The sequence below is a fragment of the Bacillus sp. PK5-006 genome (assembly GCF_054161415.1).
Genome location: NZ_CP096414.1, coordinates 3,567,645 through 3,622,464, shown reverse-complemented (window position 1 = coordinate 3,622,464; position 54,820 = coordinate 3,567,645). Strand labels below are relative to the sequence as shown.

Annotated in this window: 69 protein-coding genes, 2 rRNA genes, 1 pseudogene and 2 other annotated features (2 of these 74 only partly in view); of the genes and pseudogenes, 69 read left to right on the top strand and 3 right to left on the bottom strand. The window is 42.7% G+C overall.

All coding sequences use genetic code 11. From position 1 onward, the window contains the following. From gltX to M1D84_RS18155, 63 genes and pseudogenes are all read left to right on the top strand, one after another. Positions 1–1,339, top strand: partial view of a glutamate--tRNA ligase gene (gene gltX / locus M1D84_RS18465; RefSeq protein ID WP_133744999.1) — the 3' portion only. The gene continues 113 nt to the left of window position 1, outside the view; only the last 1,339 of its 1,452 coding nucleotides appear in the window; its start codon lies beyond the left edge, outside the window; the stop codon is at positions 1,337–1,339. Further along, positions 1,339–1,569: a binding site (T-box leader), on the top strand. (Overlaps the previous gene by 1 nt.) 82 nt (positions 1,570–1,651) lie before the next feature. Continuing rightward, on the top strand, positions 1,652–2,305 hold the full coding sequence (gene cysE / locus M1D84_RS18460) for a serine O-acetyltransferase (RefSeq protein ID WP_024425585.1): 654 nt from the start codon (positions 1,652–1,654) through the stop codon (positions 2,303–2,305). Further along, on the top strand, positions 2,302–3,702 hold the full coding sequence (gene cysS / locus M1D84_RS18455) for a cysteine--tRNA ligase (protein ID WP_024425865.1): 1,401 nt from the start codon (positions 2,302–2,304) through the stop codon (positions 3,700–3,702). Before cysE ends, cysS begins: the two co-directional genes overlap by 4 nt. A gap of 3 nt (positions 3,703–3,705) precedes the next feature. Beyond that, entirely contained in the window at positions 3,706–4,137 is a 432-nt protein-coding gene (locus M1D84_RS18450) for a Mini-ribonuclease 3 (protein ID WP_024425587.1), read from the top strand. Further along, positions 4,121–4,870: a 23S rRNA (guanosine(2251)-2'-O)-methyltransferase RlmB gene (rlmB, locus tag M1D84_RS18445; protein ID WP_024425588.1), complete on the top strand. Its 750-nt coding sequence runs from the start codon at positions 4,121–4,123 to the stop codon at positions 4,868–4,870. The genes M1D84_RS18450 and rlmB overlap by 17 nt, the downstream gene beginning before the upstream one ends. A 2-nt stretch (positions 4,871–4,872) precedes the next feature. Further along, positions 4,873–5,385 (top strand): ribosome-dependent mRNA decay endonuclease Rae1/YacP, encoded by a 513-nt coding sequence (gene rae1 / locus M1D84_RS18440; RefSeq protein WP_024425589.1) that lies wholly within the window; start codon positions 4,873–4,875, stop codon positions 5,383–5,385. 63 nt (positions 5,386–5,448) lie between these two features. Continuing rightward, positions 5,449–6,105, top strand: a complete 657-nt coding sequence (gene sigH / locus M1D84_RS18435; protein ID WP_008345424.1) for an RNA polymerase sporulation sigma factor SigH — start codon at positions 5,449–5,451, stop codon at positions 6,103–6,105. A 76-nt stretch (positions 6,106–6,181) separates the two neighbouring features. Further along, positions 6,182–6,331, top strand: a complete 150-nt coding sequence (rpmG, locus tag M1D84_RS18430; RefSeq protein ID WP_008356502.1) for a 50S ribosomal protein L33 — start codon at positions 6,182–6,184, stop codon at positions 6,329–6,331. Between the two features lie 34 nt (positions 6,332–6,365). Beyond that, positions 6,366–6,542: a preprotein translocase subunit SecE gene (secE, locus tag M1D84_RS18425; RefSeq protein ID WP_008345422.1), complete on the top strand. Its 177-nt coding sequence runs from the start codon at positions 6,366–6,368 to the stop codon at positions 6,540–6,542. A gap of 171 nt (positions 6,543–6,713) precedes the next feature. Further along, positions 6,714–7,247 carry a transcription termination/antitermination protein NusG gene (gene nusG, locus M1D84_RS18420; RefSeq protein ID WP_003217197.1) on the top strand — a complete coding sequence of 178 codons (534 nt, stop codon included), beginning with the start codon at positions 6,714–6,716 and terminating at the stop codon, positions 7,245–7,247. A gap of 171 nt (positions 7,248–7,418) precedes the next feature. Continuing rightward, the gene (gene rplK, locus M1D84_RS18415) at positions 7,419–7,844 is read left to right on the top strand and encodes a 50S ribosomal protein L11 (protein WP_003216956.1); all 426 of its coding nucleotides are present in this window, start codon (positions 7,419–7,421) and stop codon (positions 7,842–7,844) included. Positions 7,845–7,943: 99 nt separating this feature from the next. Beyond that, positions 7,944–8,642, top strand: a complete 699-nt coding sequence (rplA, locus tag M1D84_RS18410; RefSeq protein WP_017359164.1) for a 50S ribosomal protein L1 — start codon at positions 7,944–7,946, stop codon at positions 8,640–8,642. A gap of 49 nt (positions 8,643–8,691) precedes the next feature. After that, positions 8,692–8,832, top strand: a sequence feature (ribosomal protein L10 leader region). A gap of 69 nt (positions 8,833–8,901) precedes the next feature. Then, positions 8,902–9,402 (top strand): 50S ribosomal protein L10, encoded by a 501-nt coding sequence (rplJ, locus tag M1D84_RS18405; RefSeq protein WP_024425590.1) that lies wholly within the window; start codon positions 8,902–8,904, stop codon positions 9,400–9,402. Between the two features lie 48 nt (positions 9,403–9,450). Next, positions 9,451–9,816 (top strand): 50S ribosomal protein L7/L12, encoded by a 366-nt coding sequence (gene rplL / locus M1D84_RS18400; RefSeq protein WP_008345418.1) that lies wholly within the window; start codon positions 9,451–9,453, stop codon positions 9,814–9,816. Positions 9,817–9,912: 96 nt separating this feature from the next. Then, on the top strand, positions 9,913–10,518 hold the full coding sequence (locus tag M1D84_RS18395; RefSeq protein ID WP_024425591.1) for a class I SAM-dependent methyltransferase: 606 nt from the start codon (positions 9,913–9,915) through the stop codon (positions 10,516–10,518). A gap of 255 nt (positions 10,519–10,773) precedes the next feature. Further along, on the top strand, positions 10,774–14,355 hold the full coding sequence (rpoB, locus tag M1D84_RS18390) for a DNA-directed RNA polymerase subunit beta (RefSeq protein ID WP_024425866.1): 3,582 nt from the start codon (positions 10,774–10,776) through the stop codon (positions 14,353–14,355). 61 nt (positions 14,356–14,416) lie between these two features. Next, a complete protein-coding gene (gene rpoC / locus M1D84_RS18385; RefSeq protein ID WP_213405164.1) occupies positions 14,417–18,016 on the top strand; it encodes a DNA-directed RNA polymerase subunit beta' in 3,600 nt (1,199 codons plus the stop codon). A gap of 144 nt (positions 18,017–18,160) precedes the next feature. Continuing rightward, positions 18,161–18,409, top strand: a complete 249-nt coding sequence (locus M1D84_RS18380; RefSeq protein ID WP_024425593.1) for a 50S ribosomal protein L7ae-like protein — start codon at positions 18,161–18,163, stop codon at positions 18,407–18,409. Between the two features lie 113 nt (positions 18,410–18,522). Then, positions 18,523–18,942, top strand: coding sequence for a 30S ribosomal protein S12 (gene rpsL / locus M1D84_RS18375; RefSeq protein ID WP_008356518.1), 420 nt, complete (start codon positions 18,523–18,525; stop codon positions 18,940–18,942). Between the two features lie 121 nt (positions 18,943–19,063). Next, a complete protein-coding gene (gene rpsG, locus M1D84_RS18370) occupies positions 19,064–19,534 on the top strand; it encodes a 30S ribosomal protein S7 (RefSeq protein ID WP_008356520.1) in 471 nt (156 codons plus the stop codon). Positions 19,535–19,588: 54 nt separating this feature from the next. Then, positions 19,589–21,667: an elongation factor G gene (gene fusA / locus M1D84_RS18365; protein WP_024425594.1), complete on the top strand. Its 2,079-nt coding sequence runs from the start codon at positions 19,589–19,591 to the stop codon at positions 21,665–21,667. A 118-nt stretch (positions 21,668–21,785) separates the two neighbouring features. Next, positions 21,786–22,976: an elongation factor Tu gene (tuf, locus tag M1D84_RS18360; RefSeq protein ID WP_034283892.1), complete on the top strand. Its 1,191-nt coding sequence runs from the start codon at positions 21,786–21,788 to the stop codon at positions 22,974–22,976. A 109-nt stretch (positions 22,977–23,085) separates the two neighbouring features. Further along, complete coding sequence (locus M1D84_RS18355; RefSeq protein ID WP_122632212.1) at positions 23,086–24,045, top strand: alpha/beta fold hydrolase; 960 nt, start codon at positions 23,086–23,088, stop codon at positions 24,043–24,045. Positions 24,046–24,263: 218 nt separating this feature from the next. After that, positions 24,264–24,572: a 30S ribosomal protein S10 gene (gene rpsJ, locus M1D84_RS18350; RefSeq protein ID WP_003156464.1), complete on the top strand. Its 309-nt coding sequence runs from the start codon at positions 24,264–24,266 to the stop codon at positions 24,570–24,572. Between the two features lie 37 nt (positions 24,573–24,609). Beyond that, a complete protein-coding gene (gene rplC, locus M1D84_RS18345; protein ID WP_024425597.1) occupies positions 24,610–25,239 on the top strand; it encodes a 50S ribosomal protein L3 in 630 nt (209 codons plus the stop codon). Between the two features lie 27 nt (positions 25,240–25,266). Then, the gene (gene rplD, locus M1D84_RS18340) at positions 25,267–25,890 is read left to right on the top strand and encodes a 50S ribosomal protein L4 (protein ID WP_024425598.1); all 624 of its coding nucleotides are present in this window, start codon (positions 25,267–25,269) and stop codon (positions 25,888–25,890) included. Further along, positions 25,890–26,177, top strand: coding sequence for a 50S ribosomal protein L23 (gene rplW, locus M1D84_RS18335; RefSeq protein WP_003217016.1), 288 nt, complete (start codon positions 25,890–25,892; stop codon positions 26,175–26,177). Before rplD ends, rplW begins: the two co-directional genes overlap by 1 nt. 28 nt (positions 26,178–26,205) lie before the next feature. After that, complete coding sequence (rplB, locus tag M1D84_RS18330) at positions 26,206–27,039, top strand: 50S ribosomal protein L2 (protein WP_024425599.1); 834 nt, start codon at positions 26,206–26,208, stop codon at positions 27,037–27,039. A 57-nt stretch (positions 27,040–27,096) separates the two neighbouring features. Then, complete coding sequence (rpsS, locus tag M1D84_RS18325; protein WP_003216920.1) at positions 27,097–27,375, top strand: 30S ribosomal protein S19; 279 nt, start codon at positions 27,097–27,099, stop codon at positions 27,373–27,375. Between the two features lie 17 nt (positions 27,376–27,392). Then, entirely contained in the window at positions 27,393–27,734 is a 342-nt protein-coding gene (gene rplV / locus M1D84_RS18320; RefSeq protein WP_007496316.1) for a 50S ribosomal protein L22, read from the top strand. Positions 27,735–27,737: 3 nt separating this feature from the next. Continuing rightward, complete coding sequence (gene rpsC / locus M1D84_RS18315; RefSeq protein WP_003217241.1) at positions 27,738–28,394, top strand: 30S ribosomal protein S3; 657 nt, start codon at positions 27,738–27,740, stop codon at positions 28,392–28,394. 1 nt (position 28,395) lies between these two features. Then, entirely contained in the window at positions 28,396–28,830 is a 435-nt protein-coding gene (gene rplP / locus M1D84_RS18310) for a 50S ribosomal protein L16 (RefSeq protein WP_003156478.1), read from the top strand. Next, entirely contained in the window at positions 28,820–29,020 is a 201-nt protein-coding gene (gene rpmC, locus M1D84_RS18305; protein WP_003217155.1) for a 50S ribosomal protein L29, read from the top strand. The genes rplP and rpmC overlap by 11 nt, the downstream gene beginning before the upstream one ends. A gap of 25 nt (positions 29,021–29,045) precedes the next feature. Next, positions 29,046–29,309, top strand: coding sequence for a 30S ribosomal protein S17 (gene rpsQ, locus M1D84_RS18300; protein ID WP_003216906.1), 264 nt, complete (start codon positions 29,046–29,048; stop codon positions 29,307–29,309). Between the two features lie 39 nt (positions 29,310–29,348). Continuing rightward, a complete protein-coding gene (rplN, locus tag M1D84_RS18295; protein ID WP_003216882.1) occupies positions 29,349–29,717 on the top strand; it encodes a 50S ribosomal protein L14 in 369 nt (122 codons plus the stop codon). A 35-nt stretch (positions 29,718–29,752) separates the two neighbouring features. Then, entirely contained in the window at positions 29,753–30,064 is a 312-nt protein-coding gene (rplX, locus tag M1D84_RS18290) for a 50S ribosomal protein L24 (protein WP_008356538.1), read from the top strand. A 25-nt stretch (positions 30,065–30,089) separates the two neighbouring features. Then, the gene (gene rplE, locus M1D84_RS18285) at positions 30,090–30,629 is read left to right on the top strand and encodes a 50S ribosomal protein L5 (protein WP_024425600.1); all 540 of its coding nucleotides are present in this window, start codon (positions 30,090–30,092) and stop codon (positions 30,627–30,629) included. Between the two features lie 22 nt (positions 30,630–30,651). Then, positions 30,652–30,837 carry a 30S ribosomal protein S14 gene (rpsN, locus tag M1D84_RS18280; protein ID WP_008356542.1) on the top strand — a complete coding sequence of 62 codons (186 nt, stop codon included), beginning with the start codon at positions 30,652–30,654 and terminating at the stop codon, positions 30,835–30,837. A 31-nt stretch (positions 30,838–30,868) separates the two neighbouring features. Then, complete coding sequence (rpsH, locus tag M1D84_RS18275; RefSeq protein WP_007496327.1) at positions 30,869–31,267, top strand: 30S ribosomal protein S8; 399 nt, start codon at positions 30,869–30,871, stop codon at positions 31,265–31,267. A gap of 31 nt (positions 31,268–31,298) precedes the next feature. Next, entirely contained in the window at positions 31,299–31,835 is a 537-nt protein-coding gene (rplF, locus tag M1D84_RS18270; protein WP_008345395.1) for a 50S ribosomal protein L6, read from the top strand. Between the two features lie 32 nt (positions 31,836–31,867). After that, complete coding sequence (gene rplR, locus M1D84_RS18265) at positions 31,868–32,230, top strand: 50S ribosomal protein L18 (RefSeq protein WP_008356544.1); 363 nt, start codon at positions 31,868–31,870, stop codon at positions 32,228–32,230. A 24-nt stretch (positions 32,231–32,254) separates the two neighbouring features. Beyond that, entirely contained in the window at positions 32,255–32,755 is a 501-nt protein-coding gene (gene rpsE / locus M1D84_RS18260) for a 30S ribosomal protein S5 (RefSeq protein ID WP_007496332.1), read from the top strand. Positions 32,756–32,768: 13 nt separating this feature from the next. After that, entirely contained in the window at positions 32,769–32,951 is a 183-nt protein-coding gene (gene rpmD, locus M1D84_RS18255) for a 50S ribosomal protein L30 (RefSeq protein WP_003217067.1), read from the top strand. A gap of 30 nt (positions 32,952–32,981) precedes the next feature. Beyond that, complete coding sequence (rplO, locus tag M1D84_RS18250; protein ID WP_003216888.1) at positions 32,982–33,422, top strand: 50S ribosomal protein L15; 441 nt, start codon at positions 32,982–32,984, stop codon at positions 33,420–33,422. 1 nt (position 33,423) lies between these two features. Then, positions 33,424–34,716, top strand: a complete 1,293-nt coding sequence (gene secY / locus M1D84_RS18245; protein WP_007496334.1) for a preprotein translocase subunit SecY — start codon at positions 33,424–33,426, stop codon at positions 34,714–34,716. A 55-nt stretch (positions 34,717–34,771) separates the two neighbouring features. Further along, positions 34,772–35,425, top strand: coding sequence for an adenylate kinase (locus tag M1D84_RS18240; RefSeq protein WP_103132744.1), 654 nt, complete (start codon positions 34,772–34,774; stop codon positions 35,423–35,425). Continuing rightward, positions 35,422–36,168: a type I methionyl aminopeptidase gene (map, locus tag M1D84_RS18235; protein ID WP_003217210.1), complete on the top strand. Its 747-nt coding sequence runs from the start codon at positions 35,422–35,424 to the stop codon at positions 36,166–36,168. The genes M1D84_RS18240 and map overlap by 4 nt, the downstream gene beginning before the upstream one ends. A 27-nt stretch (positions 36,169–36,195) precedes the next feature. After that, positions 36,196–36,502, top strand: a pseudogene (locus M1D84_RS18230) (KOW domain-containing RNA-binding protein). Then, a complete protein-coding gene (gene infA, locus M1D84_RS18225) occupies positions 36,480–36,698 on the top strand; it encodes a translation initiation factor IF-1 (protein WP_003217190.1) in 219 nt (72 codons plus the stop codon). The pseudogene M1D84_RS18230 and the gene infA overlap by 23 nt, the downstream one beginning before the upstream one ends. Positions 36,699–36,729: 31 nt before the next feature. After that, positions 36,730–36,843, top strand: a complete 114-nt coding sequence (rpmJ, locus tag M1D84_RS18220; protein WP_003156543.1) for a 50S ribosomal protein L36 — start codon at positions 36,730–36,732, stop codon at positions 36,841–36,843. Positions 36,844–36,864: 21 nt separating this feature from the next. Continuing rightward, complete coding sequence (gene rpsM / locus M1D84_RS18215) at positions 36,865–37,230, top strand: 30S ribosomal protein S13 (RefSeq protein WP_003217023.1); 366 nt, start codon at positions 36,865–36,867, stop codon at positions 37,228–37,230. A gap of 20 nt (positions 37,231–37,250) precedes the next feature. Next, positions 37,251–37,646 (top strand): 30S ribosomal protein S11, encoded by a 396-nt coding sequence (gene rpsK / locus M1D84_RS18210; protein WP_003217231.1) that lies wholly within the window; start codon positions 37,251–37,253, stop codon positions 37,644–37,646. 175 nt (positions 37,647–37,821) lie between these two features. Beyond that, entirely contained in the window at positions 37,822–38,766 is a 945-nt protein-coding gene (locus M1D84_RS18205; RefSeq protein ID WP_003217009.1) for a DNA-directed RNA polymerase subunit alpha, read from the top strand. Positions 38,767–38,841: 75 nt separating this feature from the next. Beyond that, positions 38,842–39,204 carry a 50S ribosomal protein L17 gene (rplQ, locus tag M1D84_RS18200; RefSeq protein ID WP_003216944.1) on the top strand — a complete coding sequence of 121 codons (363 nt, stop codon included), beginning with the start codon at positions 38,842–38,844 and terminating at the stop codon, positions 39,202–39,204. Between the two features lie 126 nt (positions 39,205–39,330). Continuing rightward, on the top strand, positions 39,331–40,173 hold the full coding sequence (locus M1D84_RS18195) for an energy-coupling factor ABC transporter ATP-binding protein (protein ID WP_044139649.1): 843 nt from the start codon (positions 39,331–39,333) through the stop codon (positions 40,171–40,173). After that, complete coding sequence (locus tag M1D84_RS18190; protein WP_024425606.1) at positions 40,149–41,018, top strand: energy-coupling factor ABC transporter ATP-binding protein; 870 nt, start codon at positions 40,149–40,151, stop codon at positions 41,016–41,018. Before M1D84_RS18195 ends, M1D84_RS18190 begins: the two co-directional genes overlap by 25 nt. Continuing rightward, positions 41,015–41,812: an energy-coupling factor transporter transmembrane component T family protein gene (locus M1D84_RS18185; RefSeq protein ID WP_024425607.1), complete on the top strand. Its 798-nt coding sequence runs from the start codon at positions 41,015–41,017 to the stop codon at positions 41,810–41,812. The genes M1D84_RS18190 and M1D84_RS18185 overlap by 4 nt, the downstream gene beginning before the upstream one ends. A gap of 11 nt (positions 41,813–41,823) precedes the next feature. Beyond that, complete coding sequence (gene truA / locus M1D84_RS18180; RefSeq protein WP_332285721.1) at positions 41,824–42,567, top strand: tRNA pseudouridine(38-40) synthase TruA; 744 nt, start codon at positions 41,824–41,826, stop codon at positions 42,565–42,567. 165 nt (positions 42,568–42,732) lie between these two features. Next, positions 42,733–43,170 (top strand): 50S ribosomal protein L13, encoded by a 438-nt coding sequence (gene rplM / locus M1D84_RS18175; RefSeq protein ID WP_003217042.1) that lies wholly within the window; start codon positions 42,733–42,735, stop codon positions 43,168–43,170. A 20-nt stretch (positions 43,171–43,190) separates the two neighbouring features. Beyond that, entirely contained in the window at positions 43,191–43,583 is a 393-nt protein-coding gene (gene rpsI, locus M1D84_RS18170) for a 30S ribosomal protein S9 (protein ID WP_007496354.1), read from the top strand. Between the two features lie 177 nt (positions 43,584–43,760). Further along, positions 43,761–44,285: a GNAT family N-acetyltransferase gene (locus tag M1D84_RS18165; RefSeq protein WP_044333885.1), complete on the top strand. Its 525-nt coding sequence runs from the start codon at positions 43,761–43,763 to the stop codon at positions 44,283–44,285. 189 nt (positions 44,286–44,474) lie between these two features. Then, positions 44,475–44,885: a GNAT family N-acetyltransferase gene (locus M1D84_RS18160; RefSeq protein WP_044333891.1), complete on the top strand. Its 411-nt coding sequence runs from the start codon at positions 44,475–44,477 to the stop codon at positions 44,883–44,885. 107 nt (positions 44,886–44,992) lie between these two features. After that, positions 44,993–46,072 carry a serine hydrolase gene (locus tag M1D84_RS18155; protein WP_235356869.1) on the top strand — a complete coding sequence of 360 codons (1,080 nt, stop codon included), beginning with the start codon at positions 44,993–44,995 and terminating at the stop codon, positions 46,070–46,072. Positions 46,073–46,108: 36 nt separating this feature from the next. Here M1D84_RS18155 and M1D84_RS18150 read toward each other — a convergent pair whose 3' ends face one another. Then, the gene (locus M1D84_RS18150; protein ID WP_044333887.1) at positions 46,109–46,678 is read right to left on the bottom strand and encodes a DUF4825 domain-containing protein; all 570 of its coding nucleotides are present in this window, start codon (positions 46,676–46,678) and stop codon (positions 46,109–46,111) included. A gap of 152 nt (positions 46,679–46,830) precedes the next feature. Here M1D84_RS18150 and M1D84_RS18145 point away from each other — a divergent pair, with 152 nt between their 5' ends. From M1D84_RS18145 to M1D84_RS18135, 3 genes are all read left to right on the top strand, one after another. Beyond that, complete coding sequence (locus tag M1D84_RS18145) at positions 46,831–47,274, top strand: DUF2521 family protein (protein WP_044333888.1); 444 nt, start codon at positions 46,831–46,833, stop codon at positions 47,272–47,274. A gap of 58 nt (positions 47,275–47,332) precedes the next feature. Then, entirely contained in the window at positions 47,333–48,046 is a 714-nt protein-coding gene (gene cwlD, locus M1D84_RS18140; protein WP_024425615.1) for an N-acetylmuramoyl-L-alanine amidase CwlD, read from the top strand. Between the two features lie 103 nt (positions 48,047–48,149). Further along, positions 48,150–49,208, top strand: coding sequence for an Mrp/NBP35 family ATP-binding protein (locus tag M1D84_RS18135; protein ID WP_024425873.1), 1,059 nt, complete (start codon positions 48,150–48,152; stop codon positions 49,206–49,208). 41 nt (positions 49,209–49,249) lie between these two features. Here the strand turns inward: M1D84_RS18135 and gerD are convergent, their stop codons facing one another. Next, on the bottom strand, positions 49,250–49,834 hold the full coding sequence (gene gerD, locus M1D84_RS18130) for a spore germination lipoprotein GerD (RefSeq protein WP_024425617.1): 585 nt from the start codon (positions 49,832–49,834) through the stop codon (positions 49,250–49,252). Between the two features lie 90 nt (positions 49,835–49,924). Between gerD and M1D84_RS18125 the strand changes: the two genes are divergently transcribed. Further along, positions 49,925–50,527, top strand: a complete 603-nt coding sequence (locus M1D84_RS18125) for a KinB-signaling pathway activation protein (RefSeq protein WP_024425618.1) — start codon at positions 49,925–49,927, stop codon at positions 50,525–50,527. Here M1D84_RS18125 and pdaB read toward each other — a convergent pair. Next, positions 50,520–51,284, bottom strand: a complete 765-nt coding sequence (pdaB, locus tag M1D84_RS18120; protein WP_024425619.1) for a polysaccharide deacetylase family sporulation protein PdaB — start codon at positions 51,282–51,284, stop codon at positions 50,520–50,522. The genes M1D84_RS18125 and pdaB overlap by 8 nt on opposite strands. A 375-nt stretch (positions 51,285–51,659) precedes the next feature. On the opposite strand from pdaB, the gene M1D84_RS18115 reads away from it, so the two are divergent. Together M1D84_RS18115 and M1D84_RS18110 are read left to right on the top strand one after the other, a co-directional pair. Then, positions 51,660–53,208 (top strand): 16S ribosomal RNA (locus M1D84_RS18115). Positions 53,209–53,390: 182 nt separating this feature from the next. Next, positions 53,391–54,820, top strand: a 23S ribosomal RNA gene (locus M1D84_RS18110) (it continues 1,501 nt past the right edge of the window). Together the 16S and 23S rRNA genes form the textbook arrangement of a ribosomal RNA operon.

Genomic DNA, 54,820 nt, shown 5'->3' with positions numbered 1-54,820 from the left:
ATTTATTATTCGAATCGAGGATACGGATCAAAAGCGTAATGTAGAAGGCGGGGAGGAAAGCCAGCTTCGCCACCTGCAATGGCTCGGTATTGATTGGGATGAGAGCATTGATAAAGATGGCGGTTACGGTCCTTATAGACAATCAGAACGTAATGATATTTACAAAAAATATTATGATGAGCTGTTAGAGAAGGACTTGGCGTATAAGTGCTATTGTACGGCAGAAGAGCTAGAGGCAGAGCGTGAAGCACAAATCGCCCGCAGTGAAATGCCTCGATATTCTGGTAAATGCAGTCATTTATCAAAAGAAGAAGAGGACAAACTGATTGCTGAAGGAAGAGAGCCAAGCATCCGCTTCCGAGTGCCAAAAGGAGAAATCATCAAATTTGACGACATGGTCAAAGGTGAAATTTCATTTGAAACAGACGGCATTGGTGACTTTGTTATTGTGAAAAAAGATGGCACGCCAACTTATAACTTTGCCGTAGCCGTGGATGATCATTTGATGAAAATGACTCACGTTCTTCGCGGAGAAGATCATATTTCAAATACCCCTAAACAAATCATGATTTTTCATGCATTTGGCTGGGATGTTCCGCTATTCGGACATATGACGTTGATTGTGAACGAGAACCGCAAGAAATTAAGTAAACGTGATGAATCAATTATTCAATTCATCGAGCAATATAAGAATTTAGGCTATTTACCTGAAGCCCTGTTTAACTTCATTGCATTACTTGGATGGTCTCCAGTAGGCGAAGAAGAGCTGTTTACAAAAGAGCAATTCATCGACATTTTCGATGTAAACCGACTTTCTAAGTCACCAGCTCTATTCGATATGCATAAACTAAAATGGGTGAACAACCAATACGTGAAAGCACTTGATCTTGATCAGGTTGTGGCACTAACACTTCCGCATCTTCAGAAAGCAGGCAAGGTAAGTGAGCAGCTGACTGAAGAAGAAAACACGTGGGTACGCAAGCTTATTTCTCTGTATCACGAACAATTAAGCTACGGAGCAGAAATTGTTGAGTTAACAGAGTTGTTCTTTAAGGAGCAAATTGAGTATAATCAAGAGGCAAAGGAAGTTCTAGCAGAGGAGCAAGTACCAGAAGTGATGGCATCTTTTGCACGTCAGCTTGAACAGCTTGAGTCTTTCACACCTGATGAAATCAAGGCTGCCATTAAAGCGGTACAAAAAGAAACAGGGCATAAAGGCAAGAAACTATTCATGCCGATTCGTGTGGCTGTCACAGGACAAACGCATGGCCCAGAACTTCCACAAAGTATTGAATTACTAGGTAAAGAAACGGTATTAAACCGCATTAAACAAATATAAGGAAATCGTTGCGAGGGAGAAGTACAATGTACTCGTCCATCACAGAAAGAGTCTCCACCGGCTGAAAGAGACTTATGGGCAGACATTGGAAATGCACCCTCAAGACCCTTGAGGAACACGTACGTTAGTATGCAAGGGCGGTACCCTCCGTTATGGGATTAAGTTGAGAAGGCTGAAAGATAAGTAGCTTTCTAAACAGAGTGGAACCGCGTTTTCAAAACGTCTCTGTCATTTGGCAGAGGCGTTTTTTATTTGTCCAAAAAAAGAGAGCAAGTCCTAAGAGAGATTCATGGGGAAGAACGGGGGGAGCATGTGTTTTTCAAAATGCTGAAAGAAGATATTGATACTGTGTTTGATCAAGATCCTGCTGCTAGAAGCTATATTGAAGTAGTGCTAACCTATTCAGGGCTTCATGCGATTTGGGCTCACCGTATTGCGCACGCATTTTATAAGCGGAAGCTGTATTTTATTGCGCGGATCATTTCTCAGGTCAGCCGCTTTTTCACAGGGGTGGAAATTCATCCGGCGGCAACCATTGGCAGGCGGTTCTTCATTGATCACGGCATGGGCGTCGTGATCGGGGAAACATGTGAAATTGGAGACAACGTCACTGTTTTCCAAGGCGTGACATTAGGGGGAACAGGGAAAGAAAAGGGAAAGCGGCATCCGACCATTTTAGATGATGCCCTCATTGCGACAGGTGCCAAGGTGCTTGGTTCTATCACGGTTGGAAAAGGGTCCAAGATTGGTGCAGGGTCGGTCGTGTTAAAAGACGTCCCAGACCATTCCACTGTTGTAGGTATACCTGGGCGAGTGGTCGTTCAAAATGGAAAGAAAATCAATCGTGATCTCAACCATCAAGATTTGCCAGATCCAGTTTCCGATCGTTTTAAAGAATTGGAACGAGAAATGGAAAAGCTAAAAGGTGAGCTGGCTTCATTGAGCAGAAAGGAAGAACAATCATGACAATCAATATTTATAATACATTGACACGTAAGAAGGAAGAATTTGTCCCGCTTGAGCCAGGAAAGGTCAAGATGTATGTGTGCGGACCAACCGTTTATAACTACATTCATATCGGAAATGCTAGACCTGCTATTGTTTATGACACTGTACGTAAGTATTTAGAATACAGCGGTTACGATGTGAACTTTGTATCAAACTTTACAGATGTGGATGATAAACTCATCAAGGCAGCCAATGAACTCGGAGAAGATGTGCCGACAATTGCTGATCGTTTTATCCAAGCCTACTTTGAAGACGTCAGTGCGCTCGGCTGCAAAAAAGCAGACCTTCACCCGCGAGTGACGGAAAACATGGATGATATCATTGCGTTTATTGCGACATTGATTGAAAAAGGCTACGCCTATGAAGCAGATGGTGACGTGTATTACAGCACACGCTCATTTGAAGGTTATGGAAAGCTTTCTCACCAATCAATTGATGAACTGAAGACAGGTGCTCGTATTCGTGTAGGTGAAAAGAAACGAGATGCGCTGGACTTTGCCCTTTGGAAGGCTGCAAAGGATCAGGAAATCTCTTGGGATAGCCCGTGGGGCAAAGGACGCCCAGGCTGGCACATCGAATGCTCGGCAATGGTCAAAAAATATTTAGGTGATACGATCGACATTCATGCTGGCGGACAGGATTTAACATTCCCTCACCATGAGAATGAAATTGCCCAATCTGAGGCTTTGACAGGGAAGCCTTTTGCGAAATATTGGATGCATAACGGGTATATTAATATCGATAATGAGAAAATGTCAAAATCACTTGGCAACTTTGTGCTCGTGCATGACATTGTGAAAGAACAAGATCCTGATGTGCTCCGCTTCTTTATGTTGTCGGTTCACTATCGCCACCCAATTAACTACTCAATGGATTTATTAGAAAGTACAAAGAGTGCGTTTAACCGACTCAAGACATCGTATGCGAATTTACATCACCGTCTTGAGAGCAGTACGAATATCACGGAAGACAATGCGGAATGGCTGGAAAAAATTGAAGAGCAGCGTGCGACATTTATTTCTGAAATGAATGATGACTTCAATACGGCAAATGCGATCTCTGTTTTATTCGAATTAGCGAAACAGGCGAATTATTATATGGAAAATGATCATACTTCGGAGGAAGTGATCAAGGCATTTATCGGCTTGTTCCAAGAAATTACGTCTGTTCTCGGCTTCTCATTAGAAGAAAAGCACACGCTTGATGAAGAGGTAGAAGCGTTAATTGAAAAACGCAATGAAGCTAGAAGAAATCGTGACTTTGCCCTATCTGATCAAATTCGTGATCAATTAAAGAACATGAATATTGTGTTGGAGGACACTCCTCAAGGTACTCGCTGGAAAAGAGGAGAATAGGCAATGTTGAATTTTGAAAAGCTGAAAGACGGTAAACAGCTGAACGGACTTGCGCTGGCTTATATGGGTGATGCCATTTTTGAAGTATATGTGAGGCATCACCTCCTCCAAACGGGGGCGACAAAACCAAATGAGCTGCACAAACGAGCAAGCAAAATTGTTTCAGCTAAATCACAGGCTGCTATTTTATTTACGCTTCAGCAGCAAGGCTTTTTCACTGAAGCAGAAGAAGCGGTGCTGAAAAGAGGAAGAAACGCAAAATCAGGCACAGTGCCTAAAAACACAGACGTTCAAACGTATCGTTATAGTACAGCGTTTGAAGCGCTTATGGGATATTTATTTATCGAAAAGCAGGACGAACGCTTAGAAGAGCTGATTGGTCAGGCGATTGAAATCGGAACGTCAGGGAGGAAGACAAATGAGTCAGCAACATGATTATGTCATTGGGAAAAATGCAGTGATTGAGACACTGAAGTCAGATCGGGAGTTATACAAGCTCTGGATGGCGGAAAACACTGTAAAAGGACAAGCCCAGCAGGTCATTGAACTCGCTAAAAAGCAAAATATCACCATTCAGTATGTTCCGAGGAAAAAGCTTGATCAAATGGTTACAGGTCAGCACCAGGGAATCGTTGCACAAGTAGCAGCATATGAATATGCAGAATTGGACGATCTGTATCAAATCGCTGAAAAGCGGAATGAACAGCCTTTCTTTCTGATTTTAGATGAAATTGAAGACCCGCATAATTTAGGATCTATTATGCGTACGGCAGATGCTGTAGGTGCACATGGGATTGTCATTCCGAAAAGGAGAGCGGTCGGTCTAACAACAACAGTTGCTAAGGCATCCACTGGAGCAATTGAGCATATTCCTGTTGCAAAAGTGACCAATCTTTCAAGAGCCCTTGATGAAATGAAAGAAAGAGGAATCTGGGTTGCGGGAACAGATGCGTCTGCTAAACAGGATTACAGACAATTTGATGGCACAATGCCGCTGGCTCTTGTGATTGGCAGTGAAGGAAAAGGAATTGGCCGATTGATTAAAGAAAAGTGTGATTTTCTGATTAAACTGCCTATGGCCGGGAAGGTTACTTCGTTAAACGCATCAGTTGCGGCTGGTCTATTGATGTATGAAGTGTATCGAAAACGTTATCCGTTAGGAGAATAGAGATGGATATCCTCTTAGTCGATGGATACAACATGATAGGTGCATGGCCTCAGCTGCAGCACTTAAAGGAAAACAGCTTTGAAGAAGCCAGAGACGTGCTGATTCAACATTTAGCAGAATATCAAGCCTACACAGGGTATCGAGTCATTGTCGTATTCGATGCCCATATGGTCAAAGGAATTGAAAAAAAGCGGACTAACCACCGAGTAGAGGTCATCTTTACGAGAGAGAATGAAACGGCGGATGAGCGGATTGAAAAGCTGGCGCAGGATTTGAATAATATCCGGACGCAAATTCATGTGGCAACCTCAGATTTTACGGAACAATGGGCTATTTTTGGACAAGGAGCTCTTCGGAAGTCGGCTCGTGAGCTTTTAAGAGAGATTGAAGTGATAGAACGAAAGATTGAAACGAGGGTCAAAAAGATTACTTCTGATAAACCGGCATCTAAGATTGAATTGTCAGAAGATGTATTGAAAACGTTTGAAAAATGGCGGCGCGGGAATCTGGAATAGCTTGACGATATTTCAACCATTAATGTATAATATTTCTATCTAGGTGCGGTCGGGGGGATCGAAGTGAATCTAAACAACAGCAAGGGTAAGTCCATCAGAGAGCAATTTTGCCAGTTGGAAGATGAACAAGTCATTGAAAGGGTTCATGTCGGAGATAGTGATGCGCTAGATTATTTAATAACGAAATACCGCAATTTTGTACGTGCGAAAGCAAGATCTTATTTCTTGATAGGAGCGGATCGAGAGGACATTGTCCAAGAGGGAATGATCGGACTTTATAAGTCTATCCGCGATTTCAGAGAGGACAAGCTTACTTCATTTAAGGCTTTTGCAGAATTATGTATTACCCGCCAAATTATCACCGCAATTAAAACAGCTACTCGCCAAAAACATATCCCGTTAAATTCCTATGTATCATTAGACAAGCCGATCTACGATGAAGAATCGGACAGAACATTATTGGATGTCATTTCCGGTGCTAAAGCGCTTAACCCAGAAGACTTAATCATTAGCAAAGAAGAATTTGATGATATCGAAATGAAGATGGGTGAACTGCTAAGCGAGCTGGAAAGAAAGGTACTTGTGCTGTATCTTGATGGCAGATCCTATCAGGAGATTTCGGAAGATTTAAACCGTCATGTGAAATCAATTGATAACGCACTCCAAAGAGTAAAGAGAAAATTAGAGAAATATTTAGAGCTTCGCGAGATTAGTCTCTAATCAAACCTATATTGACAGCTTTTTCGACACTGTGATAAGGTACTAATGAAATGATGTCGAGAAAATAGGTGTAAATATGAGGAAAAAGATTACTCTAGCCTGTAAAGACTGCGGAAGCCGCAATTATACGACAATGAAAAGTGTTGCTTCAGCAGCTGAAAGATTAGAAGTTAAGAAATATTGCAAGACTTGTAATTCACATAAAACACATTTAGAAACGAAGTAAGATTTGCGTTCTTTAATCTGTGGAGGTCTTTTACATGCGTATTATCAGTTTCTTAAAAAGTGTCGGAAAAGAAATGAAAAAGGTCAGCTGGCCAAAGAAGAACGAAATGGTCCGCTACACAATCACTGTTATTTTAACAGTCGTATTCTTTGCCATCTTTTTCTCTTTTCTTGATATAGGAATCTCACAATTAATCGAATTAATTCATTAATACTTGAATAATGGTCTGCTGAACGTGCTATAATAGATCATAATATGACTTGCCAAAAAACCCGTTTTACGGGTTTTTTCAATTGCTTGAAAATATTTACCGTTACTCGAGATTCGTCAAATAGACATTATGAAATGTGGGGAGGGAAGGACTAAATAGTCCTGAACGAAAATGGAAAAGAATTGGTATGTTGTGCATACGTACTCTGGCTATGAAAACAAAGTAAAAGCGAATTTGGAAAAGCGTGTTGAATCAATGGGCATGCAGGATAAAATCTTCCGCGTCGTCGTACCAGAAGAAGAAGAAACGGATATTAAAAATGGTAAGAAAAAAGTCGTCAAAAAGAAAGTATTCCCTGGCTATGTCCTAGTGGAAATCGTGATGACTGACGACTCTTGGTATGTTGTTCGTAATACACCAGGTGTCACTGGATTCGTTGGATCAGCTGGATCAGGCTCAAAGCCGACTGCACTGCTGCCAGGCGAAGCCGAAACCATTCTGAAGAGAATGGGACTTGAAGAACGCAAAACAGAAATCGACTTTGAACTGAAAGAAACAGTTAAGGTCATCGATGGACCATTTGCTAACTTCACTGGATCGATTGAAGAAATTGATTACGATAAAAGCAAAGTCAAAGTATTCGTTAATATGTTTGGTAGAGAAACACCTGTTGAACTTGAGTTCACACAGATCGATAAATTGTAATTTAAAAGAGCTTGAAATGAGTGTATAGAAGTGGTAATATAGCAAAGGTACGTCTTGAGTTCACTCAAGATCGCTAGCTAGTTATTTCGTCATTCATATAAAGAATGAAGTTGTTGAGTGGGAGGGGGATTCCCCTATTACCACATCACGGACTTTAAGGAGGTGTGTCTCGTGGCTAAAAAAGTAGTTAAAGTTGTTAAATTGCAAATTCCTGCTGGAAAAGCTAACCCAGCTCCACCAGTTGGACCTGCACTAGGTCAAGCCGGTGTTAATATCATGGGATTCTGTAAGGAGTTTAACGCTCGTACAGCTGACCAAGCTGGTCTTATCATTCCTGTTGAAATTTCGGTTTTTGAAGACCGTTCATTTACATTTATTACTAAAACTCCACCTGCTGCAGTTTTACTTAAAAAAGCAGCTGGTATTGAGTCTGGTTCTGGTGAACCTAACCGTAATAAAGTGGCAACTGTTAAGCGTGATAAAGTACGCGAAATCGCGGAAACAAAAATGCCTGACTTAAACGCTGCTAGCGTTGAATCAGCTATGCGCATGGTTGAAGGTACTGCACGCAGTATGGGTATTGTCATCGAAGATTAATTTTTTGTCTTGTTGGGTTGCGAGTTTGGTTTTGACAAGTTCGCAACCCTTATTCGTGGGAGGTTATTCCGCTAAAACCACATAAGGAGGATTTTTATAATGGCTAAAAAAGGTAAAAAGTATGTAGAAGCTGCTAAGCTGATCGATCGTACAAAAGCGTATGATGTAGCTGAAGCTGTTTCTCTTACAAAAAAAGCAAATACAGCTAAATTTGATGCGACTGTAGAAGTTGCTTTTCGTTTGGGCGTAGACCCTCGTAAAAACGATCAACAAATCCGCGGTGCAGTTGTACTTCCTAACGGAACTGGTAAAACTCAACGCGTTCTTGTGTTCGCTAAAGGCGAAAAAGCAAAAGAAGCAGAAGCTGCTGGAGCAGACTACGTTGGAGATTCTGATTACATCACTAAAATCCAACAAGGCTGGTTCGAATTCGATGTAATCGTTGCGACACCTGACATGATGGGTGAAGTGGGTAAGATCGGTCGTGTACTTGGACCAAAAGGTCTTATGCCAAACCCTAAAACAGGAACTGTAACGTTCGAAGTTGAAAAAGCAATCAATGAAATCAAAGCTGGTAAAGTAGAATACCGCGTTGATAAAGCTGGTAACATCCACGCGCCAATCGGAAAGGTTTCTTTCGAGGACGAAAAGCTTGTTGAGAACTTTGCAACAATCTATGACACAATCCTTAAAGCAAAACCTGCAGCGGCTAAAGGTGTATACGTGAAAAACGTTTCTGTTACATCTACTATGGGCCCTGGCGTGAAAGTGGATCCATCTTCTTTCTCTGCAAAATAATTCTTGACTTATGACAACCATTTTGATAATATCAAAATGTTGTAAAATAGAATAATGTCCATTTATACCGTAGACAGCAGGGGCCTTATGGCTTAATTAACCCGCCGAGGTGTATATGTCACAGTCTTACGTTAACGTATGCTTGTATATACAGCCTCCATGTCTTAATGGAGGCTTTTTATATGGAGAACCGTTCGTTAGGAACGTGATGGCCTGATCGGTATAAGTGTTACACAAAGAATGTACAGGAGGTGTAACCATGAGCAATGCAATCGATACTAAAAAAGTTGTCGTTGATGAAATTACTTCTAAATTTAAAGATAGTATGTCTACTGTCATTGTAGATTACCGCGGTCTTTCAGTTTCTGAAGTGACTGAACTTCGTAAACAGCTTCGTGAAGCTGGCGTAGAATTCAAAGTTTACAAAAACACTTTGACTCGCCGTGCAGTTGAACAAGTTGAACTAACGGGTTTAAACGATTTCTTAACAGGTCCAAACGCTATCGCATTCAGTAACGAAGATGTTATCGCACCTGCGAAAATCATCAACGAATTTGCGAAAAGCCACGAAGCTTTAGAAATCAAGGCTGGTGTCATCGAAGGAAACGTAGCGACTGTAGAAGAAGTGAAGGCTCTTGCGGAACTTCCGTCTCGCGAAGGCTTACTTTCTATGTTGCTTAGCGTTCTTCAAGCTCCAGTTCGTAATCTTGCTCTTGCTACTAAAGCAGTTGCAGATCAAAAAGAAGAACAAGGCGCTTAATGCGTACTTTACGTTTACGTAAAAAAACTTAAAATGGAGGAATTACAAATGGCTTTAAATATCGAAGAAATCATTGCTTCAGTTAAAGAAGCAACTGTACTTGAGTTAAACGACTTAGTAAAAGCAATCGAAGAAGAATTTGGCGTAACTGCTGCTGCTCCTGTAGCTGTAGCTGCTGGTGGCGGTGCTGCTGCTGAAGAAAAAACTGATTTTGATCTAGTACTTGCTGGTGCTGGAGACCAAAAAATCAAAGTTATCAAAGTGGTTCGTGAAATCACTGGTCTTGGCTTGAAAGAAGCTAAAGAACTTGTTGACAACACTCCAAAACCACTTAAAGAAGGTATTGCTAAAGAAGAAGCTGAAGAACTTAAAGCTAAGCTTGAAGAAGTTGGCGCTTCTGTAGAAGTTAAGTAATCTTCGCCTAATCTTTTGGGAAAGCTCGCTTTTACTGGCGGGCTTTTTCTTTTCTAATCTCCTGAAACGATTGAATCCAGAGGAGGTCCATTCACCATGAGTGACCACTATTATACGGAAAAGCCATCAGTGAAAAGCAATAAACAGACATGGGACTTCACCTTGAGAAACCGTACCTTTACTTTTACAAGTGACAGTGGAGTGTTTTCTAAGAAAGAAGTCGACTTTGGTTCAAGGCTTTTAATTGAAGCTTTCGAAGAACCTGACTTGGATGGCGATGTCTTAGATGTCGGTTGCGGTTATGGACCGATCGGCTTATCGTTAGCAAACGAAATGACTAGCCGTACCATTCATATGATTGATGTGAACGAAAGAGCAGTCGAACTTTCAAAGGAAAACGCTAAACATAATCGCATTGATAATGTTCGCATATATCAAAGTGATTTGTTCTCGAATGTTCATTCCTCAGCTGCTTTTGCCTCTATACTGACCAATCCCCCAATACGGGCAGGGAAGAAAGTTGTACATGCGATCTTTGAAAAAAGTGCTGATCATTTATTGCCGGAAGGTGAGTTGTGGGTGGTTATTCAGAAAAAGCAAGGTGGACCATCTGCGATTGAAAAATTAGAGCAGCTCTTTGGAGAAGTCGAGGTTGTGCTGAAAAAAAAGGGCTACTATATCATCAAAGCTAAAAAAGTTTGACGCAGTTTCCTAGCTGTGTTAACATTATAAAATGCCAATGTGTATATTTTGCTTGATAGGCTTAAAAAACAACTATTTTGTATAAATTATGCATACTTGGGAAAACTAATAAAATCGGTATTTGTTTTTGGATGTGGTTTTCTTATTTTAGAAACCCTTTTTTCTTTTGTCTTGTAAAAGTATTTCTTTACTGACATTTGAAAGACAGAAATACTTTTTACACATATAATACGCATGATTTGAGGGGTGAATCAGTTGACAGGTCAACTAGTTCAGTATGGACGACACCGCCAGCGCAGAAGCTACGCACGCATAAGCGAAGTGTTAGAATTACCAAATCTCATTGAAATTCAAACCTCTTCTTATCAGTGGTTTCTTGATGAGGGTCTTAGAGAGATGTTTCAAGATATATCCCCAATTGAGGATTTTACTGGTAACCTTTCTCTTGAATTCATTGATTACAGCCTAGGGGATCCTAAGTATCCTGTAGCAGAATCAAAAGAACGTGATGTAACTTACTCTGCTCCACTAAGAGTAAAAGTTCGTTTAATTAACAAAGAAACAGGAGAAGTAAAAGACCAAGATGTGTTCATGGGAGATTTCCCAATCATGACAGACACAGGTACTTTTATCATTAATGGTGCGGAACGTGTAATCGTTTCTCAGTTAGTGCGTTCTCCAAGTGTATATTTCAGTGGTAAAGTAGACAAAAACGGTAAAAAAGGTTTTACTGCGACTGTCATTCCAAACCGTGGCGCATGGTTAGAATACGAAACTGATGCGAAGGATGTAGTCTATGTACGCATCGATCGCACACGTAAGTTGCCGGTTACGGTTCTTTTGCGTGCTCTCGGCTTCAGCTCTGATCAAGAGATTCTTGACCTCATTGGCGAGAATGAATACTTACGCAACACACTGGAAAAAGACAATACAGAGAATGCGGATAAAGCACTTCTCGAAATCTACGAGCGCCTCCGTCCTGGAGAACCGCCAACTGTTGAAAATGCGAAAAGCTTGCTAGACTCTCGCTTCTTCGATCCGAAGAGATATGACCTAGCAAATGTTGGACGCTACAAGATTAATAAGAAGCTTCATATTAAAAATAGACTGTTCAATCAAAAATTGGCTGAAACGCTAGTTGATCCTGAAACAGGTGAAATTCTAGCAGAAAAAGGTCAAATTTTAGACAGAAGAGTTCTTGATAAAGTTCTTCCATACTTAGAAAACGGCATCGGATTTAGAAAGCTTTATCCTAATGGTGGCGTAGTAGAAGATGAAGTAGAACTTCAATCTATTAAGATTTATGCACCGACTGATCAAGAAGGCGAGCAAGTGATCAACGTGATTGGTAATGCATATGTAGAGGAAGCTGTGAAAAACATCACGCCTTCTGACATCATTGCGTCAATCAGTTACTTCTTCAACCTTCTTCATGGTGTAGGTGACACAGATGATATCGACCACCTTGGTAACCGTCGTCTGCGTTCTGTAGGTGAACTTCTGCAAAACCAATTCCGTATTGGTCTAAGCAGAATGGAGCGTGTTGTCCGTGAAAGAATGTCAATTCAAGACACAAACACGATCACACCTCAGCAGCTGATCAACATTCGTCCTGTGATCGCTTCTATCAAAGAGTTCTTTGGTAGTTCTCAGCTTTCTCAGTTCATGGATCAAACAAACCCGCTTGCTGAATTGACGCACAAACGTCGTCTGTCAGCGCTTGGACCGGGTGGTTTGACACGTGAGCGTGCAGGAATGGAAGTTCGTGACGTTCACTACTCTCACTATGGACGTATGTGTCCGATTGAAACACCAGAGGGTCCAAACATTGGTTTGATCAACTCTCTATCTTCATTTGCAAAAGTGAATCGCTTCGGATTTATCGAAACACCTTACCGCCGGGTTGATCCTGAAACTGGTAAAGTGACACCGAGAATCGATTACTTAACTGCTGATGAAGAGGATAACTACGTAGTAGCACAAGCGAACGCTCAGTTAGCTGATGATGGTTCGTTTATCGATGATAATATCATTGCTCGTTTCAGAGGGGAAAACACCGTTGTTCCTCGAAACCGCGTTGACTACATGGACGTTTCGCCAAAGCAGGTTGTTTCTGCAGCGACAGCATGTATCCCATTCTTAGAAAACGATGACTCTAACCGTGCTCTAATGGGAGCGAACATGCAGCGTCAGGCTGTGCCTTTGATGCAGCCAGAATCACCGATTGTTGGTACAGGTATGGAGTACGTATCAGGTAAAGACTCTGGTGCTGCTGTCATCTGCCGCTACCCAGGTGTTGTAGAACGTGTAGAAGCAAAAAATATTTGGGTTCGCCGTTATGAAGACGTTGACGGACAACAAGTCAAAGGAAACCTAGACAAATACAGCCTGCTGAAATTTGTCCGCTCTAACCAAGGGACTTGCTACAACCAGCGTCCTATCGTAAGTGTTGGAGATGAAGTCGTTAAAGGGGAAATCCTTGCAGACGGTCCTTCTATGGAAAAAGGTGAATTGGCTCTAGGACGTAACGTCATGGTCGGCTTCATGACTTGGGACGGTTACAACTACGAGGATGCGATCATCATGAGTGAGCGCCTTGTAAAAGATGACGTCTACACGTCTATTCATATTGAAGAATATGAATCAGAAGCTCGTGATACAAAGCTTGGACCAGAAGAAATCACTCGTGATATTCCAAACGTTGGGGAAGATGCTTTACGCAACCTTGACGAGCGCGGAATCATCCGTATTGGTGCAGAAGTAAAAGACGGAGACCTTCTTGTAGGGAAAGTAACGCCTAAAGGTGTAACTGAACTAACAGCTGAAGAACGTCTATTACATGCAATCTTCGGTGAAAAGGCTCGTGAAGTTCGTGATACGTCACTACGTGTTCCACACGGCGGCGGCGGAATTATCCACGATGTAAAAGTCTTTAACCGTGAAGATGGAGATGAATTACCTCCAGGTGTAAACCAGTTAGTCCGCGTATACATCGTTCAGAAGCGTAAGATTTCTGAAGGTGACAAAATGGCCGGACGACATGGTAACAAAGGGGTTATCTCTAAAATCCTTCCAGAAGAAGATATGCCGTATCTTCCAGACGGAACACCGATCGATATCATGTTAAACCCTCTAGGGGTACCATCTCGTATGAACATCGGTCAGGTACTTGAGCTTCATATGGGTATGGCTGCACGTTACCTTGGTATCCACATTGCGTCACCAGTATTTGATGGTGCGCGCGAGGAAGATGTTTGGGAAACGCTTGAAGAAGCAGGTATGTCCCGTGATGCGAAAACAGTCCTTTATGACGGTCGAACTGGTGAACCATTCGACAACCGTGTATCTGTCGGAATCATGTACATGATCAAACTGGCTCACATGGTTGACGATAAACTTCACGCTCGTTCAACTGGACCATACTCACTTGTTACGCAGCAGCCACTTGGCGGTAAAGCACAGTTTGGTGGTCAGCGTTTCGGAGAGATGGAAGTATGGGCACTTGAAGCTTACGGTGCAGCATATACACTTCAAGAGATCTTAACAGTTAAATCGGATGACGTTGTGGGTCGTGTGAAAACATACGAAGCCATCGTCAAAGGGGATAACGTACCTGAACCAGGTGTCCCTGAATCATTCAAAGTGTTAATCAAAGAACTTCAAAGTTTAGGTATGGATGTGAAAATCCTTTCTGGCGATGAAGAAGAGATAGAAATGAGAGATTTAGAAGACGATGAGGAAACGAAGAAAGCAGACGGATTAGCGTTATCTAATGACGAAGATGCTGCAGACCTCGCACCTGTCGATCTTGAACGTGACGCAGTCACAAAAGAATAGCAGAAACGATTAGAGCAAGTGACTAGGGTATAACCCGAAGATTAAAAGGGAGGTAGGCCCCTTGCTAGATGTGAACAATTTTGAGTATATGAACATCGGTCTCGCATCACCTGATAAAATCCGTTCTTGGTCTTTTGGTGAAGTGAAAAAGCCTGAAACGATTAACTATCGTACACTGAAACCTGAAAAAGATGGTCTCTTTTGTGAACGTATCTTCGGACCGCAAAAAGACTGGGAATGTCATTGTGGGAAGTATAAACGCGTTCGGTATAAGGGTGTTGTATGTGACCGTTGTGGTGTAGAAGTAACACGGGCAAAAGTCCGTCGTGAGAGAATGGGGCATATCGAACTGGCTGCCCCAGTTTCCCACATTTGGTATTTCAAAGGTATCCCAAGCCGTATGGGTCTTGTTCTTGATATGTCACCACGTGCGTTAGAAGAAGTGATCTACTTCGCTTCTTACGTCGTGACAGATCCGGGCAATACACCGCTTGAGAAGAAACAACTTCTTTCTGAGAAAGAATTCCGTGCTTATTTAGATAAATACGGTAATACATTCCAAGCAGCTATGGGTGCAGAAGCAATCAACAAACTTCTTCAAGATATCGATCTTGTAAAAGAAGTAGATACACTGAAAGAAGAGCTGAAAACTGCTCAAGGACAGCGCCGTACACGTGCGATCAAACGCCTTGAAGTGTTAGAAGCCTTCCGTAACTCAGGAAACAAACCATCTTGGATGATTCTTGATGTACTTCCGGTTATTCCGCCAGAATTACGTCCAATGGTTCAGCTTGATGGTGGACGTTTTGCTACTTCTGACTTGAACGACCTTTATCGTCGTGTCATCAACCGTAACAATCGTCTGAAGCGTTTATTAGATCTTGGCGCGCCAAGCATCATCGTTCAGAACGAGAAGCGTATGCTTCAAGAAGCTGTCGATGCCTTGATTGATAATGGACGTAGAGGCCGACCAGTAACAGGACCAGGAAATCGACCATTGAAATCTCTTTCTCACATGCTGAAAGGGAAACAAGGACGTTTCCGTCAAAACTTGCTTGGTAAACGTGTTGACTATTCTGGACGTTCCGTTATCGTCGTAGGACCACATTTGAAAATGTATCAGTGTGGACTTCCGAAAGAAATGGCTCTTGAATTATTCAAACCATTCGTGATGAAGGAGCTTGTTGAAAAAGGATTAGCTCACAACATCAAGAGTGCGAAGCGTAAAATTGAGCGCGTGCAGCCGGAAGTATGGGATGTTTTAGAATCAGTTATTCGTGAGCATCCAGTCTTACTAAACCGTGCACCGACTCTTCACAGACTTGGTATTCAAGCGTTTGAACCTACACTTGTGGAAGGACGCGCAATTCGTCTGCATCCACTTGTATGTACAGCCTACAACGCTGACTTTGACGGTGACCAAATGGCGGTTCACGTACCATTGTCTGCTGAAGCTCAAGCTGAAGCTCGTATCTTAATGCTTGCGGCTCAAAACATTTTGAACCCGAAAGATGGAAAACCAGTTGTTACGCCATCTCAGGATATGGTGCTTGGTAACTACTACCTTACACTTGAGCGCAAAGGTGCTATCGGAGAAGGTATGGTCTTCAAAGATACTGACGAAGCCCTTCTAGCTTATCAAAATGGTTATGTGCATCTTCATACACGTGTAGCTGTTGCAGCTAGCTCGTTGAAGAATGTGACATTCACTGATGAACAGCGTTCTAAATTGTTGATTACAACAGTTGGAAAACTGATCTTTAACGAAATCTTACCGGAATCATTCCCATACATGAATGAGCCGACAAAGAGCAATATTGAAGAAAAAACGCCTGATCGTTTCTTCCTTGAAAAAGGTGAGGATGTAAAAGCTGCGATCGAGAAACAAGAAATCAATGCGCCGTTCAAAAAAGGTATTTTAGGTAAAATCATTGCAGAAATCTTTAAGAGATTCCATATCACTGAGACATCTAAAATGCTTGACCGCATGAAAAATCTTGGTTTCAGATACTCTACTAAAGCCGGTATTACGGTTGGTGTGTCTGATATCGTCGTATTAGATGATAAGCAGCAAATTCTTGAAGAAGCACAAGCAAAAGTAGATAACGTCATGAAGCAATTCAGACGTGGTTTGATTACTGAAGAAGAGCGTTATGAGAGAGTTATTTCAATCTGGAGTTCTTCTAAAGATGTGATCCAAGGTAAACTGATGAAGTCCCTTGATGAAGTCAACCCAATCTACATGATGAGTGACTCTGGAGCGCGTGGTAACGCATCTAACTTCACTCAGCTGGCTGGTATGCGTGGTCTGATGGCCAACCCGGCTGGACGTATCATCGAACTTCCGATTAAATCTAGTTTCCGTGAAGGTTTAACCGTATTGGAATACTTTATTTCCACTCACGGTGCGCGTAAAGGTCTTGCCGATACAGCCCTTAAAACAGCTGACTCAGGTTACCTCACGCGTCGTCTCGTTGACGTTGCACAGGATGTCATCATCCGTGAAACAGATTGCGGTACAGACCGTGGAATCTTGGCGAAGTCTATTAAAGAAGGAAATGAAATTATTGAGAAACTTGAAGAACGTCTGATCGGACGTTTTGCAAGAAAACCAATTGTTCATCCTGAAACAGGCGAAGTCATTGTAGCCGAAAACGAACTAATTGATGAAGATAAAGCACTTGAAGTAGTTGAAGCAGGAATTGAGGAAGTATGGATCCGTTCTGCATTTACATGTAACACGCCTCATGGTGTATGTAAACGATGCTACGGCCGTAACCTTGCAACTGGTACTGACGTTGAAGTCGGTGAAGCAGTTGGAATCATCGCTGCACAATCAATCGGTGAGCCAGGAACACAGCTTACAATGCGTACGTTCCACACCGGTGGGGTAGCAGGAGACGATATCACTCAAGGTCTACCTCGTATCCAAGAGCTATTTGAAGCGCGTAATCCGAAAGGGCAAGCGACAATTTCTGAAATTGATGGTGTCGTTGCTGAAATTAACGATGTTCGTGACAAGCAGCAGGAAATTGTGGTTCAAGGCGAAGTTGAAACTCGCTCATACACAGCTCCTTACAATGCGCGTCTGAAAGTTGTTGAAGGTGACACAGTTACTCGTGGTCAAGTACTGACAGAAGGTTCGATCGATCCGAAAGAACTTCTTAAAGTGACTGACATGACAGCTGTTCAAGAATATCTGCTTCATGAAGTACAAAAAGTATACCGTATGCAAGGGGTAGAAATCGGAGATAAGCACGTAGAGGTAATGGTTCGCCAAATGCTTCGTAAAGTGCGTGTCGCTGATGCAGGGGATACAGACGTATTACCAGGCACACTTCTTGATGTACATCAATTCACTGAAGCGAACAAAAAAGTACTATTCGAAGGCAAACGTCCTGCAACAGGCCGTCCAGTTCTTCTTGGTATTACAAAAGCTTCGCTTGAAACAGACTCATTCTTGTCTGCGGCGTCCTTCCAAGAAACGACTCGTGTCCTAACAGATGCGGCGATCAAAGGAAAACGTGATGAACTGCTTGGCTTGAAAGAGAATGTGATCATTGGTAAACTTGTTCCTGCTGGAACGGGAATGCCAAACTACCGTAAAGTTAAGCCGGTTTCGCAAGTGCAGCCGTCTGAAGATATGGTTCCTGTAGAGTAATCTTTCTCGTGAGATTCCTATAAAATCATCAAAAATGGTGAAGGATGTCAAGATAATCTGTCATACGATATTGACATCCTTCTGCCATGATGATAATATAACCAAGGTGCTCAAAATAAAACCTGTTACTTTGGAGGATATTCGATGTCTTATGATAAAGTATCACAGGCTCAATCCATTATTATCGGTACGAAGCAAACAGTAAAAGCTCTGAAACGAGATTCAGTAAAGGAAGTCGTCGTAGCGAAAGATGCTGATCCTGCTTTAACTGCTAGTGTATTGAAACTAGCACAAGAGAAGGGTGTAGACATTTTAGTGGTAGATTCCATGAAAAAGCTCGGCAAGGCCTGCGGAATTGAAGTTGGGGCAGCAGCTGTTGCCATTATGTTATAACGTACTTGTTTTGTTTTTGCATGCTTAAAATGCAAAAGCATTGTTTTTTGCCTTTTGATGAACCACCTGGGTATGTGGGTTATAAAAAAAGTAATGAAGGGAGGAATAACAACATGCCTACAATTAATCAGCTAGTACGCAAAGGACGCGTGAGTAAAGTTGAAAACTCAAAGTCTCCTGCACTTAACAAAGGATACAACAGTTTCAAAAAAGAGCACACTAACGTAACATCTCCACAGAAGCGCGGGGTTTGTACTCGTGTCGGTACAATGACACCGAAAAAACCAAACTCAGCACTACGTAAATATGCTCGTGTACGTTTGTCTAACCTGATTGAAGTAACAGCTTACATTCCTGGTATCGGACATAACCTACAAGAGCACAGTGTAGTACTTATCCGTGGCGGACGTGTAAAAGACTTACCGGGTGTACGTTACCACATCGTTCGTGGTGCGCTTGATACTGCCGGAGTTGACGGTCGTATGCAAGGACGTTCTAAATACGGAACAAAACGCCCTAAACAAAGCAAATAATACAAACAAACATAAGGGTTTTTAGAAGTTGATATCAGATCAGTGGAGTCAGGTAACTGACAATGATATTGAGATGAGAGACAGATAGAAATCCTTTTAAAAGAGAAGGGAGGCTATTCAGATGCCACGTAAAGGTCCTGTAGCAAAAAGAGACGTATTGCCAGATCCAATTTACAATTCTAAACTTGTATCTCGTTTGATCAACAAAATGATGATCGACGGTAAAAGAGGAAAAGCACAAACAATTCTCTACAAGTCATTTGATATCATCAAAGAACGTACTGGTAATGAAGCGATGGAGGTTTTCGAACAAGCCTTGAAAAACATCATGCCAGTTCTTGAAGTTAAAGCACGTCGTGTAGGTGGAGCTAACTACCAAGTTCCTGTAGAAGTTCGCCCAGACCGTCGTACTACTTTAGGTCTTCGCTGGTTAGTAAACTACGCTCGTCTTCGTGGAGAAAAAACGATGGAAGAGCGTCTTGCTAACGAAATCCTTGACGCAGCTAACAACACTGGTGCTGCTGTTAAGAAACGTGAAGATACACACAAAATGGCAGAAGCGAACAAAGCATTCGCTCACTACCGCTGGTAGGATTTATACCAAACTAAAAAAACTATTCCCTAATGAGGAAGGAGAAATTACCCAATGGCAAGAGAGTTCTCCTTAGACAAAACTCGTAATATTGGTATCATGGCTCACATCGATGCCGGTAAAACGACAACGACTGAGCGTATCTTATACTACACTGGTCGTATCCATAAAATTGGTGAAACTCACGAAGGAGCTTCACAAATGGACTGGATGGAGCAGGAGCAAGAACGTGGTATTACAATCACTTCTGCTGCTACTACAGCACAATGGAAAGGTTACCGTGTAAACATCATCGATACACCAGGACACGTAGACTTCACTGTTGAAGTTGAACGTTCTTTACGTGTACTTGATGGTGCGGTTGCTGTTCTTGATGCACAATCAGGTGTAGAGCCACAAACTGAAACAGTTTGGCGCCAAGCAACAACTTACGGAGTTCCTCGTATCGTATTCGTTAACAAAATGGATAAAACCGGTGCGGACTTCCTTTACTCTGTAAGCACATTAAGAGATCGTCTTCAAGCGAACGCTCATGCAATTCAATTGCCGATCGGCGCTGAAGATCAATTCGAAGGAATCATCGACCTTGTAGAAAACGTAGCATACTTCTACGAAGATGACCTTGGAACTCGCTCTGATGCTAAAGAAATCCCTGCTGAGTATAAAGACAAAGCTGAAGAGCTTCGCAGCAGCCTAATTGAAGCTGTCGCTGAGCTTGATGAAGAGCTTATGGAAAAATACCTTGAGGGTGAAGAAATCACAATTCCTGAATTGAAAGCTGCAATCCGTAAAGGAACATTGAATGTTGAATTCTACCCAGTTCTTGTTGGATCTGCTTTCAAAAACAAAGGTGTTCAGCTTGTACTTGACGCTGTGCTTGACTACCTTCCTGCACCAACTGATGTTGCTGCAATCAAAGGTATCCTGCCAGATTCAAATGAAGAGGTTGTTCGTGAGTCTACTGATGACGCACCATTCGCAGCTCTTGCATTTAAAGTTATGACTGACCCTTATGTTGGGAAACTAACTTTCTTCCGCGTATACTCTGGAACACTTGATTCTGGTTCATACGTGAAGAACTCTTCTAAGAACAAGCGTGAACGTGTTGGACGTATCCTTCAAATGCACGCAAACAGCCGTGAAGAAATCTCTACTGTATATGCAGGGGATATCGCAGCAGCTGTAGGTCTTAAAGATACTTCTACTGGTGACACTCTTTGTGACGAGAAAAATCTTGTTATCCTTGAGTCTATGGAATTCCCAGAGCCAGTAATCGATGTAGCTATCGAGCCTAAATCTAAGGCTGACCAAGATAAAATGAGTATCGCTTTAGCTAAACTAGCTGAAGAGGATCCAACATTCCGTACACAAACAAACCCTGAAACTGGTCAAACGATCATCTCTGGTATGGGTGAGCTTCACCTTGATATCATTGTTGACCGTATGAAGCGTGAGTTCAAGGTTGAAGCTAACGTAGGTGCTCCTCAGGTTGCGTACCGTGAAACATTCCGTTCTGGTGCAAAAGTTGAAGGTAAATTCGTACGTCAGTCTGGTGGACGCGGTCAGTTCGGACACGTTTGGATCGAGTTCGAACCAAACGAAGAAGGCGCAGGCTTCGAATTTGAAAATGCAATCGTCGGTGGGGTTGTTCCACGTGAATACATCCCAGCAATTCAAGCAGGTCTTGAAGATTCACTTGAAAATGGTGTATTAGCTGGATTCCCATTAATCGACATCAAAGCAAAATTATTTGATGGATCTTACCACGATGTTGACTCGAACGAAATGGCGTTCAAAATTGCTGCATCTATGGCATTGAAAAATGCTGTCAGCAAATGTAACCCAGTTCTACTTGAGCCAATGATGAAAGTGGAAGTCGTTATCCCTGAAGAATACATGGGAGACATCATGGGTGATATCACATCTCGTCGTGGACGTGTAGAAGGTATGGAAGCTCGCGGTAACGCTCAAGTTGTTCGCGCTATGGTTCCACTTTCTGAAATGTTCGGATATGCTACTGCACTCCGTTCTAACACACAAGGACGCGGTACTTTCACTATGCACATGGATCACTACGAAGAAGTGCCTAAGAGCATCAGTGAAGAAATCATCAAAAAAAATAAAGGTGAATAATTGATTTTGCCTTTAAACTAAAGTATAACTACTATTGAAGATCAGAAAGTGAGAGGTAACTCTTCACTTTCTATCACTCTATACCAAATACAATGAACCTTTAAGGAGGATTTTTAGAATGGCTAAAGAAAAATTCGACCGTTCCAAATCGCATGCTAACATTGGTACAATTGGACACGTTGACCATGGTAAAACAACTCTAACTGCTGCTATCTCAACAGTTCTTCATAAGAAATCTGGTAAAGGTACAGCTATGGCTTATGACCAAATCGATGGTGCTCCAGAAGAGCGCGAGCGTGGAATCACAATCTCAACTGCACACGTTGAGTATGAAACTGAAACTCGTCACTATGCACACGTAGACTGCCCAGGACACGCTGACTATGTTAAAAACATGATCACTGGTGCTGCTCAAATGGACGGCGCGATCTTAGTAGTATCTGCTGCTGATGGTCCAATGCCACAAACACGTGAGCACATCCTACTTTCTCGTAACGTAGGTGTACCATACATCGTAGTATTCCTTAACAAATGTGACATGGTTGACGATGAAGAGTTACTTGAACTTGTTGAAATGGAAGTTCGTGACCTTCTTTCTGACTATGACTTCCCTGGTGACGATGTACCAGTTATCAAAGGTTCTGCTCTTAAAGCTCTTGAAGGAGATGCTGATTACGAAGCAAAAATCTTTGAACTTATGGATGCGGTTGATGAGTACATCCCAACTCCAGAGCGTGACACTGAGAAGCCATTCATGATGCCAGTTGAGGACGTATTCTCAATCACTGGTCGTGGAACAGTTGCTACTGGTCGTGTTGAGCGTGGACAAGTTAAAGTCGGTGACGAAGTTGAAATCATCGGTCTTCAAGAAGAAAACGGTAAAACAACTGTTACAGGTGTTGAAATGTTCCGTAAACTTCTTGACTATGCTGAAGCTGGTGACAACATCGGTGCACTACTTCGTGGTGTATCTCGTGAAGATATCCAACGTGGTCAAGTACTTGCTAAACCAGGTACAATCACTCCACACAGCCGTTTCAAAGCTGAAGTTTATGTACTTTCTAAAGAAGAGGGTGGACGTCATACTCCATTCTTCGCTAACTACCGTCCGCAGTTCTACTTCCGTACAACTGACGTAACTGGTATCGTACATCTTCCAGAAGGTACTGAAATGGTAATGCCTGGCGATAACACTGAGATGGAAGTTGAACTTATCTCTACTATCGCTATCGAAGAAGGAACTCGTTTCTCTATCCGTGAGGGTGGACGTACTGTAGGTTCTGGTGTCGTTTCAACTATCATTAAGTAATAAACATACAAAAGAGACTCCTTGCAAAAGGGTCTCTTTTTTTGCTTTTCCAGATCAGAACGGCTACTATAAGCTATAGAATCTAAATGGAACCGAGAGGATCGCTGGAATGGCAAAGACATATTTGAAAAAATGGTCGATCGGTGGAATTGACCAATGGATTAGCATGAAAGAAGATCAGACGAGTGAAACGAAGCCTGTACTTTTATTTTTACACGGTGGGCCCGGCTCAGCTCAAATCAGTTATATTGATTCCTTTCTCGAGGAACTTGACCAAGACTTTACAGTTGTCCATTGGGATCAGCGTGGCGCAGGACTTTCCTATCAAGAGAATCTTCCCGATGCATCGATGACCATTCAGCAATTTATTGAAGACACGATTGAATTGACAGAGAAGATCCTATCTTATCTAGGTCATTCAAAATTGTATATCGCAGGATACTCGTGGGGATCATTAATTGCCATACAAGCAGTACATAAGCGTCCGGATCTTTATCATGCTTATTATGGGATTAGTCAGGTAGTAGATGTGTTAAAGGAAGATATCGTATCATACGAGCTCCTTTTGAAGAAATACCATCGCAATCGGCTGTTTGCTGGGTGTCTGCGATTACTGACGCCTCCCCCATGGAAACGGACATCAGCTCATGCCTTATTTTCTCTATATAAAGAGTTTGCGAGCGTAGGTCTCACACATAGATGGAAGCCGGTTTTTCAAATACTAAAAGGGTTTCTTTTTAGTAAGCAATATCAGCTGAAAGATAAATGGAAGTTCATAAAAGGGCAGAAGTTTAGTCAAGACAAATTATGGGATCAGCTCATGAATGAGAGTATTCAATACCGAGTTTCTACTATATTAATACCGTGCTACTTTCTCATTGGCGATCACGACATGATTACACCAGCTGCTGTATCAAAACCATATGTTGATCAATTAAAAGCACCAATCAAAGAATGGTTTACCTTTAAAGACTCTGCACATTCTCCGCATATTGAAGAGCCAGATGAATTTATACGTATTATAAGAAAGACTGCTATACATCATCTTCAGGGAAAGCTTGATTTATAGGCTGAATCCCTGTATAATATGAAAAGTGTGCAAATCATAAATTTATCCGATTTATTATTGCAACACGCAGGCCAATTTGGTACAATAGTGCATGTTGGTCTTTGACTGCGATGAAGTGAGAGGTTGCTGACACACCCGGCCGCTTTGCCATGGCGAGGTGATCAGGTTTTTCTCACGGAGAACTGTCTAACGTAAGTAGGCGAAAAGGAGGGAAAATAATGGCAAAACAAAAAATTCGTATTCGTTTAAAAGCATATGATCATAGAATTCTTGATCAATCTGCTGAGAAGATTGTTGAAACGGCTAAGCGTTCTGGTGCTAGTGTATCTGGTCCAATTCCGCTTCCAACTGAAAAATCAGTTTACACAATCCTTCGTGCGGTGCATAAGTACAAAGATTCTCGTGAGCAATTCGAGATGCGTACTCACAAACGTCTAATCGACATCGTGAATCCAACTCCGCAAACAGTTGATGCACTTATGCGTTTAGATTTACCATCTGGTGTAGATATCGAAATCAAACTTTAATTCAAATAGAAAACACATATTATAGGAGGTGTGACTAATGACCAAAGGAATCTTAGGTAGAAAAATTGGTATGACGCAAGTATTCGCAGAAAACGGTGATCTTATCCCTGTAACTGTTGTTGAGGCTGCTGCTAACGTTGTTCTTCAAAAGAAGACTGTTGACACGGATGGCTATGAAGCAATCCAAATCGGTTTTGATGACAAACGTGAAAAGCTTTCTAACAAACCAGAGAAAGGCCACGTTGCTAAAGCGGAAACTGCTCCTAAGCGCTTCGTAAAAGAATTACGCGGTGCGGAGTTAGATGCGTATGAAGTTGGTCAGGAAGTCAAAGTTGATATTTTCGCAAATGGAGATATCGTAGATGTAACAGGAACATCAAAAGGTAAAGGATTCCAAGGGGCTATCAAACGCCATGGACAATCACGCGGACCAATGACTCACGGTTCACGTTACCACCGTCGTCCTGGTTCAATGGGACCTGTTGATCCAAACCGTGTATTCAAAGGTAAACTTCTTCCAGGTCGTATGGGCGGAGAGCAAATCACTGTCCAAAACCTTGAGATCGTTAAAGTTGATGCAGAACGCAATCTTCTATTGATCAAAGGAAACGTACCAGGAGCTAAAAAATCTCTAGTAACTGTAAAGAGTGCAGTTAAATCTAAATAACTCTCTTAGGAAAGGAGGAAACAAGTCATGCCAAAAGTAGCATTATATAACCAAAACGGTTCTACTAACGGTGAAATCGAATTAAACGCTTCTGTGTTTGGAATCGAGCCAAACGAAAGCGTAGTATTCGATGCTATTCTTATGCAAAGAGCTTCCTTACGTCAAGGAACTCACAAAGTAAAAACTCGTTCTGAAGTACGTGGCGGAGGTCGTAAGCCTTGGAGACAGAAGGGTACAGGTCGTGCTCGTCAAGGTTCTATCCGTTCACCACAATGGCGCGGAGGCGGTATCGTATTCGGTCCAACACCACGCAGTTATTCTTATAAATTACCTAAAAAAGTTCGCCGCTTGGCTATCAAGTCAGTATTGTCTTCTAAAGTAATCGACAACAACATCATCGTTCTTGAAGATCTGACTCTTGATGCAGTGAAAACGAAAGAATTCGCAGGCATCCTTAAAGGATTATCTGTTGAGAAGAAAGCGTTGATCGTCACTGCGGATGCAAACGAAACAGTTGCTTTATCTGCTCGTAACATCCCTGGAGTAACAGTTGTTGAAGCTAACGGTATCAACGTTCTTGACGTTGTCAACCACGACAAACTTCTGATCACTAAAGCAGCGGTTGAAAAAGTAGAGGAGGGACTTGCATAATGAAAGATCCTCGTGATGTTCTAAAGCGCCCTATCATTACTGAACGTTCTGCTGATCTAATGACAGAGAAGAAGTACACGTTCGAAGTTGATGTCAGAGCTAACAAAACAGAAGTGAAAGACGCTGTTGAAGAAATCTTTGGAGTGAAAGTTGAGAAAGTCAACGTTCAAAACTACAAAGGAAAATCAAAACGCGTTGGACGCTACACTGGTATGACTAGCCGTCGCAGAAAAGCGATCGTGAAATTAACTGCTGACAGCAAAGAAATCGAAATTTTTGAAGCGTAAATCTTAAAAAGAAGGAGGGAAATTCAAAATGGCGATTAAAAAGTATAAACCAACCAGTAATGGTCGTCGTGGCATGACTACTTCAGATTTTGCTGAAATCACGACTGACAAACCAGAAAAATCGTTGCTTGCACCGCTACACAAAAAAGGCGGACGTAACAACCAAGGTAGATTAACTGTTCGTCATCAAGGTGGCGGTCACAAACGTCAATACCGTATCATCGACTTTAAGCGTGATAAAGACGGTATACCTGGACGCGTTGCTACAATCGAGTATGATCCAAACCGTTCAGCTAACATCGCTCTTGTAAACTATGCAGATGGTGAGAAACGTTACATTCTTGCTCCGAAAGGAATCCAAGTTGGTACTGAAGTTACTTCTGGACCAGAAGCTGACATCAAACCAGGTAATGCTCTTCCACTTATCAACATCCCAGTTGGTACAGTTGTGCATAACATTGAATTAAAACCAGGTAAAGGTGGACAATTAGTTCGTTCTGCTGGTACTTCTGCTCAAGTTCTAGGTAAAGAAGGTAAATACGTTCTTGTACGTTTGAACTCAGGAGAAGTTCGCATGATTCTTTCTGCTTGCCGTGCGACTATCGGTCAAGTTGGAAACGAGCAACACGAATTAATCAACATCGGTAAAGCTGGACGTTCTCGCTGGAAAGGCGTACGCCCAACAGTTCGTGGTTCTGTAATGAACCCTAACGATCACCCACACGGTGGTGGTGAAGGACGCGCTCCAATCGGACGTAAATCACCAATGTCTCCATGGGGTAAACCGACTCTTGGATTCAAGACTCGTAAGAAAACCAACAAGTCTGATAAATTCATTGTACGTCGTCGTAAAAACAAGTAACGGGGTTGTCTACGGTTCATTTAGGACCGTAGTTCAATCACGAAGGGAGGTTCCACAATGGCTCGCAGCTTAAAAAAAGGACCATTTGTTGATGATCATTTGATGGCTAAAGTCGAGAAATTGAATGAAACTGACAAAAAGCAAGTCGTAAAAACTTGGTCTCGTCGTTCTACAATTTTCCCACAATTCATCGGTCACACAATCGCTGTCTATGACGGACGCAAACATGTACCTGTTTTCATTTCTGAAGATATGGTAGGTCACAAATTGGGCGAATTCGCACCAAGCCGTACTTACAAAGGTCATGCTAGTGACGATAAAAAAACAAGACGCTAATGAGAGGAGGCTTTTAAATGCAAGCTAAAGCTGTCGCAAGAACAGTCCGTATTGCTCCTCGTAAAGCACGTCTAGTAATGGACCTGATCCGAGGTAAGCAAGTAGGAGAAGCAGTTTCTATCTTAAACCTTACACCTAAGGCTGCTTCACCAATTATTGAAAAAGTATTAAAATCTGCTATCGCAAACGCTGAGCACAACTACGAGTTGGACGCTAACAGCCTAGTGATTACTCAAGCATTCGTTGACGAAGGTCCAACACTTAAGAGATTCCGTCCACGTGCTATGGGTCGTGCGAGCGCAATTAACAAACGTACTAGCCACATTACAATCGTTGTATCAGAAAAGAAGGAGGGATAATCCGTGGGTCAAAAGGTAAATCCAGTAGGTCTTCGTATTGGCGTCATTCGTGATTGGGAATCTAAATGGTTCGCAGGAAAAGATTACGCTGACTTCTTACATGAAGACTTGAAAATCCGTGAATTCATCAGCAAGCGTTTGTCTGACGCGTCTGTTTCTAAAGTAGAAATCGAACGTGCTGCAAACCGCGTAAATATCACAATCCACACGGCTAAACCAGGTATGGTAATTGGTAAAGGCGGATCTGAAGTTGAAGCACTTCGTAAAGCTCTTAACAGCCTAACTGGCAAACGTGTACACATCAACATTCTTGAAATCAAGAGAGCAGATCTTGATGCTCAGCTAGTTGCTGAAAACATCGCTCGTCAACTTGAAAACCGTATTTCATTCCGTCGTGCACAAAAACAAACAATCCAACGCACAATGCGTGCTGGAGCACAAGGAATCAAAACAATGGTTTCTGGTCGTCTTGGCGGTGCAGATATTGCTCGTTCTGAATATTACAGTGAAGGTACTGTTCCATTGCACACACTTCGTGCTGACATCGACTATGCTACTGCTGAAGCTGACACTACTTATGGTAAGCTTGGCGTAAAAGTATGGATCTATCGTGGAGAAGTCCTTCCAACTAAGAAGAATACTGCGGAAGGAGGAAAATAATATGTTATTGCCAAAACGCGTGAAGTATCGCAGAGAACATCGTGGAAAAATGCGTGGTCGTGCAAAAGGCGGTACTGAAGTACATTTCGGTGAGTACGGTATCCAGGCTCTTGAAGCTTCTTGGATCACAAACCGTCAAATCGAAGCTGCTCGTATTGCTATGACTCGTTACATGAAACGTGGCGGTAAAGTTTGGATTAAAATTTTCCCTTCTAAGCCATACACAGCTAAACCTCTAGAGGTCCGCATGGGTTCCGGTAAAGGTGCTCCAGAAGGATGGGTAGCTGTAGTAAAACCGGGCAAAGTTTTATTTGAAATTTCTGGTGTGTCTGAAGAAGTTGCTCGTGAAGCTCTTCGTCTTGCATCTCACAAATTGCCAATTAAAACGAAGTTCGTAAAACGTGAAGAAATTGGTGGTGAATCAAATGAAAGCTAATGAAATTCGTGACCTTACCACTGCTGAAATTGAACAAAAAGTAAAGTCTCTTAAAGAAGAACTTTTCAATCTTCGTTTCCAATTAGCGACTGGGCAGCTTGAAAACACTGCTCGCATTCGTGAAGTGCGTAAATCAATCGCACGCATGAAAACTGTGATTCGTCAAAGAGAAATCGCTGCTAATAAATAATAATTAGAGGGGAGGCCCCGCAAACATGAGCGAACGTAACCAACGTAAAGTGTATCAAGGTCGTGTTGTTTCTGACAAAATGGATAAAACCATCACTGTTGTAGTTGAAACATACAAAAAGCATTCACTTTATGGCAAACGTGTAAGATACTCTAAAAAGTTCAAAGCACATGATGAAAACAACCAAGCAAAAATCGGAGACATCGTAAAGGTCATGGAAACTCGTCCTTTATCTGCGACTAAACGCTTTCGTCTAGTTGAAGTTGTCGAAGAAGCCGTTATTATCTAATAAAGTTCGGATTTCTTTTTCCGAAAGGAGGTAACATTAATGATTCAACAGGAGACTCGTTTAAAAGTAGCTGACAACTCTGGCGCACGCGAAGTACTAACGATTAAAGTTCTTGGTGGCTCTGGACGTAAAACGGCTAACATCGGTGATGTCATTGTTTGTACGGTTAAACAAGCAACACCTGGAGGCGTTGTCAAAAAAGGTGAAGTTGTGAAAGCAGTTATCGTTCGTACTAAGAGCGGAGCTCGCAGAAACGATGGATCTTACATCAGTTTCGACGAAAATGCATGTGTCATCATCCGTGACGACAAGAGCCCACGTGGAACTCGTATCTTCGGACCAGTAGCACGTGAACTTCGTGAAAACAACTATATGAAAATTGTTTCTCTAGCACCAGAAGTACTTTAATGAATACAATCCGCGACTCAAGGAGGTGCGATTAAATGCATGTTAAAAAGGGCGATAAAGTAGTGGTTATCTCTGGTAAAGATAAAGGTAAACAAGGTGTCATCCTTGCTGCTTTCCCTAAAAAGGAACGTGTTTTAGTAGAAGGTATTAACCTTGTGAAAAAACACTCTAAACCAACCCAAGCTAACCCTCAAGGCGGAATTTCTGAACAAGAAGCGCCAATCCACGTATCAAACGTAATGCCGCTTGATCCTAAAACTGGTGAAGTGACACGTGTTGGGTATAAAGTTGAGGACGGAAAGAAAGTCCGTGTAGCGAAAAAATCTGGGCAAGTTCTAGATAAATAGTAAATAAGGAAGGGAGGTCTTTCTCATGAACCGCCTTAAAGAAAAGTATGTAAAAGAAATTACACCTGCATTAGTTTCTAAGTTTGAATACACTTCAGTAATGCAAGTGCCAAAAATCGAAAAAATCGTGATCAACATGGGTGTTGGTGACGCCGTTCAAAACGCTAAAGCAATCGATACTGCTGTTGAAGAATTAACGTTTATCGCTGGTCAAAAACCTGTCGTTACTCGTGCGAAGAAGTCTATTGCTGGATTCCGTCTACGTGAAGGAATGCCAATCGGTGCGAAAGTAACACTTCGCGGAGAGCGCATGTATGATTTCCTTGATAAACTTATTTCTGTGTCTTTACCACGTGTACGTGACTTCCGCGGGATTTCTAAGAAATCTTTCGACGGTCGTGGAAACTACACGCTTGGTATTAAAGAACAGTTAATCTTCCCAGAAATTGATTACGATAAAGTAACAAAGGTCCGCGGTATGGATATCGTTATCGTTACTACTGCCAATACGGACGAAGAAGCACGTGAGTTATTAACTCAAGTAGGTATGCCGTTCCAGAAATAATCAATGAAAGGGAGGCGAAATCGTGGCTAAAAAGTCTATGATTGCGAAACAACAACGCAAACAAAAGTTTAAAGTTCAAGAGTATACGCGCTGCGAACGTTGTGGACGTCCACATTCAGTTATTCGTAAGTTTAAACTTTGCCGTATTTGTTTCCGCGAACTTGCATATAAAGGACAAATTCCTGGCGTTAAAAAAGCCAGCTGGTAATCCCCATAAATGGGAAGGAGGTTATTAAATAATGGTTATGACAGATCCGATTGCAGATTTGCTGACTCGTATTCGCAATGCGAACATGGTACGTCATGAGAAGCTAGAAGTACCGGCTTCAAAAATCAAAAGAGAAATTGCTGAAATCTTAAAGCGTGAAGGTTTTATCCGTGACGTTGAGTACGTCGAAGACAGCAAACAAGGAATTATCCGTTTGTTCCTTAAATACGGCCAAAACAACGAACGTGTTATCACTGGTCTTAAAAGAATCAGTAAACCTGGTTTACGCGTATATGCGAAATCAAATGAAGTACCACGTGTACTTAACGGACTTGGAATCGCAATTATTTCAACATCACAAGGTGTTTTATCGGACAAAGAAGCCCGTGCTAAACAAGCTGGTGGAGAAGTACTTGCTTACGTATGGTAAAAAAAGTTTAAGATGAATGGAGGTGCTTGGTATGTCTCGTATAGGTAAAAAACTAATCGAGATCCCTTCAGGAGTAACTGTGACAAACAACGATAACACAGTGACAGTAAAGGGACCAAAAGGTGAACTAACTCGTGCATTTCACCCTGATATGGAAATTAAAATTGAGGACAACGTCTTAACTGTAAGCCGTCCGTCTGAAAATAAAGAACACCGTGCATTACATGGTACAACACGTAGCTTGATTGCTAACATGGTTGAAGGTGTATCTAAAGGTTTCGAAAGAGGTTTAGAACTTATCGGTGTCGGTTACCGTGCAGCTAAATCTGGAAACAAACTTGTTCTTAACGTTGGATACTCTCACCCAGTTGAAATCGTTCCTGAGGCTGGAGTTGAAGTAGAAGTTCCATCTCAAACGAAAGTAATCGTTAAAGGTATCGATAAAGAGCGTGTAGGAGCTCTAGCTTCTAACATCCGCGCTGTCCGTGCTCCAGAGCCTTACAAAGGTAAAGGAATTCGTTACGAAGGTGAATTCGTTCGCCGTAAAGAAGGAAAAACTGGTAAGTAAGATCGCTTAAAGTGAAGAAAGGAGTGACTCGGATGATTACGAAAACTAGCAAAAACGCTACTCGTCTTAAAAGACATGCTCGTGTTCGTGCGAAACTTTCAGGTACTGCTGAAAGACCTCGCCTTAACGTTTTCCGTTCTAACAAGAATATCTACGCTCAAGTAATTGATGATGTTAACGGTGTAACACTTGTAAGTGCTTCTACTCTTGATAAAGAGTTAAAGATCGAGAATAGTTCTGACACTGCAGCTGCTACGAAAGTTGGCGAACTTGTTGCAAAACGTGCTGTTGAAAAAGGAATCTCTAACGTGGTATTTGACCGCGGAGGATACCTATATCATGGACGTGTAAAAGCTCTAGCTGAAGCTGCTCGTGAGGCTGGACTTAAATTTTAATAAAAGAAGGAGGGACACATCCGAATGAGTCGTATTGACCCAAGCAAATTAGAGTTAGAAGAACGCTTAGTTACGGTTAACCGCGTAGCGAAAGTTGTTAAAGGTGGACGTCGTTTCCGTTTTGCAGCTTTAGTTGTTGTCGGTGACAAAAACGGTCATGTAGGTTTCGGTACTGGTAAAGCACAAGAAGTACCAGAAGCGATCCGCAAAGCTGTTGAAGATGCGAAAAAGAATTTAATTGAAGTACCAATGGTTGGAACTACAATTCCACATGAAATCATCGGTCGATTCGGTGCAGGAAACGTTCTATTGAAGCCTGCTTCAGAAGGTACAGGAGTTATCGCTGGAGGCCCAGTGCGTGCGGTACTTGAGCTTGCTGGTCTAGCTGATATCCTTTCTAAATCTCTAGGTTCTAATACACCGATCAACATGATCCGCGCAACACTTCAAGGTTTAAGTGAGCTTAAACGTGCTGAAGATGTAGCGAAGCTTCGTGGAAAATCTGTAGAAGACCTGTTAGGATAAGGAGGGAACAATAATGGCAAATAAATTAGAAATTACCCTCAAACGCAGTGTTATCGGTCGCCCTGAAGATCAGCGTGTCACTGTTCGTACTCTTGGTCTTAAGAAAACAAACCAAACAGTCGTACATGAAGACAATGCAGCGATCCGCGGCATGATTAACAAGGTGTCTCATTTAGTTTCTGTTAAAGAACAATAAAACATTTTTAATCGATAAGGAGGTGCCCAAATGAAACTTCATGAATTGAAGCCTTCAGAAGGTTCACGTAAAGTACGCAACCGTGTTGGTCGTGGTATTGGATCAGGTAACGGTAAAACTTCTGGTAAAGGTCATAAAGGTCAAAACGCTCGTTCTGGCGGCGGTGTACGCCCTGGTTTCGAAGGTGGTCAGATGCCTTTATTCCAACGCCTTCCAAAACGTGGTTTTACAAACATCAACCGTAAAGATTACGCGGTAATCAACTTAGACAGATTAAACAGTTTTGACGAAGGAACGGAAGTAACTCCTGAACTTCTTCTAGAGACTGGTGCAATAAGCAAGTTAAAAGCAGGAGTAAAAATTCTTGGCAACGGTAAATTAGAAAAAAAATTAACTGTAAAAGCCAATAAATTCTCTGCTTCTGCGAAAGAAGCGATTGAAGCTGCTGGCGGTACAGCCGAGGTGATCTAACTTGTTTAAGACAATCTCCAATTTTATGCGCGTGAAAGATATACGGAATAAGATTATATTCACACTTTTAATGTTAGTCGTCTTTCGTATAGGTGCTTTCATCCCTGTGCCTAATGTGAACGCCGAAGTTCTCCAGGCACAGGATCAAATGAGCGTTTTCGGAATCCTCAACACGTTTGGGGGCGGGGCACTTTTCCAATTCTCCATTCTTGCAATGGGGATTATGCCGTATATCACTGCTTCGATCATCATTCAGCTCTTGCAGATGGATGTTGTTCCGAAGTTTACTGAGTGGTCAAAGCAAGGAGAGGTTGGCCGCCGAAAATTAGCACAATTCACAAGGTATTTTACAATTGTTCTAGGATTTATCCAGGCGTTAGGAATGTCATATGGATTCAACAATATGGCAGGAGGCATGCTGATTGAAAACCCTGGTGTATCAACGTATCTCTTAATTGCGGTCGTACTCACTGCGGGAACAGCATTTTTAATGTGGCTGGGCGAGCAGATTACTGCTCACGGTGTTGGTAACGGTATTTCGATTATTATCTTTGCCGGTATCATCGCTGGTATCCCTCAAACATTAAAACAAGTGTACGCTCAACAATTTGTAGGTGGAGATGGACAGCTGTTCATGCAAATCCTTAAAATTGCCCTTATTGTAATTGCCATTCTTGTCATTGTTATCGGTGTTATTTACATTCAAATGGCAGTGAGAAAGATTGCAATTCAATATTCAAAAGGTACTGGTCGTGCACAAATGTCTGCTAGTCAAGCAACGCACCTTCCATTGAAAGTGAATCCAGCAGGGGTGATTCCAGTCATCTTTGCCGTTTCTTTCATTATTACTCCGCAGACGATCGCATCGTTCTTCGGAACCAATAATGTGACAACTTGGATAACCAACAACTTTGACTATACTAAGCCAATCGGTATGACGATTTATGTAGCACTGATTGTTGCTTTCACATATTTTTATGCCTTTGTCCAAGTCAATCCTGAACAAATGGCTGAAAATCTGCAAAAGCAGGGTGGCTATATCCCGGGAGTTCGTCCAGGGAAAATGACTCAAGATAGAATTACGAGCATTTTGTACCGACTCACGTTTGTGGGCGCCATTTTCTTAGCCGTGATTTCAATACTTCCTATCTTTTTCATTCAATTCGCTGGATTACCTTCCGCTGCACAAATTGGCGGCACAAGTCTTCTCATTGTTGTAGGTGTTGCACTTGAAACAATGAAACAGCTTGAAAGCCAATTAGTGAAACGAAATTACCGTGGATTTATGAAATAAAACAGAGGGCTGGGCAGCTGCCCAACCTCTCTAAGTAAGGAAGGGGAAATCCGAAATGAACTTAGTCTTAATGGGGCTTCCGGGTGCTGGTAAAGGCACTCAGGCAGAACGAATTGTTGATGATTATGGGATCCCTCATATCTCAACAGGAGATATGTTCCGCGCTGCTATGAAAGAGGAGACACAACTTGGGCTCGAAGCAAAATCCTTTATCGATAAAGGAGAGCTTGTTCCTGATGAGGTCACAATCGGTATTGTTAGAGAAAGACTTGGCAAAAATGATTGTGAACAAGGTTTTCTTCTGGACGGATTTCCGCGAACAGTCGCTCAGGCTGAAGCTTTAGAAGAAATTCTAAAGGACCTTGGCAGAACGATTGATTATGTCATTAATATTAAAGTCGATAAAGATGCTTTGATGGAGCGTCTGACTGGCCGAAGAATTTGCAAAAATTGCGGAGCAACATATCATTTAGTATTTAATCCACCTGCGAAAGAAAATGTTTGTGACAAGTGTGGAGGCGAGCTTTATCAACGTGCAGATGATAATGCAGAAACCGTTTCGACTAGACTTGAAGTAAACGTAAAGCAGACTGAACCTTTACTGAACTTCTATTCAGAAAAAGGATATCTTGCAAACATTGATGGTGCGAAGCACATTAACGATGTATATGCAGATATCAAGGACCTGCTTGGAGGATTAAATAAATGATTATCTGTAAAACTCCTCGCGAGCTTGAGATTATGAGAGAAGCTGGACGTATTGTCGCACTGACTCATGAAGAGCTGAAGAAACACATAAAACCAGGTATTTCGACAAAAGAATTGGATCAAATTGCCGAACGTTTTATTACAAAGCAGGGTGCAATCCCATCTTTTAAAGGGTATAATGGTTTTCGCGGGAGCATTTGCGTTTCGGTGAATGAAGAACTCGTTCACGGTATTCCTGGTAAACGGGTTTTACGTGATGGTGACATCATTAGTATCGATATTGGCGCAAAGTTAAATGGCTATCATGGTGACTCTGCTTGGACTTATCCAGTTGGGGTAATCAGTGATGAAGACCGCAAACTACTGGAAGTCACAGAGGAATCTCTATATAAAGGCTTACAGGAAGCAAAGCCAGGCGAACGTCTGTCGAACATTTCCCATGCCATACAAACGTATGTTGAAAATGAGAATTTTTCAGTTGTTAGAGAATATGTTGGACATGGGGTCGGACAGGATCTTCATGAGGACCCTCAAATTCCTCATTATGGTCCGCCCAACAAAGGCCCACGGCTAAAACCTGGGATGGTGTTGGCCATCGAACCGATGGTGAACGCAGGCAGCCGATATGTGAAAACATTGGCTGATAACTGGACGGTTGTAACGGTTGATGGGAAAAAGTGTGCTCACTTTGAGCATACGATTGCGATTACAGATACAGGTTTTGATATACTGACTAAGATTTAGGTCTTCACTGAAGCCTTTCAGGCCCAAATCGGGCAGGTTGTCTGTATAGTCCAAAGAAAGAACAAGATCAGTATACAGGTGTCATCGGCATGTTCGTTGGCTGCCATGTACTAATCGCAGACGGAGAAAAGCGTAAATTTCATTCTCCTAAGAAAAAATATCAATCATATAACCTTTTATGATTGCGTATCTCCGGAAGTTCAGAACAGTATATTCAAAACAGGTCGGGTGATAGATGAACAATTGAGAGATTCTCATTTGGACATTTGTCAGAGAGCAAGTTACTGATTTGAAGAAGGGAGAACACTTGAATGGCGAAAGACGATGTAATTGAAGTGGAAGGTACTGTAGCAGAAACTTTGCCAAACGCAATGTTCAAAGTTGAACTAGAGAATGGTCATACAGTTTTGGCTCATGTATCAGGAAAAATCCGTATGCACTTCATTCGCATTTTACCTGGAGACAAAGTTACGGTAGAATTATCTCCATATGACTTAACTCGTGGTAGAATTACGTACCGTTACAAATAAAGCAACTCCGGAAGAAGGAGGTTGGAAACACATGAAAGTGAGACCATCTGTTAAACCTATCTGTGAAAAATGTAAAGTGATTCGCAGAAAAGGAAAAGTAATGGTGATCTGTGAAAACCCAAAACATAAACAAAAACAAGGCTAATAACAAGGAGGTGCCCAAATCATGGCTCGTATTGCTGGTGTAGATATTCCACGTGATAAGCGTGTTGTCATTTCTTTAACATATGTTTTTGGAATTGGTCGTACGACTGCGCAACAAGTTCTTAAAGAAGCAGGTGTTTCTGAAGACACTCGCGTTCGCGATCTAACTGAAGACGAACTTGGTAAAATCCGTGATATCATTGACAAACTTAAAGTAGAAGGTGACCTTCGTCGTGAAGTTTCACTTAACATTAAGCGTCTAATTGAAATCGGAAGCTACCGCGGAATCCGTCATCGTAGAGGACTTCCTGTTCGTGGACAAAACACAAAAAACAACGCGCGTACTCGTAAAGGTCCGCGTCGTACTGTAGCTAACAAGAAAAAATAAGTAAAGGAGGTAGTTAAAGAATGGCTGCTGCTCGTAAACAAAATACGCGTAAACGTCGCGTGAAAAAGAATATTGAAGCTGGAATCGCTCATATCCGTTCCACTTTCAACAACACGATTGTAACGATTACTGATGTTCATGGAAACGCAATTTCTTGGTCAAGTGCTGGTGCATTAGGATTCAGAGGTTCTCGTAAATCTACTCCTTTCGCTGCACAAATGGCTGCTGAAACAGCTGCTAAAGGTTCTATCGAACACGGTCTTAAAACACTTGAAGTAACTGTTAAAGGTCCTGGTTCTGGTCGTGAAGCTGCAATTCGTGCGCTTCAAGCTGCAGGTCTTGAAGTTACTGCAATTAGAGACGTAACTCCAGTTCCTCATAACGGATGCCGTCCACCAAAACGTCGCCGCGTGTAATTTGTTTGTATAGATTTTGTGTCCCTGTCAATAATGGGTTATGATACAGTTATTTATGAGACGAATACACGACTCGTTGCCTGAGCACATACGGGACTAAACAATGAGGAATTTCGGATGGAATCTCATATGATTCTATTCGAGGTTTCGACGTTTTGAAGGAGGGTTTTATTAGATGATCGAAATTGAAAAACCAAAAATCGAAACGGTTGAAATCAGCGACGATGCCAAGTATGGCAAGTTTGTCGTAGAGCCACTTGAGCGTGGATATGGTACCACTTTAGGGAACTCCCTTCGTCGTATCCTTTTATCCTCACTTCCTGGTGCAGCTGTAACATCGATCCAGATAGATGGTGTCTTACACGAATTCTCAACGATCGAAGGCGTGGTTGAAGATGTTACAACGATTATCTTAAACATTAAAAAGCTTGCACTCAAAATCTACTCTGAAGAAGAGAAGACGCTTGAAATTGATGTACAAGATGAAGGTACTGTAACAGCTGCTGATATTACACACGACAGCGATATTGAAATCTTAAATCCAGATCTTCACATCGCAACTCTTGGCAAGAATGCGAGCTTCCGTGTTCGCTTAACTGCACAAAGAGGTCGCGGGTATAATCCTGCTGATGCAAACAAAAGAGACGATCAGCCAATCGGTGTGATTCCGATCGACTCAATCTATACACCTGTATCTCGTGTGACTTATCAAGTGGAGAACACCCGTGTTGGGCAAATCACAAACTATGATAAACTAACACTAGATGTATGGACTGATGGAAGCACAGGACCGAAAGAAGCGATCGCTCTAGGTTCTAAGATTTTAACTGAACACCTGAATATTTTCGTTGGGTTAACTGACGAAGCTCAGCATGCTGAAATCATGGTTGAGAAAGAAGAAGACCAAAAAGAAAAAGTGCTTGAAATGACAATTGAAGAGCTTGATCTTTCTGTTCGTTCTTACAACTGTTTGAAGCGTGCGGGTATTAACACTGTTCAAGAGCTTGCTAACAAGACAGAAGAGGATATGATGAAAGTTCGTAACCTTGGACGTAAATCTCTTGAAGAAGTGAAAGCGAAACTAGAAGAACTTGGACTGGGTCTTCGTAAAGACGATTGACTAGTTTCATTGTGAACTAGGATTTTCGTGTGTTTTTTATTCATACAGCATCTCTAATTAAGGAGGGGACATCACATGGCATACAGAAAGCTAGGACGCACTAGTGCACAACGTAAAGCAATGCTTCGTGACCTAACGACTGATTTGATCATCAACGAACGCATCGAAACAACTGAAACACGTGCGAAAGAACTTCGCTCTGTAGTTGAAAAAATGATCACTCTTGGCAAACGCGGAGATCTTCATGCTCGCCGTCAAGCTGCAGCTTACATTCGTAATGAAGTAGCTAACGCTGAAACAAACCAAGATGCACTTCAAAAATTATTCGCTGACGTTGCAACTCGCTACGAAGATCGCCAAGGTGGATACACTCGTATCATGAAGCTTGGACCTCGTCGCGGCGATGGCGCACCAATGGCTGTCATTGAATTAGTTTAATCACATATCGTGTATCTAAGAAAGGGCGGGACAGTTCATAACTGGATCTATGCCCTTTTTTAGGTACTACGGCTTTTTTTAGGAATAAGCAAAGAAGAGGTTGAGCTGAGAGGAGGTCCGGTAGAGATGGGGAAGACATTAATTGACGTAAAGGACATTGTATTTCGTTATCACAAGGATGCGGACAAGCCCGCTTTAGATCAAGTGTCACTGCATGTGAATCAAAATGAATGGCTCGCCATTGTTGGTCATAACGGTTCAGGTAAATCCACACTTGCCCGTGTGCTGAATGGGCTCATTTTACCGGATGCTGGTACGGTCAAGGTTGGAGAGATTGAGCTCAAAGAAGAAAGTGTTTGGGATATTCGCAAAAAGGTCGGAATGGTCTTTCAAAACCCAGATAACCAATTTGTGGGCTCAACAGTTCGTGATGATGTGGCTTTTGGTTTAGAAAATAACGGGGTTGAGCGGGAATTGATGATAGAACGTGTAGATTGGGCTGTCAAACAGGTCAATATGCAGGAGTTTCTTGATCAAGAGCCGCACCATCTATCAGGCGGGCAGAAGCAGAGAGTCGCTATTGCAGGTGTGCTTGCCGCAAGCCCTGACATCATGATCTTGGATGAAGCAACATCAATGCTAGATCCGATTGGCCGGGAAGAAGTGTTAGAGACTGTTAGACTTCTGAAGGAACAAGGTACAGTCACAGTCATTTCCATCACACATGATTTAGACGAGGCTGCCAAGGCAGACCGCGTCATTGTGATGAATGACGGGAAGAAATTTGCCGAGGGAACGCCAGAGGAAGTATTTGAACTAGATGAACAGCTGGTTCAGATTGGACTTGATCTGCCATTCTCCTATCGATTGAGCAAGCAATTGAAGCAGCAAGGTGTGCCGCTTGCAAATGCCCATTTGACACAAGAAGGATTGGTGAAAGAGCTATGGACATTACGATCAAAGAATTAGAGCATCGTTATCAAATGAAAACGCCGTTTGAGCGTCTCGCTTTGTATGATGTCAATGCTTCCATCAAAGAGGGCAGCTATGTCGCTGTCATTGGTCATACGGGCTCTGGCAAGTCTACATTGCTGCAGCATTTAAATGGATTGCTCAAACCAACGAAGGGGAGCATTGCGCTTGGAGAGACCATTTTACAAGCCAATAAAAAGCAGAAGGATATGAAACCCCTCCGGAAAAAGGTAGGCATCGTGTTTCAGTTTCCTGAACATCAGCTCTTTGAGGAAACCATCCTCAAGGATATCTGCTTTGGGCCAATGAACTTCGGTGTCCCTCAAGAGAAGGCAGAAGCGAAGGCGAAGGAGATGCTGAAACTGGTTGGTCTTCCTGAATCCCTATTATCTCGATCTCCCTTTGAACTAAGCGGCGGTCAAATGAGACGTGTGGCGATTGCAGGCGTTTTAGCGATGGAGCCAGAAGTGCTTGTGCTTGATGAGCCGACTGCTGGACTGGATCCACGCGGACGGAAGGAAATCATGGACATGTTCTATGACCTTCATCAAAAGGCAAACCTCACCACGATCCTTGTCACACACAGTATGGAGGATGCCGCTCATTATGCGGATCAAATGATTGTGATGCATAAAGGGACAGTGAAGGCGACAGGCACGCCGAGAGAGTTGTTTGCCAATCGTACAGACATGTCTTCGTTTGGTCTCGACCTCCCAGAAACGATTAAATTCCAGCAGACTGTAGAAGAAAAGCTTGGTATTACGTTTCCAAGGCCGCTTCTGACCATGGATGAGATGGCAGAAGCCTTAACAGCTCTTTATCAGGAGGACACGACATCATGATGGATAGTATGATTATCGGCAAATATGTGCCAGGCTCATCCTTTGTCCATCGTCTTGATCCAAGGACAAAGCTGTTATCAATTTTCTTTTTCGTCTTTATTGTCTTTTTTGCTAATAATTACATCACTTACGGGCTTTTAGGTGTCTTTACCATCCTTGTGGTGATGGTTTCTCAGGTGCCGCTATACTTTATTCTCAAGGGAATGAAGCCGATCCTATGGATTGTCCTGTTTACCTTTATTCTGCATATTTTCATGACAAAGGATGGCGCCTTGCTATTCCACTTTGGTTTTCTGAATATTTATGAAGAAGGTCTAAAGCAGGGGATCTTCATTTCACTCCGTTTTGTCTATCTCATCATGATGACGACACTTCTTACGTTAACGACAACGCCTATAGAAGTGACAGACGGGATGGAAAAACTGCTGCACCCATTCCGTAAAATCAAGCTGCCTGTTCATGAACTTGCTCTCATGATGTCCATCTCTCTTCGGTTTATTCCGACGTTATTAGAAGAGACAGACAAAATCATGAAGGCACAAATGGCACGAGGCGTTGATTTTACAAGCGGACCTTTAAAGGATCGCCTGAAAGCTATCGTTCCTTTGCTTGTTCCGCTTTTCGTCAGTGCGTTTAAGCGTGCAGAGGAACTGGCGACCGCGATGGAAGCGAGAGGCTACCGCGGGGGAGAAGGACGGACGAAATACCGTCAGCTTGTCTGGGGCATGAAGGACACGTTCACGCTGCTTCTATTCATCCTGTTAACAGCACTCCTTGTGCTGCTTAGAAATTAGGTGATTCCTAGATGAAGGTCAAATGTACCGTTTCCTACGATGGGACACATTTTAAAGGCTATCAGGTGCAGCCAGGGCAGCGAACCGTTCAGACGGAGATTGAGTCGGCCCTTGCAAGAATGCACAAACAGGATGAACTGATTCCGATCGTGGCTTCCGGCCGGACAGACAGCGGTGTCCATGCAAAGGGACAGGTCATCCATTTTGAGACCCCGCTCTCGATCCCGATGGAGAGATGGCCTTTTGCCCTCAACAGCCTGCTGCCGGATGATATCCGTGTTCTAAAGGCTGAGGAGGTCGATGATTCGTTTCATGCCAGATTTGGTGTTGTTTCGAAGGAGTACCGTTATAAGGTCTCAACAGAAACACACCAAAATGTGTTCACGAGACAGTATGCCTGCCACTATCCTTACCGGCTGGACATCGATAAAATGAGAGAAGCCGCAGAGCACCTGATTGGGACACATGACTTTACAAGCTTTTGTGCGGCCAATACAGAGGTTCAGGACAAGGTGAGGGTTATTTATGCCCTCGAGTGGAAAAGCGTCTCAGACGGGCTTGAAATGCGTGTGAGAGGGAATGGTTTTTTATACAACATGGTGCGGATTATCGCTGGAACGTTGCTTGAAATCGGTTCTGGTAAATTTCACCCTGATGACATAAAAGCCATGCTTGCCGCCCGAAATCGCGAAGCGGCAGGCAAGACTGCGCCTAGTCACGGACTGTATTTATGGGAAGTTTTCTATGACAACTAAACCAGGTGTAACATGTTCTTGACACAGGAAGCAGAAAGTTATAAGATATCATATGGTATGTATTTCAACCCCACAAATAAGCCCCGGAAGACTTATCTGTGTTTTGAAATAGAACGTAGCATTTGATTCAAGGAAAATTCATTGATTTATTTAGGAGGGAAACTCATGCGTACAACACCAATGGCGAACGCAAGCACAATTGAGCGCAAATGGCTAGTTGTTGATGCGGCAGGCAAGACTCTAGGTCGTCTTTCTACTGAAGTAGCATCACTTTTGCGCGGTAAGCACAAACCAACTTATACACCACACGTTGATACAGGTGATCATGTGATCATTATCAATGCTGAGAAAATCGAATTAACTGGTAAGAAATTGACGGACAAAATTTACTACCGTCACACGATGCACCCAGGTGGTTTGAAACAAAGAACTGCTCTTGAGATGCGTACAAACTACCCTGAAAAAATGTTGGAGCTTGCTATCAAAGGTATGCTTCCAAAGGGTCCACTAGGTCGTCAAATGTTCAAAAAATTAAATGTGTACCGTGGTTCTGAGCATCCACATCAAGCACAACAACCTGAAGTTTACGAACTTCGCGGTTAATTATAAGGGAGGTTAACAATTTGGCACAGGTTCAATATTACGGTACAGGTCGTCGTAAAAGTTCTGTAGCGCGCGTTCGCTTAGTTCCAGGTGAAGGCCGTATCGTCGTTAATAATCGTGAAATTACTGAATACATTCCATTCGCTGCTTTAATCGAAGACGTGAAACAGCCTTTGAACATCACAGAAACAGCTAACAGCTACGATGTTCTTGTAAATGTTCACGGTGGTGGATTCTCTGGTCAAGCTGGAGCAATTCGTCACGGTATCTCTCGTGCTCTTCTAGAAGTAGATCCTGAGTACCGTACACCACTTAAACGTGCTGGACTTCTTACTCGTGACTCTCGTATGAAAGAGCGTAAGAAATACGGTCTTAAAGGCGCTCGTCGCGCACCTCAGTTCTCAAAACGTTAATCAATTTTATATTGTATGGACGTTTTACAAAGGTTTGTTACAGACAAACCTTATAAAAAAAGCATCAGCATCCTGCTGGTGCTTTTTTATTTGTGTTTTTTTCTGTATGGAAACATATAAAATAGGATTATAACAAGGTTTCTGTTTAAAAAACGAAGTCTATGGAGGGGGTGTCATATGAATCTAACAACAGAAAGGTGTATCATTCGCTCATTTGCTGAGGATGATTGGCAGGATGTCTATGCATATACTTCTGATCCGGAAGTGATGAAGTATATTCCGGAAGGTGTTTTTTCTAAAGAAAATGCGCAGGAATTTGTTAAAAATAATCGTCTTAAAACAGCCAAGAATTTTGCTGTTCTATTAAAAGAAGACCAGATTTGCATCGGGCATATCGTGTTTCATTCTTACTTTGGTGAGCACACTTATGAGATTGGCTGGGTTTTCAATCCTGCCTATCAAAACAAGGGATATGCATCAGAAGCGGCTTATGCTGTCCTGCATCATGGTTTTCACACACTAAACTTACATCGGATCATTGCCACTTGTCAGCCTGAAAATGTGCCATCGTGGAGAGTGATGGAGAAAATGGGGATGAGGAGAGAGGGGGATTTTAAAAAATGTATACCACAAGGACATGAGTGGTGGGATGAGTTTTACTATGCCATCTTACAAGAGGAATGGTTCGTGAAGAGGGCTTGATCAGTTTTCATGATATGAAGTACTTTGATGAAAAAGCAGCTGATCAAATTTTTATATGAGAACGCTCTTAACTGGTATTTTAGTAAGTGAAAAACAGTCTTCCATCTATCATAGGAGGTGCTTTCATTGAATTTAAATCAATTGACATTTAGAGAAGCTGTGCAAGAAGATCTCGACAAAATCGTCTTCATGCTTTCAGATGATAAGTTAGGTCAAAAGAGAGAGCGTTACACTCGCCCATTATTAGAAAGCTATATCAAAGCCTTTCAATCAATCGATGCTGATCCAAATATTGAACTCATTGTTGCGTGTGATCAGGAAGAAGCAGTTGGTGTTCTTCAGTTAACCATGACGCCATTTCTTACTTATCAAGGAGGATGGAGAGCATCCATCGAAGGAGTTCGTACGGCTTCGAGTCATAGAGGAAAAGGAGTCGGTTCGCTGCTTATAAAGTGGGCCATTCAACGCGCAAGCGACCGTGGCTGTCATATGATTCAACTGACAACAGATAAACAGAGGCCAGAAGCACGACATTTTTATGAGAAATTAGGGTTTGAAGCCACTCATGAAGGAATGAAGCTGCATTTGCCCCATGAATAAGGACATCAAGAAGCGGAGGATTCACGAACCTCTGCTTTTTGGTTCCTTTATTTGAAATATTTGTTATATTGAATATGTAAATCCTCTGTTATTTGGAAAGGAGAAACATGTTACTCAAAATCGGTCTAATTGTCATAGGTGTGATCATACTTTACATGGTGGTTCAAGTCTTGCTGTATAAAAGAGATATGAAGAAAACGAAGGAAGATCTTTTGACATTTGTCGCAAAAAACAAAAAGGACGTTTCAGTGACAATCATTGAAAATGATGATGTGATGTTAGAGTGGAATGCTGATCAAAAAACGCCACTTGCAAGTACGGTGAAATTAGTGGTTTTATTTCATTTTGTTAAAGCTGTATCGAGCGGCGCCATCAAGCTAGAGGAAAAAGTGGCATTGTCTGCTATAGAGCGGTTTTATATTGATAGAACAGACGGTGGTGCGCACGCGTACTGGCTGGAGGTCAATGATTTTTCTGAGCATGCGACTTTATTAGATGTTGCCAAAGGGATGATGCAATTCAGTTCGAATGCTTGTACGGATTATTTGATTGACCGGCTGGGCTTAGAAAAGATCAATGATCAGATGAAACAAGCAGGTCTTACAGAACATGATGAACTCATGCCGCTGACGCCAATGATTTTGTGGTCCGCTTATGTATCTGATCGTCGGCGGGATGCATTCAAGAAAATGAGTGGTGTATCCGAAGAACAATACAAATCTCTAATGAATGAGATTTTTAATATCATGAAAAATGACCCAGAGCATAAAAAGGCGTTAGAAGAAAAAATGAAAAAAAAGAACTTATTAGGCTGGCGTATTCAATCATTACTGACGCAAAAGTTGACAAAGTCTACAACCAATCAATATGCACATTTTATGAAACGTCTCCAGGATGAGCTGTTAACAATAGAAGAAAAGAGTCTTTTTAGCCAAATCGTACTGGGAGAAACATTGAAAAAGGAAACAGATCAATATCTTTGGTATAAAGGCGGAGCAACATTGTTCGTTTTCACAGGTGCTTTATATCGAAGAACAGATACATCCTCTATATCCATTTCTCTTTTTATCAATGATCCGAAAGCGAACAATTCTCACTGGATTGGGGGAGTATTCAACGAATTTATGCTTACTGCAGCAGTGGATCAAAACTTTCGACAACGATTGATACAGGCTTTCAATACATAAACATCAAAAAACAGAGGGAAACATCCCTCTGTTTTATTATTTCTGCATTGGAAACGCTTTGTATACATCTTGGCGTTTCTTTTTTGACTTCACAACTCCATCAACCAGTTCCTTTTGCCAAAGCGCAGTATCGTCTTTGTACTTTTTAAAAGGGTGAGGGAGCTCTTTTTCTAGCTGTTTTCTTTTAAACGTGACGGACGGCTCGTCTTTAGAGCTCATGTTAAGTGTCACTTGCTCTACGTTATCGACAAGAATAAAAAGTGCGATGGCGTTGTATAAATACGTTTTTTCGATCGTATCCTTTTGATCAAACCAGAAGGCGTCAAACTGTTCTTCTGTATAGCCTGCATTTTCTTTTACTCCATACGTGACGTCTAATGCTTTTCCATCGATGATTTCAAATTCACGTATTACGCCTCCAGGAAGATCTGATAAGATTTCACGAATGGCTGAATTGTCACCGAGATACGTGTTTTTGTGTGTTGAAAGTTGTTTTAAGGATATGTCTTCTATTCCTTTTATATCGCTCTTTTTCTCTGTGGCTTGACTGCTGCATGCAGATAAGACGACTGTTAATAGCAGCAGGATATACATCCATTTCTTCATTGATTTTGCCCCTTTATTGTTCTTTCTATATGTAAATGTCTATTTTATCACAATTTTCCATTCCGATCGTTCACAGGCCGTCATTTCCATTTACTGAACTGCATGTTTTGTTCAAACCAACGAACAATACAAAGAAAAAAGGAGTTCAGTCCATGGCAGAAGTGCTTTCATTTTATCAACTAAAAACAAAAAGAGATGTCACGCTTGAAAAGAAGCTTTTGCGTACATTGTCTCTTCAACAAGTAACGGCCGCTTCTGAGAAATTCACAAAGAAGCTGTTTCCATTTGCAGATGATCCAGCTGGGATTATGAGTGATGGCTGTATCGATTTCGCCATTGAAGCTTTTTTAGCTGGCGGGAGATACGGTGAGTCGAGTAAATACGGGGAATCGTTCGACGATATCAAAAAACGGTCCTCCCAGGAGGAAGCTGAGCTGATTGAAGAGCTCGCAGGATGCTTGCAATCGTGGGGGAATATGTTCCGTATGGAGCGGAAGATGTCATGTTTATATCCATTTGCGAAAGATTTTTTAAGTATGTGGTGGCAGGAAGGCTTTCGTGAATCAGAAAAAAGACACAAGCTTCGGCTGCACTAAGCATATTTCCAGCCCTTGTCCCATATCTATAAAATAATGGTGTATGGGAGGGACAGGGATGAAAAGAAAGCTGAAGTGGACAGGGTTTTTAATCGGGTTTATTGTCCTCTTATTCTTATTCAGGTTTCAATTTCTAAATGATGATTCTTGGAAATCGTGGAATTTGCCTCTAAGCGGGAAGATCATCTATTTAGATCCGGGTCACGGCGGTCCAGATGGCGGGGCTGTAGGAGGAGAGCTGCTTGAGAAAGAGATTGCACTGGATGTATCCATGAAGATACGTGACTATTTGCAGGAGCAGGGAGCACTTGTTCTCATGACCCGAGAGGATGATTCTGATTTATCATCAAAGAATACAAAGGGTTATGCCCGGAAGAAAGCGGAGGATTTAAGGAACCGCGTTAAAGTTATCAATGAATCTGAAGCGGACCTCTATTTAAGCATTCATTTAAATGCGATACCATCGAACAAATGGAGCGGAGCGCAGACGTTTTTTTACGGAAAGTATGAAGAGAATGAAAAGGCGGCGAAGTTCATTCAAGATGAATTACGCAGAAATCTTGAAAACACAGATCGAAAAGCGAAGCGGATCAACGGCATTTATTTAATGCAAAATGTCACAAAGCCAGGAGCTCTTGTGGAAATTGGATTTCTCTCCAATCCGAAAGAGGCTGGCCAGCTGGCAACACCTAAATATCAGGATCAAATTGCTGCCTCTATTTATAAAGGGATTTTAAGATATTTAACAGAGCAAAAAGAGCCGCCTGAATAAGGGGCTTTTTCCTTTTGATCGCAGGCAAACAGGACAGACATTGTAAGGATATGTATGATATACTTGGATTGTAAACGAATTCAATAAAGGGTGAGGTTCTGCTATGATCGGACAAGATGATGTAAGAAAACTAGTTGGGAAGATGGACGAACCTTTCCTTCATATACCGCTTGGTGAGCTGGATGCCATCAAGGAAATCAGCCTAAAGCCTGAGAAAGAGCATGTGAGTCTAAAGGTGGCTATTGCCAAAACAGGCACTGCTGAGCAGATGAAGCTGCAGCAAGATATCGTACAAGCCTTGAAAGCAGCTGGCGCTAACACAGTAGGACTTCGTTTTGAAGAACTTCCTCAGGAAACACTTGAAAAGTTTATGCCATCACAAGATGAGGAAGAAACCCTGCTTAACTCTAAAAATCCGCCTGAGTTCTTAGCGATTGCGAGTGGAAAGGGCGGCGTTGGTAAATCGACGGTTTCTGTTAACCTTGCTGTAGCGCTCGCTCGTCTAGGGAAAAAAGTCGGACTGATTGATGCTGATATTTATGGCTTTAGTGTACCGGATATGATGGGAATCACTGTCAGACCAACAGTTAAAGGGGAAAAAATTATTCCTGTGGAGCGCTTTGGTGTCAAAGTGATTTCAATGGGCTTTTTTGTTGAAGAAAATGCACCGGTTATTTGGAGAGGACCGATGCTTGGAAAAATGTTAAATAACTTCTTCCACGAAGTTGAGTGGGGAGAATTAGATTACTTACTATTAGACCTTCCGCCTGGAACGGGAGATGTAGCGCTTGATATTCATACAATGCTGCCTAGCTGTAAAGAAATCATTGTCACTACACCACATCCAACGGCTGCCTTCGTTGCAGCAAGAGCAGGCGCAATGGCACTGCAAACAGATCATGAGGTGCTCGGGGTCGTTGAGAATATGAGTTATTATGAAAGCAAAAAAACAGGTGAAAAGGAATACGTCTTTGGAAAAGGCGGCGGGGACAAGCTGGCTGAAGAGCTGCGTGTATCAGTTCTTGGCCAAATTCCTTTAAGACAGCCTGATTGGAATGAGGATGATTTCGCGCCTTCTGTCTATGATGCAAGTCATCCGACAGGAGAAGTGTATCAACACATTGCGAATAAAGTCATTGAACAATTAGCAGTGAAAGCATAATGAAAGCCCGAGTGGATGAACGCCACTCGGGTGATGTTTAACTAATCGCTTCCTTCGCTATCTTTCGAGCCGGAATCACTGCCGCTTTCAGATGCTGCCTTTTTGAGCTCATCTTCGAATTTCTTCTTATAAAGAGGGCTGCTCAATGTTTCCGTAATGACTTTTTCTAAGTGCTTTCTAAACTCTTTGCTTTTTACAAGTTCACCGTATTTCTTTTCCATCTCAGGATCCTTGAGAATATCCATCATCAGCTGTTGATAGTCAGGATCCTTCATTAACTGTTTTAACATTCTTTCATGCTGTTGCTGCATGGATTTTGCGAAAGTCTCGGCAAATTTAGAATCCTCAAAGACCTTCTTCCAGAACTCTTTGCCTTTATCAGAAGTCAGTGTTTTCTCTATCGTTTTTTTTACAGTTTGTTCATCCATTACCAAAGCTTCATTCATTGCCTCGTCATTTAATAACTGTTGAATGGCCTTTTTACCGTCATCTGTCTTTAATATATCGACGACCATTTTTTTTGTTTCGTCATAGTCCATATTAGATGAGGATTGGGTTTTGGGAGCACAAGCTGTTAAAGATAAAAGAAGAAAACAGCTCATTATACGCAAGATGCCTTTTGACATACTGTGGCTCCTTTCGTTACATGTCTTACTTTTAATATGAATGTTTCACGTAAATTTATACATAACAAAAATAGGGGTTGGATCAATTCAATGAAAAGTCGGGATTTAGTTCGTTTTTTCTTCTCTGTGCTAGCTGTTGGAGCGGTCATTACAAGCGTGGTAGGCTTTGCGCTGGAGTGGGGGAAATATCAGAAGCTTTTTATATCGTTTGAAATTCTAGAGATCGCATCTGTGTTATTTTGGTTCATTGGTGTAGGGATGATCTTTAGTGTCATTAGCCAGATGGGGTTTGTTGTTTTTTTGACAGTGCACCGATTTGCATTAGAGATTTTTCGGTCGCATTCTTTATGGAATACCATTCAGCTGTTTCTTGTGATTTTTGTGCTGTTTGATTTAGCTTACTTGCGATTTTTGTTTTTCGGGGAAAATGAATCGTTTTTTCCATACTTGTGGCTGCCTTTATTTATCGGTGTGTTTGCATTGATCGTGGCTTACTTTAAACAGCAGCAGTCCTCTAAGAAAACATTTGTTTCTGCAATGTTTCTCATGGTCGTCATCACGTCGTTAGAATGGTTCCCGGCGCTCAGAGTGAATGAAGAGGACTGGCTGTATTTAATGCTATTCCCGCTATTAGGCTGTAATGCGTTTCAGCTGTTAGCGATGCCGCGGTTTTCAAAAGCGAAAGCTACTTAACTTCCGATGACTTTGTTTTCGTATTGGAGATCAGTTCGCCAACCGTCACATTTTTTAAATGCTTTTCTTTTATTTGTTTCAAAATAGCGGGTAAGGCTTGGGCGGTTTGGGTTGCTGAATCTGAGGCGTGAAGGAGAACAATGTCTCCGCTTTTCATTCGATCATTTACATTCTGAACAATCTGGTCGACACCCGGATTCAGCCAATCCTGTGAATTGATACTGTAATGAACAACGGTATAACCGTACTGTGTGGCTATTTTTAGTGCTGTTTCGTTAAACTGTCCAGTTGGCGGTCTTAATAGTTGAATGTCATCTAGCCCAAGCTTTTGAAATGTATTTTGTGCACGGACAAGATCTTGCTTGATCTCACTATCTTCAAGCTGGCTATAATTTTTATAAGCATAGCCGAGGCTTCCGATCTGGTGGCCGTCCTCCCTAATTTGTTTCACGATATCAGGATGACGCTCAGCCCAAGAAGCAGACAGAAAGAAGGTGGCGTTCTTTATACCGTACTCTCGAAGGACATTTAAAATAGGAACAGCCTTCTCATCCCCCCAGCCAATATTAAAAGTGAGAGAGACATGTTTTGATGAAGTCTCGCCTTTATAAATGGCTCGGGGTCCATGTTCAGTTTTAAATACCGACAGCGGCGGTGCCTTTTGTACATAAAAAAAGGTTGCAGCTGCAAGGGCTGCTACAAGAATAATGACAACTTGCTTCAGCCGTTTAATAGGCAACACATATAATCGACTCAATTCAAACACTCCTGCCTTGTCCAAGATTGTTACTTGATTGTATGCAGGACAAGGATTTAAGATGCTTAATAAAACTATTTCAAAAAAAGTTTTGAAAAGACATTGACCAAGAGAATGTTTTCGTGATATATTATTAATCGTCGCTGACACACAGTGACAAACACAAAACGCTTCGGGAAATAAACTTGAAAAAAGTTGTTGACATAAGATGAAGCGAAATGTTATATTATTAAAGCCGCTAAGAACGGCGGAGATGATCTTTGAAAACTAAACAAGACAAAACGTACCTGTTAATTCGAGTTTTTATAAAAAATCCTATGATACTTCATAGGTAGTCAGTCAAACTGGCGAAAAGCAAAACTTCGGTTTTGTACTTTTTCGGAGAGTTTGATCCTGGCTCAGGACGAACGCTGGCGGCGTGCCTAATACATGCAAGTCGAGCGGACAGAAGGGAGCTTGCTCCCGGATGTTAGCGGCGGACGGGTGAGTAACACGTGGGTAACCTGCCTGTAAGACTGGGATAACTCCGGGAAACCGGAGCTAATACCGGATAGTTCCTTGAACCGCATGGTTCAAGGATGAAAGACGGTTTCGGCTGTCACTTACAGATGGACCCGCGGCGCATTAGCTAGTTGGTGGGGTAATGGCTCACCAAGGCGACGATGCGTAGCCGACCTGAGAGGGTGATCGGCCACACTGGGACTGAGACACGGCCCAGACTCCTACGGGAGGCAGCAGTAGGGAATCTTCCGCAATGGACGAAAGTCTGACGGAGCAACGCCGCGTGAGTGATGAAGGTTTTCGGATCGTAAAGCTCTGTTGTTAGGGAAGAACAAGTGCGAGAGTAACTGCTCGCACCTTGACGGTACCTAACCAGAAAGCCACGGCTAACTACGTGCCAGCAGCCGCGGTAATACGTAGGTGGCAAGCGTTGTCCGGAATTATTGGGCGTAAAGGGCTCGCAGGCGGTTTCTTAAGTCTGATGTGAAAGCCCCCGGCTCAACCGGGGAGGGTCATTGGAAACTGGGAAACTTGAGTGCAGAAGAGGAGAGTGGAATTCCACGTGTAGCGGTGAAATGCGTAGAGATGTGGAGGAACACCAGTGGCGAAGGCGACTCTCTGGTCTGTAACTGACGCTGAGGAGCGAAAGCGTGGGGAGCGAACAGGATTAGATACCCTGGTAGTCCACGCCGTAAACGATGAGTGCTAAGTGTTAGGGGGTTTCCGCCCCTTAGTGCTGCAGCTAACGCATTAAGCACTCCGCCTGGGGAGTACGGTCGCAAGACTGAAACTCAAAGGAATTGACGGGGGCCCGCACAAGCGGTGGAGCATGTGGTTTAATTCGAAGCAACGCGAAGAACCTTACCAGGTCTTGACATCCTCTGACAACCCTAGAGATAGGGCTTTCCCTTCGGGGACAGAGTGACAGGTGGTGCATGGTTGTCGTCAGCTCGTGTCGTGAGATGTTGGGTTAAGTCCCGCAACGAGCGCAACCCTTGATCTTAGTTGCCAGCATTCAGTTGGGCACTCTAAGGTGACTGCCGGTGACAAACCGGAGGAAGGTGGGGATGACGTCAAATCATCATGCCCCTTATGACCTGGGCTACACACGTGCTACAATGGACAGAACAAAGGGCTGCGAGACCGCAAGGTTTAGCCAATCCCATAAATCTGTTCTCAGTTCGGATCGCAGTCTGCAACTCGACTGCGTGAAGCTGGAATCGCTAGTAATCGCGGATCAGCATGCCGCGGTGAATACGTTCCCGGGCCTTGTACACACCGCCCGTCACACCACGAGAGTTTGCAACACCCGAAGTCGGTGAGGTAACCTTTATGGAGCCAGCCGCCGAAGGTGGGGCAGATGATTGGGGTGAAGTCGTAACAAGGTAGCCGTATCGGAAGGTGCGGCTGGATCACCTCCTTTCTAAGGATATATGGAGCAGCGTACGTTTTCGTCTTGTTTAGTTTTGAAGGATCATTCCTTCAAAACATGTCTCTAGCGAGACAGGATTGTTCTTTGAAAACTAGATAACAATAAGTAATACATTCACATTGAATGCAATGCAAAGTTCATCACACATAGTGATTCTTTCTAAAGTAAGAAATGGTTAAGTTAGAAAGGGCGCACGGTGGATGCCTTGGCACTAGGAGCCGATGAAGGACGGGACGAACACCGATATGCTTCGGGGAGCTGTAAGCAAGCTTTGATCCGGAGATTTCCGAATGGGGAAACCCACTGCTCGTAATGGAGTAGTATCCATACTTGAATACATAGAGTATGAGAAGGCATACCCGGGGAACTGAAACATCTAAGTACCCGGAGGAAGAGAAAGCAAATGCGATTCCCTGAGTAGCGGCGAGCGAAACGGGAACAGCCCAAACCAAGAGGCTTGCCTCTTGGGGTTGTAGGACACTCTATACGGAGTTACAAAGGAATGATATAAGCGAAGAGGTCTGGAAAGGCCCGCCAAAGAAGGTAACAGCCCTGTAACTGAAATGTCGTTCTCTCCAGAGTGGATCCTGAGTACGGCGGAACACGTGAAATTCCGTCGGAATCCGGGAGGACCATCTCCCAAGGCTAAATACTCCCTAGTGACCGATAGTGAACCAGTACCGTGAGGGAAAGGTGAAAAGCACCCCGGAAGGGGAGTGAAATAGATCCTGAAACCGTGTGCCTACAAGTAGTCAGAGCCCGTTAACGGGTGATGGCGTGCCTTTTGTAGAATGAACCGGCGAGTTACGATCCCGTGCAAGGTTAAGCAGAAGATGCGGAGCCGCAGCGAAAGCGAGTCTGAATAGGGCGCATGAGTACGTGGTCGTAGACCCGAAACCAGGTGATCTACCCATGTCCAGGGTGAAGTTCAGGTAACACTGAATGGAGGCCCGAACCCACGCACGTTGAAAAGTGCGGGGATGAGGTGTGGGTAGGGGTGAAATGCCAATCGAACCTGGAGATAGCTGGTTCTCTCCGAAATAGCTTTAGGGCTAGCCTCAAGGTAAGAGTCTCGGAGGTAGAGCACTGATTGGACTAGGGGCCCCTACCGGGTTACCGAATTCAGTCAAACTCCGAATGCCGATGACTTATCCTTGGGAGTCAGACTGCGAGTGATAAGATCCGTAGTCGAAAGGGAAACAGCCCAGACCGCCAGCTAAGGTCCCAAAGTATACGTTAAGTGGAAAAGGATGTGGAGTTGCTTAGACAACCAGGATGTTGGCTTAGAAGCAGCCACCATTTAAAGAGTGCGTAATAGCTCACTGGTCGAGTGACTCTGCGCCGAAAATGTACCGGGGCTAAACGTATCACCGAAGCTGCGGACTGTTCTTACGAACAGTGGTAGGAGAGCGTTCTAAGGGCTGTGAAGCCAGACCGGAAGGACTGGTGGAGCGCTTAGAAGTGAGAATGCCGGTATGAGTAGCGAAAGACGGGTGAGAATCCCGTCCACCGAATGCCTAAGGTTTCCTGAGGAAGGCTCGTCCGCTCAGGGTTAGTCGGGACCTAAGCCGAGGCCGAAAGGCGTAGGCGATGGACAACAGGT

What these genes read in the sequence shown, in the direction of transcription:
- rpsM (WP_003217023.1), top strand. Translation starts at nt 36,865, where the DNA reads ATGGCTCGTATTGCTGGTGTAGATATTCCACGTGATAAGCGTGTTGTC.
- fusA (WP_024425594.1), top strand. Translation starts at nt 19,589, where the DNA reads ATGGCAAGAGAGTTCTCCTTAGACAAAACTCGTAATATTGGTATCATG.
- rplB (WP_024425599.1), top strand. Translation starts at nt 26,206, where the DNA reads ATGGCGATTAAAAAGTATAAACCAACCAGTAATGGTCGTCGTGGCATG.
- cysS (WP_024425865.1), top strand. Translation starts at nt 2,302, where the DNA reads ATGACAATCAATATTTATAATACATTGACACGTAAGAAGGAAGAATTT.
- rplM (WP_003217042.1), top strand. Translation starts at nt 42,733, where the DNA reads ATGCGTACAACACCAATGGCGAACGCAAGCACAATTGAGCGCAAATGG.
- rpsH (WP_007496327.1), top strand. Translation starts at nt 30,869, where the DNA reads ATGGTTATGACAGATCCGATTGCAGATTTGCTGACTCGTATTCGCAAT.
- M1D84_RS18160 (WP_044333891.1), top strand. Translation starts at nt 44,475, where the DNA reads ATGCTTTCAGATGATAAGTTAGGTCAAAAGAGAGAGCGTTACACTCGC.
- rpsK (WP_003217231.1), top strand. Translation starts at nt 37,251, where the DNA reads ATGGCTGCTGCTCGTAAACAAAATACGCGTAAACGTCGCGTGAAAAAG.
- map (WP_003217210.1), top strand. Translation starts at nt 35,422, where the DNA reads ATGATTATCTGTAAAACTCCTCGCGAGCTTGAGATTATGAGAGAAGCT.
- rpmD (WP_003217067.1), top strand. Translation starts at nt 32,769, where the DNA reads ATGGCAAATAAATTAGAAATTACCCTCAAACGCAGTGTTATCGGTCGC.
- M1D84_RS18150 (WP_044333887.1), bottom strand. Translation starts at nt 46,678, where the DNA reads ATGAAGAAATGGATGTATATCCTGCTGCTATTAACAGTCGTCTTATCT.
- rae1 (WP_024425589.1), top strand. Translation starts at nt 4,873, where the DNA reads ATGGATATCCTCTTAGTCGATGGATACAACATGATAGGTGCATGGCCT.
- M1D84_RS18155 (WP_235356869.1), top strand. Translation starts at nt 44,993, where the DNA reads ATGTTACTCAAAATCGGTCTAATTGTCATAGGTGTGATCATACTTTAC.
- M1D84_RS18205 (WP_003217009.1), top strand. Translation starts at nt 37,822, where the DNA reads ATGATCGAAATTGAAAAACCAAAAATCGAAACGGTTGAAATCAGCGAC.
- rplL (WP_008345418.1), top strand. Translation starts at nt 9,451, where the DNA reads ATGGCTTTAAATATCGAAGAAATCATTGCTTCAGTTAAAGAAGCAACT.
- M1D84_RS18450 (WP_024425587.1), top strand. Translation starts at nt 3,706, where the DNA reads ATGTTGAATTTTGAAAAGCTGAAAGACGGTAAACAGCTGAACGGACTT.
- M1D84_RS18380 (WP_024425593.1), top strand. Translation starts at nt 18,161, where the DNA reads ATGTCTTATGATAAAGTATCACAGGCTCAATCCATTATTATCGGTACG.
- rplJ (WP_024425590.1), top strand. Translation starts at nt 8,902, where the DNA reads ATGAGCAATGCAATCGATACTAAAAAAGTTGTCGTTGATGAAATTACT.
- rplC (WP_024425597.1), top strand. Translation starts at nt 24,610, where the DNA reads ATGACCAAAGGAATCTTAGGTAGAAAAATTGGTATGACGCAAGTATTC.
- M1D84_RS18135 (WP_024425873.1), top strand. Translation starts at nt 48,150, where the DNA reads ATGATCGGACAAGATGATGTAAGAAAACTAGTTGGGAAGATGGACGAA.
- cwlD (WP_024425615.1), top strand. Translation starts at nt 47,333, where the DNA reads ATGAAAAGAAAGCTGAAGTGGACAGGGTTTTTAATCGGGTTTATTGTC.
- truA (WP_332285721.1), top strand. Translation starts at nt 41,824, where the DNA reads ATGAAGGTCAAATGTACCGTTTCCTACGATGGGACACATTTTAAAGGC.
- M1D84_RS18145 (WP_044333888.1), top strand. Translation starts at nt 46,831, where the DNA reads ATGGCAGAAGTGCTTTCATTTTATCAACTAAAAACAAAAAGAGATGTC.
- rplD (WP_024425598.1), top strand. Translation starts at nt 25,267, where the DNA reads ATGCCAAAAGTAGCATTATATAACCAAAACGGTTCTACTAACGGTGAA.
- rplO (WP_003216888.1), top strand. Translation starts at nt 32,982, where the DNA reads ATGAAACTTCATGAATTGAAGCCTTCAGAAGGTTCACGTAAAGTACGC.
- M1D84_RS18240 (WP_103132744.1), top strand. Translation starts at nt 34,772, where the DNA reads ATGAACTTAGTCTTAATGGGGCTTCCGGGTGCTGGTAAAGGCACTCAG.
- rplV (WP_007496316.1), top strand. Translation starts at nt 27,393, where the DNA reads ATGCAAGCTAAAGCTGTCGCAAGAACAGTCCGTATTGCTCCTCGTAAA.
- rpsL (WP_008356518.1), top strand. Translation starts at nt 18,523, where the DNA reads ATGCCTACAATTAATCAGCTAGTACGCAAAGGACGCGTGAGTAAAGTT.
- rplN (WP_003216882.1), top strand. Translation starts at nt 29,349, where the DNA reads ATGATTCAACAGGAGACTCGTTTAAAAGTAGCTGACAACTCTGGCGCA.
- rplA (WP_017359164.1), top strand. Translation starts at nt 7,944, where the DNA reads ATGGCTAAAAAAGGTAAAAAGTATGTAGAAGCTGCTAAGCTGATCGAT.
- rpsE (WP_007496332.1), top strand. Translation starts at nt 32,255, where the DNA reads ATGAGTCGTATTGACCCAAGCAAATTAGAGTTAGAAGAACGCTTAGTT.
- rplR (WP_008356544.1), top strand. Translation starts at nt 31,868, where the DNA reads ATGATTACGAAAACTAGCAAAAACGCTACTCGTCTTAAAAGACATGCT.
- rplW (WP_003217016.1), top strand. Translation starts at nt 25,890, where the DNA reads ATGAAAGATCCTCGTGATGTTCTAAAGCGCCCTATCATTACTGAACGT.
- M1D84_RS18165 (WP_044333885.1), top strand. Translation starts at nt 43,761, where the DNA reads ATGAATCTAACAACAGAAAGGTGTATCATTCGCTCATTTGCTGAGGAT.
- nusG (WP_003217197.1), top strand. Translation starts at nt 6,714, where the DNA reads ATGGAAAAGAATTGGTATGTTGTGCATACGTACTCTGGCTATGAAAAC.
- M1D84_RS18190 (WP_024425606.1), top strand. Translation starts at nt 40,149, where the DNA reads ATGGACATTACGATCAAAGAATTAGAGCATCGTTATCAAATGAAAACG.
- M1D84_RS18185 (WP_024425607.1), top strand. Translation starts at nt 41,015, where the DNA reads ATGATGGATAGTATGATTATCGGCAAATATGTGCCAGGCTCATCCTTT.
- M1D84_RS18355 (WP_122632212.1), top strand. Translation starts at nt 23,086, where the DNA reads ATGGCAAAGACATATTTGAAAAAATGGTCGATCGGTGGAATTGACCAA.
- M1D84_RS18195 (WP_044139649.1), top strand. Translation starts at nt 39,331, where the DNA reads ATGGGGAAGACATTAATTGACGTAAAGGACATTGTATTTCGTTATCAC.
- rpsQ (WP_003216906.1), top strand. Translation starts at nt 29,046, where the DNA reads ATGAGCGAACGTAACCAACGTAAAGTGTATCAAGGTCGTGTTGTTTCT.
- rpmG (WP_008356502.1), top strand. Translation starts at nt 6,182, where the DNA reads ATGAGGAAAAAGATTACTCTAGCCTGTAAAGACTGCGGAAGCCGCAAT.
- rplF (WP_008345395.1), top strand. Translation starts at nt 31,299, where the DNA reads ATGTCTCGTATAGGTAAAAAACTAATCGAGATCCCTTCAGGAGTAACT.
- rplQ (WP_003216944.1), top strand. Translation starts at nt 38,842, where the DNA reads ATGGCATACAGAAAGCTAGGACGCACTAGTGCACAACGTAAAGCAATG.
- rpsJ (WP_003156464.1), top strand. Translation starts at nt 24,264, where the DNA reads ATGGCAAAACAAAAAATTCGTATTCGTTTAAAAGCATATGATCATAGA.
- rpmJ (WP_003156543.1), top strand. Translation starts at nt 36,730, where the DNA reads ATGAAAGTGAGACCATCTGTTAAACCTATCTGTGAAAAATGTAAAGTG.
- rpsS (WP_003216920.1), top strand. Translation starts at nt 27,097, where the DNA reads ATGGCTCGCAGCTTAAAAAAAGGACCATTTGTTGATGATCATTTGATG.
- rplX (WP_008356538.1), top strand. Translation starts at nt 29,753, where the DNA reads ATGCATGTTAAAAAGGGCGATAAAGTAGTGGTTATCTCTGGTAAAGAT.
- rplE (WP_024425600.1), top strand. Translation starts at nt 30,090, where the DNA reads ATGAACCGCCTTAAAGAAAAGTATGTAAAAGAAATTACACCTGCATTA.
- tuf (WP_034283892.1), top strand. Translation starts at nt 21,786, where the DNA reads ATGGCTAAAGAAAAATTCGACCGTTCCAAATCGCATGCTAACATTGGT.
- gerD (WP_024425617.1), bottom strand. Translation starts at nt 49,834, where the DNA reads ATGTCAAAAGGCATCTTGCGTATAATGAGCTGTTTTCTTCTTTTATCT.
- infA (WP_003217190.1), top strand. Translation starts at nt 36,480, where the DNA reads ATGGCGAAAGACGATGTAATTGAAGTGGAAGGTACTGTAGCAGAAACT.
- rplP (WP_003156478.1), top strand. Translation starts at nt 28,396, where the DNA reads ATGTTATTGCCAAAACGCGTGAAGTATCGCAGAGAACATCGTGGAAAA.
- M1D84_RS18125 (WP_024425618.1), top strand. Translation starts at nt 49,925, where the DNA reads ATGAAAAGTCGGGATTTAGTTCGTTTTTTCTTCTCTGTGCTAGCTGTT.
- rpsG (WP_008356520.1), top strand. Translation starts at nt 19,064, where the DNA reads ATGCCACGTAAAGGTCCTGTAGCAAAAAGAGACGTATTGCCAGATCCA.
- rlmB (WP_024425588.1), top strand. Translation starts at nt 4,121, where the DNA reads ATGAGTCAGCAACATGATTATGTCATTGGGAAAAATGCAGTGATTGAG.
- M1D84_RS18395 (WP_024425591.1), top strand. Translation starts at nt 9,913, where the DNA reads ATGAGTGACCACTATTATACGGAAAAGCCATCAGTGAAAAGCAATAAA.
- rpmC (WP_003217155.1), top strand. Translation starts at nt 28,820, where the DNA reads ATGAAAGCTAATGAAATTCGTGACCTTACCACTGCTGAAATTGAACAA.
- secE (WP_008345422.1), top strand. Translation starts at nt 6,366, where the DNA reads ATGCGTATTATCAGTTTCTTAAAAAGTGTCGGAAAAGAAATGAAAAAG.